Source organism: Exiguobacterium sp. SH5S13 (genome assembly GCF_004337085.1).
In the GTDB taxonomy this organism is placed as follows: domain Bacteria; phylum Bacillota; class Bacilli; order Exiguobacteriales; family Exiguobacteriaceae; genus Exiguobacterium; species Exiguobacterium aurantiacum_A.
Genome location: NZ_SJUS01000015.1, coordinates 1 through 57,671, shown reverse-complemented (window position 1 = coordinate 57,671; position 57,671 = coordinate 1). Strand labels below are relative to the sequence as shown.

General features: G+C 52.8%; 53 protein-coding genes (1 of these 53 running past the window's edge). 39 read left to right on the top strand and 14 right to left on the bottom strand.

The window, feature by feature from the left end; all coding sequences use genetic code 11:
* Window positions 1-924, top strand: the end of a protein-coding gene (locus EVJ30_RS09135; RefSeq protein WP_131458143.1) for a glycogen/starch/alpha-glucan phosphorylase. 1,509 nt of this gene lie to the left of the window's left edge; only the last 924 of its 2,433 coding nucleotides appear in the window; its start codon lies beyond the left edge, outside the window; the stop codon is at window positions 922-924.
* 420 nt (window positions 925-1,344) lie between these two features.
* On the opposite strand, the gene EVJ30_RS09130 is transcribed toward EVJ30_RS09135, so the two are convergent.
* Complete coding sequence (locus tag EVJ30_RS09130; protein WP_236635597.1) at window positions 1,345-2,163, bottom strand: sulfurtransferase; 819 nt, start codon at window positions 2,161-2,163, stop codon at window positions 1,345-1,347.
* Window positions 2,164-2,260: 97 nt separating this feature from the next.
* Between EVJ30_RS09130 and EVJ30_RS09125 the strand changes: the two genes are divergently transcribed.
* The 3 genes from EVJ30_RS09125 (at window position 2,261) to EVJ30_RS09115 (ending at window position 5,520) form a co-directional block, all read left to right on the top strand.
* Complete coding sequence (locus tag EVJ30_RS09125) at window positions 2,261-3,988, top strand: phospho-sugar mutase (RefSeq protein WP_131468828.1); 1,728 nt, start codon at window positions 2,261-2,263, stop codon at window positions 3,986-3,988.
* A 126-nt stretch (window positions 3,989-4,114) separates the two neighbouring features.
* Window positions 4,115-4,873, top strand: a complete 759-nt coding sequence (locus tag EVJ30_RS09120; RefSeq protein WP_131468826.1) for a transporter substrate-binding domain-containing protein — start codon at window positions 4,115-4,117, stop codon at window positions 4,871-4,873.
* Window positions 4,870-5,520: an amino acid ABC transporter permease gene (locus EVJ30_RS09115; protein ID WP_131458137.1), complete on the top strand. Its 651-nt coding sequence runs from the start codon at window positions 4,870-4,872 to the stop codon at window positions 5,518-5,520. The genes EVJ30_RS09120 and EVJ30_RS09115 overlap by 4 nt, the downstream gene beginning before the upstream one ends.
* A gap of 42 nt (window positions 5,521-5,562) precedes the next feature.
* Here EVJ30_RS09115 and EVJ30_RS09110 read toward each other — a convergent pair whose 3' ends face one another.
* Window positions 5,563-6,663, bottom strand: coding sequence for an ABC transporter ATP-binding protein (locus tag EVJ30_RS09110; RefSeq protein ID WP_131458135.1), 1,101 nt, complete (start codon window positions 6,661-6,663; stop codon window positions 5,563-5,565).
* A gap of 104 nt (window positions 6,664-6,767) precedes the next feature.
* Window positions 6,768-7,619, bottom strand: a complete 852-nt coding sequence (locus tag EVJ30_RS09105; RefSeq protein ID WP_131468824.1) for a PucR family transcriptional regulator — start codon at window positions 7,617-7,619, stop codon at window positions 6,768-6,770.
* 48 nt (window positions 7,620-7,667) lie between these two features.
* Here EVJ30_RS09105 and EVJ30_RS09100 point away from each other — a divergent pair, with 48 nt between their 5' ends.
* From EVJ30_RS09100 to EVJ30_RS09085, 4 genes are all read left to right on the top strand, one after another.
* Entirely contained in the window at window positions 7,668-8,786 is a 1,119-nt protein-coding gene (locus EVJ30_RS09100) for a DUF445 domain-containing protein (protein ID WP_236636072.1), read from the top strand.
* Between the two features lie 37 nt (window positions 8,787-8,823).
* A complete protein-coding gene (locus tag EVJ30_RS09095; protein WP_131458132.1) occupies window positions 8,824-9,195 on the top strand; it encodes a YlbF family regulator in 372 nt (123 codons plus the stop codon).
* Between the two features lie 128 nt (window positions 9,196-9,323).
* Window positions 9,324-11,099, top strand: a complete 1,776-nt coding sequence (locus EVJ30_RS09090; RefSeq protein ID WP_236636071.1) for an SLC13 family permease — start codon at window positions 9,324-9,326, stop codon at window positions 11,097-11,099.
* A 70-nt stretch (window positions 11,100-11,169) separates the two neighbouring features.
* Entirely contained in the window at window positions 11,170-11,658 is a 489-nt protein-coding gene (locus EVJ30_RS09085) for a hypothetical protein (RefSeq protein WP_131468822.1), read from the top strand.
* A gap of 32 nt (window positions 11,659-11,690) precedes the next feature.
* Here EVJ30_RS09085 and EVJ30_RS09080 read toward each other — a convergent pair whose 3' ends face one another.
* The 3 genes from EVJ30_RS09080 to EVJ30_RS09070 are packed head-to-tail and all read right to left on the bottom strand — an operon-like array spanning window position 11,691 to window position 13,999.
* The gene (locus EVJ30_RS09080) at window positions 11,691-11,903 is read right to left on the bottom strand and encodes a YhzD family protein (protein ID WP_236634125.1); all 213 of its coding nucleotides are present in this window, start codon (window positions 11,901-11,903) and stop codon (window positions 11,691-11,693) included.
* A gap of 45 nt (window positions 11,904-11,948) precedes the next feature.
* Window positions 11,949-13,040: a DNA polymerase IV gene (gene dinB / locus EVJ30_RS09075; protein ID WP_236636070.1), complete on the bottom strand. Its 1,092-nt coding sequence runs from the start codon at window positions 13,038-13,040 to the stop codon at window positions 11,949-11,951.
* Between the two features lie 35 nt (window positions 13,041-13,075).
* Entirely contained in the window at window positions 13,076-13,999 is a 924-nt protein-coding gene (locus EVJ30_RS09070; RefSeq protein ID WP_131458126.1) for a CorA family divalent cation transporter, read from the bottom strand.
* A gap of 119 nt (window positions 14,000-14,118) precedes the next feature.
* Here EVJ30_RS09070 and EVJ30_RS09065 point away from each other — a divergent pair, with 119 nt between their 5' ends.
* Window positions 14,119-15,042 carry an HD domain-containing protein gene (locus EVJ30_RS09065; protein ID WP_201739072.1) on the top strand — a complete coding sequence of 308 codons (924 nt, stop codon included), beginning with the start codon at window positions 14,119-14,121 and terminating at the stop codon, window positions 15,040-15,042.
* Between the two features lie 37 nt (window positions 15,043-15,079).
* On the opposite strand, the gene EVJ30_RS09060 is transcribed toward EVJ30_RS09065, so the two are convergent.
* Window positions 15,080-16,066: a peptidylprolyl isomerase gene (locus EVJ30_RS09060; protein WP_131468818.1), complete on the bottom strand. Its 987-nt coding sequence runs from the start codon at window positions 16,064-16,066 to the stop codon at window positions 15,080-15,082.
* A gap of 151 nt (window positions 16,067-16,217) precedes the next feature.
* Here EVJ30_RS09060 and EVJ30_RS09055 point away from each other — a divergent pair, with 151 nt between their 5' ends.
* The gene (locus EVJ30_RS09055) at window positions 16,218-16,553 is read left to right on the top strand and encodes a DUF1878 family protein (RefSeq protein ID WP_236635571.1); all 336 of its coding nucleotides are present in this window, start codon (window positions 16,218-16,220) and stop codon (window positions 16,551-16,553) included.
* On the opposite strand, the gene EVJ30_RS09050 is transcribed toward EVJ30_RS09055, so the two are convergent.
* Together EVJ30_RS09050 and EVJ30_RS09045 are read right to left on the bottom strand one after the other, a co-directional pair.
* Window positions 16,540-17,103 carry an HTH-type transcriptional regulator Hpr gene (locus EVJ30_RS09050; RefSeq protein WP_131458124.1) on the bottom strand — a complete coding sequence of 188 codons (564 nt, stop codon included), beginning with the start codon at window positions 17,101-17,103 and terminating at the stop codon, window positions 16,540-16,542. The two genes, EVJ30_RS09055 and EVJ30_RS09050, sit on opposite strands and share 14 nt — an antisense overlap.
* Window positions 17,104-17,163: 60 nt before the next feature.
* A complete protein-coding gene (locus tag EVJ30_RS09045) occupies window positions 17,164-17,520 on the bottom strand; it encodes a hypothetical protein (RefSeq protein ID WP_233589624.1) in 357 nt (118 codons plus the stop codon).
* Between the two features lie 168 nt (window positions 17,521-17,688).
* Between EVJ30_RS09045 and EVJ30_RS09040 the strand changes: the two genes are divergently transcribed.
* Window positions 17,689-18,024, top strand: a complete 336-nt coding sequence (locus tag EVJ30_RS09040; protein WP_131458123.1) for a hypothetical protein — start codon at window positions 17,689-17,691, stop codon at window positions 18,022-18,024.
* A gap of 52 nt (window positions 18,025-18,076) precedes the next feature.
* On the opposite strand, the gene EVJ30_RS09035 is transcribed toward EVJ30_RS09040, so the two are convergent.
* Window positions 18,077-18,505 (bottom strand): HIT family protein, encoded by a 429-nt coding sequence (locus EVJ30_RS09035; protein ID WP_131458122.1) that lies wholly within the window; start codon window positions 18,503-18,505, stop codon window positions 18,077-18,079.
* A 132-nt stretch (window positions 18,506-18,637) separates the two neighbouring features.
* Between EVJ30_RS09035 and EVJ30_RS09030 the strand changes: the two genes are divergently transcribed.
* A complete protein-coding gene (locus EVJ30_RS09030; RefSeq protein ID WP_131458121.1) occupies window positions 18,638-19,690 on the top strand; it encodes a hypothetical protein in 1,053 nt (350 codons plus the stop codon).
* A gap of 51 nt (window positions 19,691-19,741) precedes the next feature.
* Here EVJ30_RS09030 and EVJ30_RS09025 read toward each other — a convergent pair whose 3' ends face one another.
* Window positions 19,742-19,996 (bottom strand): GlsB/YeaQ/YmgE family stress response membrane protein, encoded by a 255-nt coding sequence (locus EVJ30_RS09025; RefSeq protein WP_070327866.1) that lies wholly within the window; start codon window positions 19,994-19,996, stop codon window positions 19,742-19,744.
* Between the two features lie 168 nt (window positions 19,997-20,164).
* Here EVJ30_RS09025 and EVJ30_RS09020 point away from each other — a divergent pair, with 168 nt between their 5' ends.
* Together EVJ30_RS09020 and EVJ30_RS09015 are read left to right on the top strand one after the other, a co-directional pair.
* On the top strand, window positions 20,165-20,902 hold the full coding sequence (locus tag EVJ30_RS09020; RefSeq protein ID WP_070327865.1) for an ABC transporter ATP-binding protein: 738 nt from the start codon (window positions 20,165-20,167) through the stop codon (window positions 20,900-20,902).
* Entirely contained in the window at window positions 20,899-22,029 is a 1,131-nt protein-coding gene (locus EVJ30_RS09015) for an ABC transporter permease (RefSeq protein WP_131458120.1), read from the top strand. The genes EVJ30_RS09020 and EVJ30_RS09015 overlap by 4 nt, the downstream gene beginning before the upstream one ends.
* Window positions 22,030-22,075: 46 nt before the next feature.
* Here EVJ30_RS09015 and EVJ30_RS09010 read toward each other — a convergent pair whose 3' ends face one another.
* Complete coding sequence (locus tag EVJ30_RS09010; RefSeq protein ID WP_131468816.1) at window positions 22,076-23,374, bottom strand: ammonium transporter; 1,299 nt, start codon at window positions 23,372-23,374, stop codon at window positions 22,076-22,078.
* 128 nt (window positions 23,375-23,502) lie between these two features.
* On the opposite strand from EVJ30_RS09010, the gene EVJ30_RS09005 reads away from it, so the two are divergent.
* From EVJ30_RS09005 to EVJ30_RS08930, 16 genes are all read left to right on the top strand, one after another.
* Window positions 23,503-23,808 carry a MerR family transcriptional regulator gene (locus tag EVJ30_RS09005; RefSeq protein WP_131458118.1) on the top strand — a complete coding sequence of 102 codons (306 nt, stop codon included), beginning with the start codon at window positions 23,503-23,505 and terminating at the stop codon, window positions 23,806-23,808.
* Between the two features lie 116 nt (window positions 23,809-23,924).
* Window positions 23,925-24,974 (top strand): uroporphyrinogen decarboxylase, encoded by a 1,050-nt coding sequence (hemE, locus tag EVJ30_RS09000; RefSeq protein WP_131458117.1) that lies wholly within the window; start codon window positions 23,925-23,927, stop codon window positions 24,972-24,974.
* Complete coding sequence (hemH, locus tag EVJ30_RS08995; protein ID WP_131458116.1) at window positions 24,971-25,900, top strand: ferrochelatase; 930 nt, start codon at window positions 24,971-24,973, stop codon at window positions 25,898-25,900. The genes hemE and hemH overlap by 4 nt, the downstream gene beginning before the upstream one ends.
* On the top strand, window positions 25,893-27,278 hold the full coding sequence (gene hemG, locus EVJ30_RS08990) for a protoporphyrinogen oxidase (RefSeq protein ID WP_131468814.1): 1,386 nt from the start codon (window positions 25,893-25,895) through the stop codon (window positions 27,276-27,278). Before hemH ends, hemG begins: the two co-directional genes overlap by 8 nt.
* Before the next feature lie 84 nt (window positions 27,279-27,362).
* Window positions 27,363-28,256, top strand: a complete 894-nt coding sequence (locus EVJ30_RS08985) for a Cof-type HAD-IIB family hydrolase (protein ID WP_131458114.1) — start codon at window positions 27,363-27,365, stop codon at window positions 28,254-28,256.
* Between the two features lie 71 nt (window positions 28,257-28,327).
* Entirely contained in the window at window positions 28,328-29,317 is a 990-nt protein-coding gene (lplA, locus tag EVJ30_RS08980) for a lipoate--protein ligase (RefSeq protein WP_131458113.1), read from the top strand.
* A gap of 155 nt (window positions 29,318-29,472) precedes the next feature.
* Window positions 29,473-29,946: a PTS sugar transporter subunit IIA gene (locus EVJ30_RS08975; protein WP_236634118.1), complete on the top strand. Its 474-nt coding sequence runs from the start codon at window positions 29,473-29,475 to the stop codon at window positions 29,944-29,946.
* Window positions 29,947-30,049: 103 nt separating this feature from the next.
* The gene (locus EVJ30_RS08970; protein WP_131458111.1) at window positions 30,050-31,594 is read left to right on the top strand and encodes a long-chain-fatty-acid--CoA ligase; all 1,545 of its coding nucleotides are present in this window, start codon (window positions 30,050-30,052) and stop codon (window positions 31,592-31,594) included.
* Between the two features lie 96 nt (window positions 31,595-31,690).
* On the top strand, window positions 31,691-31,993 hold the full coding sequence (locus EVJ30_RS08965) for a metal-sensitive transcriptional regulator (RefSeq protein WP_070327854.1): 303 nt from the start codon (window positions 31,691-31,693) through the stop codon (window positions 31,991-31,993).
* A 12-nt stretch (window positions 31,994-32,005) separates the two neighbouring features.
* A complete protein-coding gene (locus tag EVJ30_RS08960) occupies window positions 32,006-34,117 on the top strand; it encodes a heavy metal translocating P-type ATPase (RefSeq protein ID WP_131468812.1) in 2,112 nt (703 codons plus the stop codon).
* Complete coding sequence (locus tag EVJ30_RS08955; protein ID WP_131458109.1) at window positions 34,114-34,320, top strand: cation transporter; 207 nt, start codon at window positions 34,114-34,116, stop codon at window positions 34,318-34,320. Before EVJ30_RS08960 ends, EVJ30_RS08955 begins: the two co-directional genes overlap by 4 nt.
* Window positions 34,321-34,661: 341 nt before the next feature.
* Window positions 34,662-35,324 carry a response regulator transcription factor gene (locus EVJ30_RS08950; protein WP_070327853.1) on the top strand — a complete coding sequence of 221 codons (663 nt, stop codon included), beginning with the start codon at window positions 34,662-34,664 and terminating at the stop codon, window positions 35,322-35,324.
* Window positions 35,321-36,700 carry a sensor histidine kinase gene (locus tag EVJ30_RS08945; protein WP_131458108.1) on the top strand — a complete coding sequence of 460 codons (1,380 nt, stop codon included), beginning with the start codon at window positions 35,321-35,323 and terminating at the stop codon, window positions 36,698-36,700. The genes EVJ30_RS08950 and EVJ30_RS08945 overlap by 4 nt, the downstream gene beginning before the upstream one ends.
* A 121-nt stretch (window positions 36,701-36,821) precedes the next feature.
* Entirely contained in the window at window positions 36,822-37,292 is a 471-nt protein-coding gene (locus tag EVJ30_RS08940) for a competence protein ComK (protein ID WP_070327851.1), read from the top strand.
* 27 nt (window positions 37,293-37,319) lie between these two features.
* Complete coding sequence (locus tag EVJ30_RS08935; RefSeq protein ID WP_370250780.1) at window positions 37,320-40,448, top strand: efflux RND transporter permease subunit; 3,129 nt, start codon at window positions 37,320-37,322, stop codon at window positions 40,446-40,448.
* A gap of 135 nt (window positions 40,449-40,583) precedes the next feature.
* A complete protein-coding gene (locus tag EVJ30_RS08930; protein WP_131458106.1) occupies window positions 40,584-40,994 on the top strand; it encodes a hypothetical protein in 411 nt (136 codons plus the stop codon).
* Window positions 40,995-41,018: 24 nt separating this feature from the next.
* Here the strand turns inward: EVJ30_RS08930 and EVJ30_RS08925 are convergent, their stop codons facing one another.
* On the bottom strand, window positions 41,019-41,372 hold the full coding sequence (locus tag EVJ30_RS08925; protein ID WP_070327849.1) for a hypothetical protein: 354 nt from the start codon (window positions 41,370-41,372) through the stop codon (window positions 41,019-41,021).
* Between the two features lie 55 nt (window positions 41,373-41,427).
* Window positions 41,428-41,808 carry a truncated hemoglobin gene (locus EVJ30_RS08920; protein ID WP_131458105.1) on the bottom strand — a complete coding sequence of 127 codons (381 nt, stop codon included), beginning with the start codon at window positions 41,806-41,808 and terminating at the stop codon, window positions 41,428-41,430.
* Window positions 41,809-41,964: 156 nt separating this feature from the next.
* Between EVJ30_RS08920 and addB the strand changes: the two genes are divergently transcribed.
* The 9 genes from addB to EVJ30_RS08875 all read left to right on the top strand — a co-directional run bounded on the left by addB (window position 41,965) and on the right by EVJ30_RS08875 (window position 57,524).
* On the top strand, window positions 41,965-45,405 hold the full coding sequence (gene addB, locus EVJ30_RS08915; RefSeq protein ID WP_131468808.1) for a helicase-exonuclease AddAB subunit AddB: 3,441 nt from the start codon (window positions 41,965-41,967) through the stop codon (window positions 45,403-45,405).
* Window positions 45,389-48,991: a helicase-exonuclease AddAB subunit AddA gene (gene addA, locus EVJ30_RS08910; RefSeq protein ID WP_131468806.1), complete on the top strand. Its 3,603-nt coding sequence runs from the start codon at window positions 45,389-45,391 to the stop codon at window positions 48,989-48,991. The genes addB and addA overlap by 17 nt, the downstream gene beginning before the upstream one ends.
* Window positions 48,992-49,105: 114 nt before the next feature.
* A complete protein-coding gene (locus tag EVJ30_RS08905) occupies window positions 49,106-49,468 on the top strand; it encodes a response regulator (RefSeq protein ID WP_070327845.1) in 363 nt (120 codons plus the stop codon).
* Window positions 49,465-52,023, top strand: a complete 2,559-nt coding sequence (locus EVJ30_RS08900) for a sensor histidine kinase (RefSeq protein WP_131458102.1) — start codon at window positions 49,465-49,467, stop codon at window positions 52,021-52,023. The genes EVJ30_RS08905 and EVJ30_RS08900 overlap by 4 nt, the downstream gene beginning before the upstream one ends.
* Before the next feature lie 136 nt (window positions 52,024-52,159).
* Window positions 52,160-52,540, top strand: coding sequence for a YisL family protein (locus EVJ30_RS08895; RefSeq protein WP_131458101.1), 381 nt, complete (start codon window positions 52,160-52,162; stop codon window positions 52,538-52,540).
* 101 nt (window positions 52,541-52,641) lie between these two features.
* Window positions 52,642-53,643, top strand: a complete 1,002-nt coding sequence (locus EVJ30_RS08890) for a class I SAM-dependent methyltransferase (protein ID WP_131458100.1) — start codon at window positions 52,642-52,644, stop codon at window positions 53,641-53,643.
* Between the two features lie 104 nt (window positions 53,644-53,747).
* Window positions 53,748-55,241: a phytoene desaturase family protein gene (locus EVJ30_RS08885; RefSeq protein ID WP_131458099.1), complete on the top strand. Its 1,494-nt coding sequence runs from the start codon at window positions 53,748-53,750 to the stop codon at window positions 55,239-55,241.
* On the top strand, window positions 55,238-56,716 hold the full coding sequence (locus EVJ30_RS08880; RefSeq protein WP_131458098.1) for a phytoene desaturase family protein: 1,479 nt from the start codon (window positions 55,238-55,240) through the stop codon (window positions 56,714-56,716). Before EVJ30_RS08885 ends, EVJ30_RS08880 begins: the two co-directional genes overlap by 4 nt.
* On the top strand, window positions 56,685-57,524 hold the full coding sequence (locus EVJ30_RS08875; protein WP_131458097.1) for a phytoene/squalene synthase family protein: 840 nt from the start codon (window positions 56,685-56,687) through the stop codon (window positions 57,522-57,524). Before EVJ30_RS08880 ends, EVJ30_RS08875 begins: the two co-directional genes overlap by 32 nt.
* Window positions 57,525-57,671: the final 147 nt, after the last annotated feature.

Here is a 57,671-nt window from a genome sequence, read left to right as displayed (position 1 = left end):
AGCTTCCAGGAGCAAGTGATGGAAGTAAAACAACAAAATAAACTCGACTTAGCGGCTTACATTCAAGATGAGACGGGAATCAGTGTCGACCCGAACTCGATTTTCGATGTTCAAGTCAAACGTCTGCACGCGTACAAGCGTCAGCTCATGAACGCGATGCATATTCACGCGCTCTATCAAAAGATTCAAGCAGACCCGACGTTCACGATGGTCCCACGGACGTTCATCTTCGGAGCGAAAGCGGCGCCAGGTTATTATTACGCGAAAGAAGTCATCCGCTACATCAATGCCCTCGCGTCGATGATTAACAAGGACAAACGGGCGAGTCAGTTCATCAAGATCGTTTTTCTTGAGAACTACCGCGTCTCGATGGCCGAACGGATCTTCCCGGGCTCGGACGTTAGTGAACAGATCTCGACGGCGAGCTACGAGGCGTCAGGAACCGGAAACATGAAGTTCATGATGAACGGAGCGCTCACAATCGGTACGCTTGACGGGGCGAACATCGAGATTCGCGATGCGGTCAGTGACGACCATATCTTCATTTTCGGATTGGCGCCGCAAGAAGTCATGAACTATAAGAAATTCGGCGGGTATCATGCGGCCGACATTTATCATGCCAACACCGAAGTACGTAACGTCGTCGACAGTCTCGTCAACGGGACGTTCGATAAGGTCGGGGAGTATCAATTCCAAGCGATCTTTGATTCGCTTCTCGTCTATAATGATGACTTCCTCGTCTTGAAAGACTTTATGTCCTACATGCAGGCACAGCGACGCGTCGATGAAGCGTTCGCAGATAAGGCGCGTTGGGCGGAAAGTTCAATCGTCAATACGGCTAAGTCTGGTATTTTCTCGAGTGACCGCACCATCACGGAATATGCGAACGCGGTTTGGAACATCAAGCCGACGAGTGTGAATTGAACTACCCCCACCTAGGCCTTGCTTAGAGGTGGAGGATTCCTGAGTTATCCGGCCTAACGACCGGAACATTATCAGGCTACCCCCGTTGTCCCGACGGTTGAAAGTTGATCTTGTCCGTTTCTTTAGTGCGGATGCCTACTTTGCTTGGTTTTCGCTACTTCGGTCATCCGCTAGGTGAACGTTGAAGATTTTACGTGACAGACGAACTTCCTGCCACAACCCTATATCTTCAGTTTTCAAGGAACGTGACACTTATTTTTTACCGGATTTCAGGAAGTTCAAACACGATGTCGAACCATTGACGTATCGAAAGACACGCCTGGTTCGAAGGCGATTCATCTCCCACTTTCACTAGGGCTTCGCCCGCGTCGTTTAGAAGTGGGAGTATTCTCGTCTAATTTTGATAAAAAAATCCACCCGTTATGGGTGGACCTTGTTGTCTGGATAACTGATCCAGTCAGAGTATGAACCGGGATAGAGACGGACATCGTCTTTACCGAGCGCGTGCAACGCCAAAATGTTCACGCAAGCGGTGACACCGCTGCCGCAATAAAAAATCGGGTTCGGGACATCGAGCACGTTGGTGTAAAGTTCGCGCAAATCGTGAAAGTCTTGAAGCGTCCCGAGCTCCGTGACAGCGTCTACGTATGGGCAGAGCAGGGCGTTCGGGATATGCCCGGCTTTTTTATCGATCGGTTCGTGGCTTCCGTCGTAACGGTCGGCCGTTCTTGAGTCATATAGGCCGCCTGTTGTCGTTGCGGCGCGCACGTCTTCGATCGTGGCGATCATATCGTCGTGGAAATCAGGGACGTATGTCGAAGCAGGGTACGTCGGAATCTCGGTCGTTGTCTCACCACAGTAAGTGATGCCGGCCTGAATTCCGCCTTCGAGCACGATGACGCGCTCATGGCCGGCCCACTTGAATAACCACCAAGCACGTGCGGCGTATGGGAAACCGTCGTCGTAAATAATGATCAAGTCGTCCTTTTGGATGCCGATGCGTCGGAGCGTCTCCGTCCACGCTGCTTTTGACGGGAGCGGGTGACGTCCGCCGTGAACGGACACAGGGCCTGACAAGTCTTCCATCAAGTCGAGATGGATGGCATTCGGGAGATGTCCTTGACGGTACACGTATTTTCCGTATGAAGCGTCGTTCAATGAATAGCGGCAATCAATAAATCGGATTGAGTCCGTATGGACGATTTGTTTCAATTCTTGGGCACGCATAGTTGGAAACATAGTATCACCTCGAAGTTTCGTTACTCCCATCGTATACAAGATGGAACAAATTGGCGAGTACTTCGATTGAATTTGAACGTCGAAAGGGGAATTGACCATGGCATGGCAACAAACATATGAGCGTTGGAATCAATATGAGGAACTTGAACCTTATCTTCGGACCGAATTAGACGAGATGGCAAAAAATGAGACGACACTCGAAGAAGCGTTTTATAAGACGCTTGAATTCGGAACGGGTGGTATGCGCGGTGAGATCGGACCAGGTGCCAATCGAATGAACGTCTATACGATTCGTAAAGCGGCACAAGGATTTGCCGACTTTATTTCGGCGTCAGGCGAGGAAGCGAAACGGCACGGTGTCGTCATCGCCCATGATCCACGTCACTACTCACCTGAATTCGCACTCGAGGCGGCACGAACGTTTGCATCGAACGGGATCAAGACTTACTTGTTCCCGAGCTTACGGACAACGCCAGAGCTGTCATTCGCCGTCAGACGCTTAGGCGCGTTTGGAGGAGTCGTCATCACGGCGAGTCATAACCCGCCTGAGTATAACGGCTTTAAAGTGTATGGCGCCGACGGCGGGCAATTACCGCCGGCCGAGGCGGACGAGCTCGTGTCTTACGTCAACGCGATCGAGGACGAGTTAAGCATCCCGGTCCAAGACGAAGCAACACTCCGCGCCGACGGGACGCTCGTCACTGTCGATGAGTCTGTCGATGCTGCTTATTTGGAAGCTCTTCAAGCGATTCGAATCCATAAGGACGTCCCAACAGACGCCCTGAAAATCGTCTTCTCGCCCCTTCATGGCACGGGACGTCGACCAATTATGGAAGGACTCAAGGCGTACGGGTTTGACCATGTTACGATCGTCGAAGAGCAAGCCGAACCAGACGGCGCGTTCCCGACGGTCAGTTCCCCGAACCCGGAAGAGCGAGCGGCGTTCAAGCTGGCGATGGAATATGGTGACCGTGTCAGCGCTGATCTGCTCATGGCGACCGATCCCGATGGTGACCGCGTCGGCTTCACCGTGCGTGACCGCGACGGGGAATGGTTCGTCTTGACGGGGAACCAGACCGGAGCGCTCTTGATGGATTACATCCTATCGCAAAAAGTCGAGACCGGCACGCTGCCAGCGAACGGATTCGTCGCGAAAACGATCGTCACGTCCGAGCTCGGGGCGGCCATCGCCAAAGCGTATGGCGTGCATCTCGAGAACACGCTCACCGGCTTTAAATTCATCGGTGAGAAGATTAAACAGTATGAGGAGTCAGGTGAGTACGAGTTCTTGTTCGGTTATGAAGAGAGCTACGGTTATTTGATCGGCGACTTCTGCCGTGATAAAGACGCTGTTCAGGCGTGCGTGCTCGGCGCCGAGATGGCAGCTTTCCATAAGGCGCAGGGGCGAACGTTGTATGACGCGCTCCAAGCGATTTATGAGAAGTATGGCTTTTATGAGGAATCGCTTCAATCGATGACGTTGAAAGGGAAAGCCGGGCTTGAACAGATCGGCCGGATGATGGAAGCGTTCCGTGCCAACCCGCCGCAAGAAGTTGCCGGCTATGAAGTCGTCCGCTTCGAGGATTACAAGCAACAAGTCGCAACCGAGCTTCGTCAAAATACGACCGAGGACATCGACTTGCCGTCTTCGAACGTGCTCAAATTCGTCTTCGAGGACGGGTCATGGTTCTGTCTCCGCCCGTCTGGCACAGAGCCAAAGATCAAGTTCTATTTCAGTGTTCACGCGGATAGTGCCGAGACGACGACGGCGAAACGTGAAGCGATTGAACGAGACGTTATGAAGCAAGCAAAAGCAATCGACTGACTAGTGTACCACCGCTCAACTGGGAGCGGTGGTTTTTGTTTGACTTCTTTTAACCTCGTCAGTATGATGAGTATATTGCTCAAAACCATGTAATCATATAAGGATTATCAGGAAGGCGGAAATAACATGAAAAAATCATTAACGGCAGTTCTCGCAATCGGCGCATCGTTCGGGGTGCTCGCAGCTTGCGGTACAGAGACGGACAGTGGATCTGAAGAAACAGTCATCACAGTCGGGACGGAAGCGACATACCCGCCATTCACGTACAAAGATAAAGGTGAAATCACAGGGTATGACATCGACGTGTTGAACGAAGCGGCAGAACGTGCCGGCTATACGGTCGAATATGAGCCGATGGACTTCAAAGGACTCGTCCCGGCACTCGATGCGGAACGCATCGATATGATCGCGAACCAGATGAGCATCACACCGGAGCGTGAAGAGAAGTATGCGTTCTCGGATACGTACGCGGTCTCAGGTGCACAAGTCATCGTCGCTTCAGATAATGAAGACATCCAAGGCATCGACGACCTTGACGGCAAAGTCGTCGGTTCGACGCAAGGATCGGTCTATGCCCAGATGGCTGAAGAAGCTGGTGCTGAAGTGAAGTTCTACAAAGGCGCGAACCAAGTGCTGCAAGACCTTCAAGTCGAACGTCTTGACGCAGCGCTCAACGATCGTCTCTTCATCTTTTCAGAGCTCGAGAAGACAGGTTATGACGTGAAAGCGGTCGGTGACGTCTTCAACAAGAGCGAGGCGGGTTATATGACGCGTCAAGACAGCGACGTGCTCGACCAGTTGAACGAGGCGCTTGCTGAAATGAAAGAAGACGGAACGATGGCTGAAATCGGTGAGAAGTACTTTGGTGAGGACATCAGTCAATGAATGAACTGATCACGACCGTCATCGAGAACCGTTCGGCCTATATCGAAGCCGTACAATTGACGTTGATCGCCAGTATCCTGTCGATTATCCTCGCCTTGGTGCTCGGTCTGATCATCGCGTTACTTCACAGCAGTCCAATCAAAGTGTTGCGGTTGTTCACTCGGACGTACACCTCGTTCTTCCGGGGTACGCCGCTGCTCTTACAACTCCTCATCTTGTACGTCGGATTGACCGGGTTCGTCCAACTGAGTGGGATGCAGGCGCTCATCTTCGGATTGGGTCTGCACTTTGCGGCTTATATCTCGGAGGCGTTCCGGGCAGCCATCAATTCGGTCGATCGCGGACAAGTCGAGGCGAGTGTCGCCCTCGGGATCCCGCGGGCAAAACGTTTTAAAGACATTATCTTCCCACAAGCGTTATCACGGGCCATACCCCCGGTGTCGAACTCGGTGATTGATATCATCAAGTCGACGTCGCTCGGGTCGGTCATCGCCGTGCAGGAGTTGACGTACGTCTCAGACCAGATTGCAGCGACGACCTACTTGGTCATGCCGCTCCTCTTGTTCTCGGCCTCGATCTATTGGATCTTGTCGACACTCATTCAAGCAGGGCAGCATCGGCTCGAACGTCGTTATGCGACCCGCTAAACGAAAAATCCCCTCGATTCCAAGAATCGAGGGGATTTTGTATTAACGGATGACGAGCTCTGTCTCAGTGTCGAAGAAGTGTGCTTTCGTCATGTCGAGCGCGAGTTCTACGTCGTCACCCATGCGGATGTTCGAGCGGCCGTCGATGCGGGCCGTGAACTGGTGTCCGCCGAGCTCGGCGTAAAGGTACGACTCGGCACCCATGAGTTCAGATACGTCGATGTGTGTTTGGAACGTGTGTGTTGTCGGAGAGTCGATGTAGATCGGCTCATCGTGGATCGATTCTGGACGAATCCCGAGGATGAGCTCTTTACCGATGTAGCCGCGGTCGCGAAGACCTTTCATCTTGCCTTCAGGCACGTTGATTTCTTCGCCGTTCACGACGAACTTGCCGTCTGCGAGTGTTCCGCGGAAGAAGTTCATCGAAGGTGAACCGATGAAGCCGGCAACGAAGATGTTATCTGGGTTGTCGTATACTTCTTTCGGCGAACCGACTTGTTGGATGATCCCGTCTTTCATGATGACGATACGAGTCGCGAGTGTCATCGCTTCCGTTTGGTCATGGGTAACGTAGATCGTCGTCGTATCGAGACGGTTGTGCAACTGGATGATCTCTTTACGCATTTGTACGCGAAGTTTTGCATCCAAGTTTGAGAGCGGCTCATCCATCAAGAACACTTTCGCGTCACGAACGATAGCGCGACCGATGGCGACACGTTGGCGCTGACCACCTGAGAGTGCCTTCGGTTTACGTTGGAGGTATTCTTCAAGTCCGAGGATGCGAGCCGCATCTTGGACGCGACGGTCGATCTCTTCTTTCGGGAACTTCCGAAGCTTCAAACCGAATGCCATGTTGTCATAGACGCTCATGTGCGGGTAGAGGGCATAGTTTTGGAAGACCATCGCGATGTCGCGGTCTTTCGGCGCCACGTCGTTCATGCGTTTGCCGTCGATGATGAAGTCGCCGCTCGAGATTTCTTCGAGTCCTGCGATCATGCGAAGTGTTGTCGATTTACCGCAACCAGACGGTCCGACGAAAACGATGAACTCCCGGTCTTTAATGTGCAAGTTGAAGTCGCTGACGGCTTTCCCGTCACCACCGTCGTATATTTTATCAATGTGATTCAATTGAATTTCTGCCATTGTCGTTAGCCTCCTGAGAATGTGTTCTTGTATAATAGCGCTTACAAGATTGATTATAAGATGAAACCGCTTGCACTAGCTATGTACACGTTGCACAAAAACAGCTACTCAGATTTGTGCAACGTGACAATCAGTTGGAGTAAACTCGCATCATAAAACTGACGAGCGTCATATCCTGTCAGTTCATAGAGCCGATCGAGCCGATAATTGAGCGTGTTCCGATGCATGAACAGCGCCTTCGCCGTATGAGACACGTTCAGCGAGTTGGCGAACAGCGCCTCTAACAATTCTACACTCGTCTTATCGAGTATCGAATACGCCGCCTCGGTCAATTGGAGACGTGTGGCAAAAGTCTCATGGTCTTGTAGCAAGTAATGGTATAATAATTGACTAGCAGGGTAAGTTTTAGTAGGGAGTTTCGCGAACGGGCGCAACGTCATGTGTTGATGGTAAAGCGTCCCCAACACACCGAGCGGCCGTTCACTAAAGATGACGTGCGCTTCGACGTAGCAGTCGCTCGCGCCGGCACGCAATACGTCCTCGAAATCAGACAAGTCGACGAGTTGGTTCATCTCAATGATTTCAACGTGATGTCGCGTCATGACGACAATCTCCGCTTCTGGCATGAAGTCGTGTAAGATCTCTAAAAATTGCTCGAGCGATTCCCTCTCTTGATAGTGGAGCGATAGCGACAACAGACGGAACGGTTGCACGATCCGATACGAATCGGTGAGCAGGCGGTTTTGCCATTTTTCTTGACGGGGGTCGGCGGTCGTCAAAAACGGTGTCGCCGACCATTCGAGCAGTTGCCGTTCACGCTCGTTCAACTCGGTTTTTGGCAAGCCGAACACTGTCCCGTCATGTGCTTGATACCAAGCATAGTCTCCGGATGCGTCTTCCGACCGATGGACAACGGTCGGGAAAATCGATTTAATACGATCAAACGTAGTCAACACAATCACCTCTTCAACAATGTATCATATTTCAGAACGGGGGCAGGCAGTTTGGATAGTCTACTAAAAATATTCATCATGATCGCCATCGGGGCGACAATCGGGGGAGTAACGAACTTCCTCGCCATCAAAATGTTATTTCGGCCCCACGAGCCAAAGTATATCGGAAAAGTCCGAGTACCGTTCACACCGGGGTTGATTCCGAAGCGCCGCGATGAGCTGGCGACGAGTCTCGGCAAGACGGTCGTGAAACACTTGTTGACGCCTGAAGGGATGCGGAAGCGCCTGCTCGACGAACAAGTGAACGGCCACATCACCTATTTCGTCCAAGAGGAAGTCCGGACGATGCTCCGTTCGGACAAGACGATTCGTACACTAGTCGAACCGCTTTACCCGGACGCCGAGTCGCGTGTGTTGACGGAAGCGGACACGAAACTCCGGCAAGAGCTCCGGCTCGTGCTTGCTGACGTCAAGTCACGCAAGCTGTACGAACTGCTCGGTGAGGACGGGATGGACCGTGTCCGTGACGTGATCCCGGAAATCGTCGACGCGATGCTCGTCAAATCAGAAGAGTATTTCTATTCGGCGGAAGGAGAGGCTCAACTGCGGTATATGGTCGACTCGTTCGTCCAACGCCGGCTCGGTTTTATCGCCGGGTTCATTCAAAATATGAACTTCGTCGAGATGATCCGCCCGGAGATTGTCAACATTTTACGTGGCGGATCGACTCGGTCCGGAATGGCGACGATGATCACGCGCGAGTTCGAACGGTTCAGTGAGCGTACGGTCGACACACTCTTAGATGAGCGGTTAGAAAACCGATTGATCGATGGGGTGACGACAGAAGTCATCACCCGTCTTCCGGTCGGCGAATTGCTCGACCGGACCGTCTATTCGTATACACGAGACGTCGAGACGCGCATCGTCGACGATCTCGTCCCGAACGGGGTTCGGCTCGTCATCGAACGGTTCACCGATCAAATGGAGACGGTGATGGACCGTCTGAAAATCGATCAAATCGTGCAAGAGCAAGTCCAGTCGCTCGATACGTCGTACCTCGAGGAGATTGTTTTGTCGATCTCGAAACGGGAGTTCCGGGCAATAACATGGCTTGGGGCGCTGTTAGGTGGTATGATTGGGTTGATTCAAGGGTTGATTGCCATCGTTTGATCGGCCACGGCCCTAATAGTATTTAGGAGGACGTCACATGTCACAAACAAACTTGTACGATCATGCTAACCAATTGGAAAAAGCACTTCGCGAATCTGAGGAGTTCACAAATCTCTCTTCATTATACGATCGTGTCAATGCGGATGCAGAAGCGAACCAGTTGTTCGCTGACTTCCGTGATATCCAAATGAAGCTTCAGCAAAAGCAAATGCAAGGCGAAGAAATCTCAGAACAAGAGATGATGGATGCTCAAACGAAAATGATGAGCGTGCAACAGAACGAATTGATCATGGAGCTCATGCAAGAAGAGCAACGCATGCATCAACTGGTCACAGAAGTGACAAAAATTATCATGAAGCCACTTGAAGAGCTATACGCTCCGATGGTTAATGAAAACGAAGTTCAATAACACCTGTGCGGATGGCTTTCGAGCCATCCGTTTTTTGTTGACCGACTTGTCATATTCCTAATGATAGCGTTTACATAATGTGGGGTATAATATCCTTGTACATCAATTCACAAGAGAGGGTGGGCGTCATGGTCACCTTGTTCATATTAGCGGTCATGATCATCTTTTTCATCGGGGGCTGGTTGCGGGCCGATCTCGTCGCACTCGTTGGGCTCGTCGCGCTCGTATTGACGCAGCAACTGTCGCCTGTCGAGGCGATGGCAGGTTTCTCGAATCCGGTCGTCTTGATGATCGCCGGATTATTCATCGTCGGAGCGGGCCTGTTTCATACAGGACTCGCCGAACGGCTTGGCGCTGGGCTCATTCCTTATGCGAAAGGGAGTGAGGTGCGTCTATTTCTCGTTCTGATGGTCACCGTGACGTTTCTATCTAGTCTCATGTCGAACACGGGGACGGTCGCGCTCTTGATCCCGGTCGTTCTCGCCATGTCGAGACAAACCGGTACGAATCCGGCAAAACTGTTAATGCCGCTCGCGTTCTTTTCAAGCATCGGCGGGACGATGACACTCATCGGCACCCCACCGAACCTTGTCGCCGCTGAGGCGCTCCGTGGTGCCTCAGTCGGAACGCTCGGTTTCTTCTCGCTACTACCGATCGGGTTCGCCGCCGCCGTCGTCGGGCTGCTCTACTTTTATGTCATCGGGAACCGGCTGCTCGATGCGGGCGAGGTTCGTTCGTTCGTCGTCGCTCGTCTGCCGATGCCTGACTTGAACATCTACGCGCTCACGCTCACGAAAGGTCATCCGCTTGTCGGGAAAGCACTCCGAGACGTGAAGTGGTCACGTGACGGTTTGATCGTCCTCGGCGAAAAGCGAAAAGGGCTCGCGCATCGACTCGTCACGGCTCGAGCCGATACGGTGCTCTATGAGGGACGTGTCCTCGTCAGCGGGGCAGAAACGGATGTTCGACGCGTCGCCCGTCAAGAAGGGTTGATCGTTGAACCGATGGAGCTGAAAGACGTCTACGGGAAAGGGTCAGGCGTCGCCATTTTCACCGTCCCATCTGATAGCCCGCTCATCGGTCACTGTCTCTCGGAAAGTCGTCTGCGAAATGACTACCGCTTGAACGTGCTTCAAGTCATCCGCCCGAACGAAGAAATTGCGATGACACGGCTGAAAGACGTCCCGTTAGAGCGAGGTGATATGCTCGTGGCCCAAGGCGAGTGGAGCGATTTAGAAAAAGCGGGTGACGAGACACACTTGTTGCTCGCGAACGAGCGCGTGACCGATGTCGCCAACCGAGCTGTGTCCGAGCGCCATCAACTCGCAGCCGGTCTCATCATGCTCGTCATGGTCGTGCTCCTCGTCTTCGAATGGGTCGACCCGACCGTTGCCGTTTGGCTTGCGGCCATCGCGATGGTGCTGACGGGAGCGGTCCGGCATATGGACGTTGCCTACGAGTCGGTCCAATGGTCGTCGCTACTGTTGATTGCCGCCATGATTCCAGTCGGGACCGCACTCGAAAACGCGGGTGTCATGGCCTGGCTTGTCACATGGATCAGTGAGTCGTTCGGGCGCGCTGGTCCGGTCTGGGTGCTTGTCGCCATCTTCGTCGCAACGATGGTGCTCAGTCAAATCATCTCCAATACGGCAACGGCCGTCTTGTTCGCACCGCTCGCCTTATCGCTCGCCGCGTCACTCGAAGTCAGTCCGGTGCCGCTCGTCGTCGCGGTCGCCGTCGCGGCATCACTCGCGTTTATGACGCCGTTCGGCTCACCGACGAACGCGATGGTGTTCAGTATCGGCGGCTATCGCTTTTTCGATTTCGTTAAAGTCGGTTTGCCGCTACAAATGATTGTCGCGGTCGTCGCGATGTTTTCGATTTTATTCCTCTTTCCATTCTGAAAGAGGAAATTTTTGTTAGTTGACGAATAAGACGAATAAGTTGAAAACAATGAACTAATGAGGTGAAGAGATGATGTGGAAACGAATCGGTATCCTCCTGTGCGTCTTCTTCCTGGCAGCTTGCTCGAACGCCAGTGAAGAACCGACGCTCGGAGAGGACGCGTTGCTGGCCAAAAGGTATTTGGAGGAGAAAGGTTATGAGATCGTCTCTTACAAGGGAGGGGACACGTCACGTTTCGAGAAGAAAGACCTTCTCGATTCACCTGTGCGAGATACTTGGAGCGTCCAGACGACGCCACCGGACGACTATATCGGGCGTGACATTAAGCGAGAGCATTTCGTCGTCCGTAACCATCTGCTCGATGATCAGTACGAGCTCGGACAGACGAACGTCTTGGTCCTAATTGATGACGGGGACATCATCGGCGGGACCTCATTCCCTGATTCAAAGGAACCGCTGATGGGGGCACCTTATTCACTGGATGGGAAGACGGCGGAAGAGCTACATCCCGATTATTGGACGTGGCGCGAACAATGGGAGACTAAATATAGCGAATAAACAAGCGCCTCGGGGTTCCCGAGGCGCTTCTGTTATGAGGCTGTGCTTTTCAGTTTTCCGGGAAGTTTGCACCGCTCGAAATAGATGAGTTGTCCTTGGCGGACGATGCGCGCCCCTTTATGGTCGTGACCGGCCTCCTGGAGCATCGCTAGCCCTTTCGCTTTTCCTTCTTCGTCGTTCGCTGCCTCGAATGAATCATTAAGTAAAATCGTGCCGTCATTCTCGAACGCGGTGACTGTGTACATGTTCAAACGGATCCCCCCCTTTTTTTCATTGTACTGAATCACCATTCATTCTTCAAGCGGTGGTTTCGTCAGTTCGTCGAACGTGAGCTGACGGGCTGTCTCCGTTCGGGGGATCAAATCGGAGACGGTCATGCCGATCAGACGGACCGGCTCGTTGATTGACATCTCGTCGAACAAGCGTCGGGCGAGCCGTTTGATTTCGTCATGGTCATGGGTCGGATGGTTCAGCTTGATTTGGTGGCTGCGTGCTTGGAACTCGCTCGTCTTGATTTTGATCGTCACGGTTTGACAACTCAATTCACGGCGGTCGAGCTGTTGCAATACGTCTTCGATTTCAGGGATGACGCGCTCATACACTTCCTCCGGGTCGTCGAGGTCAAAGGCGAACGTCGTCTCCGAGCCGATCGACTTGCGTTCACGGGTCGGGACGACGGGACGGCTGTCACGTCCGTGGGCGAGTTCGTATAACTGGACACCACGGTCATGGCCGAGGATGGCCTTCAACTGTTCAGGTCGCGCCTGCTGGATGTCGGCAATCGTTTCAAACCCGTGCTTGAACAAAGTCTGGGCGGTCACTTTTCCGACACCGTGCATCGTCGTGATCGACAGCGGGGCGAGGAACGACTCGACTTCGTCCGCGGCGACGATAGTGAGGCCGTTCGGTTTGTCGAACCCGGAGGCGATTTTGGAGACGAACTTGGACGGGGCGACGCCGGCGGAAGCGGTCAGTCCGGTCCGGCGTTTGATCTCGCCGAGAATGTAGCGCGCCACGTAAGGAGCCGACGTGCTCATGAGCGAGTTCTCGGTGACGTCGAGGTACGCTTCATCGAGCGATAGCGGCTCGACGAATGGCGTCACAGACTTGAAGATCTTCATCACGTCTTGGCTCACTTGCCGATACGCCTGAAAGCGCGGCTTGACGAACGTCGCTTGCGGGCACAGGGCGAACGCACGGCGTGACGACATGGCGCTATGCACGCCGTATTTCCTCGCCTCATACGAACAGGTGGCGACCACTCCACGACTGTGAGGGGCGCCACCGACGATGACGGGCTTATTTCGCAAATGAGGACGGTCTCGTTGTTCGACGGATGCATAGAACGCATCCATATCGACATGTATGATTAAACGTTCCATCGGCATCTCCTTTCTGTTTCAATCGACTCCTTTCATTATACCGAACTTTTGTTCGTTTTTTTACTTCTTTGTTTATCGAGACGTTGTTGAGTTCGAGGCTGACTTGGGAATTGGAGCAATGAGCCGATCCAATTTTTTCGCTTTAACCAAATTTGAATCAACAGCGTGAACAGGATAATCATGAACCAAGCGAACAAATAGCCGAGCGGCCACTCGAGTTCAGGCATTTGTTTAAAGTTCATGCCCCAAACGGCACCGAAGGCGACGACCGGCGTCGTCAGTGCCGTGAAGACGGTCAACGCCTTCATGATCTCGTTGCCGCGAAAGTTTGACAGCGTCGAGGCGAGATCGGTCATCGCGATGACATCTTCCTGGTAGTGTTCAATTAACGTTAACAGCCGGTCGACACGGTACTCAGCAAGGCGATAAGACTTCAGCTCATTCAACTCTATGTCGAGGAACGCCTCTCGTCCCGCCATCAGTAGCTCGCGGTACGGGACGACCGTATCTGACCAACGTTCAATCTCACTCCGCAGCCCAAATATCTCGTTCATGAATTCAGGCGGAACTTGACCGCTCATTTCACGCTGTGACATCATCAGGCGTTCCTCATATTCATCGATCCCATGGAAGTAATAGTCCATCTTTTCGGCGAGCAGGTCATAGAACGCTTCAATCGGTGTGGCATATTGTTTCGCTGCGACGATCTCGCAGTACAAATCGTCAAACCCGATCGTCCATAAAAAGTCGCGCGTCACGAAATAGTGACCGATTTTCTGCGGTTCGCGTTCGAGCTGCTCATAGTCGAGCGTGAGCGAACCATACATATAGTCCTGCTCGACGATGATTTTCGTCACTTTGGCCGTCGTCAGTTGTTCGAGCCAATACGTGTACGCCTCCGCATAGTGGTCGTCAACGTGTACGATTTCCTCAGGTCGCGTGTACCAAGTCCAATTCATCCTTCATTCCCCCAATGTTCTTCTCTCCTCAAGTATTCCCGGTTTACCGAGAAAGTTGGCATCTGGGGCGAACTTTCGTTAAGATGGAAGTACTGACAAGAAGAGAGGTGCTTTCATTGATGACTAAAATCGGTCAGCTCAAAGTGGGCGACACGTTAAACCAATATGTAATGATCAAACAATCATATCGAGGGCTCGCCGGGAACGGGAAGCCTTATCTGACGCTCGTTTTATGCGATGAGAGCGGCGAAATCGAGACGAAGGTGTGGGATAGCGCTGATACCGAGAAGTACGGGACGAAAAAGATCGTCCACGCCTCAGGAGAAGTCATGGACTATCGGGGCCGGACGCAGCTCAAACTGAAGCAGATCTCGATTATCGAAGGGGAGACGGACATCGCACCGTACGTCCGCTCTGCGCCGATCCCGAAGTCGGAGCTCGAGACGACGATCCGGGCGTATATCGACGCGATCAGTCACGAGGGCATGCGGGAACTCGTGACGACGATTGTCGACCGAAACGAAGAGGCATATTTCACGTATCCGGCGGCGGTACGTCATCATCATGCGGTCTATTCAGGGCTCGCGTTCCACGTTATGTCAATGCTCAAACTGGCCGGAACGATGTGTGACTTGTATCCACAGTTGAACCGGGACTTGCTCGTCTCAGGTGTCGTCTTGCACGATTTGGCGAAAGTCATCGAGCTGTCGGACGCGATCACTCCGGAGTATACGCTCGAAGGCAAACTGCTCGGTCATTTGTCGCTCATGGCGTCCGAGATCGAAGTCACAGCCCGCGAGCTCGGGACCGATCGTGAAGTCACGACGCTGTTACAACATCTCGTCTTGAGTCACCATGGGAAGCCGGAGTGGGGCTCGGCGAATGCGCCGCAACTTCCGGAGGCCGAGATGCTGTTCTTCATCGATAACATCGACGCGCGGATGAACATGTTCGATAAAGCGTTCGAAGGTGTCGAGCCAGGAACGTTCACAGAACGGGTCATGGCGCTTGATAACCGGGCGTTCTACAAACCGAAGCTATAAAAAAAGGCAGGCATCCCGCGGGATGCCTGCCTTTTGCTTATTGTTCTGTCGACTCTTCAGCCGGTGCTTCTTCTTCCGCTTTGAGAGCGTCTTTTACTGCGTCGAATTGTGTTGAGGCTTTCGCGTCTTTCACGTCAACGTTGTATTTTTCGATCAACTCAGCGTAGATTTTGTTGGCGTCGACTGAAGCTGCTTTTTCAGTCGCCAATTCTTCACGGATGCGGTCTTTCTCGTCCTCGAGCTTGAGGTCTTTTTCTTTACGGTCTACGACTTTGATGACGTGGAATCCGAATTGTGATTGGACCGGCTCTGAGACTTTACCGACGACATCTTCTTGGAACGCGTATGCTTCGAATTCAGGAACCATGGCACCGGCTGAGAAGTAACCGAGGTCGCCGCCTTTTTCGCCTGAACCAGTGTCTGTTGATTTTTCTTTCGCAACGTCTGCGAAATCAGCGCCATCGTTCAACTCTTTGATGATCGCTTGCGCTTCTTCTTCCGTCTCGACGAGGATGTGGCTCGCCTGGACTTCGACGTTCTCTTTGGCGAATTGTGCTTCGATTTCTTCATCCGTCACGTCGACGAGTTCAGACTTGGCAGCATCGACGAGCATCTGCCCACGGAGCGCTTCTTTGAATTCGTCTGTGTTAGCCATACCAGCCTGTTGGATCGCTTGTTCGAACTCTTCTTTCGAGTTGAACTGCTCTTCCGTCTTGCTGAACTCTTCGTCGACTTTCTCTTGCTCGACTTTGTCGCCATACTCTTTTTCAAGAAGTGCGTTCATCGTTTCTTGGAAAGCGAGTTGTGGGACCATACGGTCGTAGCTCATGTCCGCGATTTCACCGCGCGTGATTTCGCCACCTTCGAAAGAGACAACAGCTGAGTTGTCAGAAGATCCGCCGCTCGTTGCAGCGTACGTACCGCCTACACCGATGAGAAGCGCGATTGCCGATGCGCCGACAAGGGCACCAGTTGAAAACTTTTTGTTTTGTTTGTTTGGTTCATTCGTCATTCCGTTTGACATATATTCCACCCCTAAAAATCTATAAGTTTCTATGTTCGACTATACCACATTTTGTTAATGCTGACAGCTGTTCGATTACCTGTGTAGTATCATAGCACAGAAACGTGTCGTATAATGATGAAAGAGAATGTGAAATGATGGGGTGGGAAACGTGTCGTTAGAAGAGAAAGTTAATCAGTTGTCTTTTCAGATGGAGCTGTTGCTCGGACTAGTCGATTGGTCGAGTCGGCCGTTTGAATATGAAGTCATCAAAGCAAACTTGACGAAGGAAGAAGTTGCGGACTTCTATAAACTACTCGACGAAATCAACAATCAACAAAATGAGCAAAGGCGTTACGGCTTGTCGTCCGTAGAGCCTTTGCTCGTCAGTTTCGTCGGGATGTTGCATCCGTCGTTAGACCCTGGGGTCATCTTGGCGGCGTGCGTCAAACAAGGGATCGCTCTCGAAATCACAGAGCCCCTTTACGCGCACGTCAAGCTTCTTTAGTCAGCTCGTCATCTTCGGGACGACGGCCTGCCTCTTCAGAAATCATTTTTGATGTTTCGGCGAAGATGTCCATAAAGTTGTCGCCGTACAGGCGGCGGACGATGGCCGTGATGTCCGTCAAGTCCGGGAACTTCCCATATAACTCCTGCAACGGGAGCGAGGCACGGAACACACCGTTCTCTTCAGGGTCGAACGCATGGATTGTTTTGAGCAAGAGCGCTTCACCTTCAGGCGTCAACTGTACATAAGTATTACGTTTGTCCGTTTCTTTTTTAGAGAACGTGAGGAGACCACGATCTTCTAATTTTTTCGAAAAGTTGAACGCGGTCGATACGTGCATCACGCCATATTTCGCAATCTCAGAGATTGAGGCGCCACCGAGCGCGTGGGCAATCCATAAAATATGATGCTCGTTTATGTTCAAATCGAAAGGCTTGATCCAGTTCTGCCAGTCTTTTTCGACCGTCTTCCACAATGCTTTACTGAGCTGAATGATTTTATGGCTATAGAGCATGGCCTCAGGGCCAGAGAATTCTTTTTCATGTTCCATCTCAATTCATCCTTTCCGGATACAAAGTGACTAAAACGACGGACGATGCCTAAAGACCGGTCAGTCGGTCTTCTTCGCTTTCGCTTCGGTCATATCTGACTGTACGTTTGAAAGCTCGTTTAGGTTTCCTTGGATCTGCTCGATTGAAGGCTGAATGTCTTGTTGATAGCGTTCGACCTCGGCTTTCACTTGATCCGTCAATTCTTTGCCTTGCAACTTACCAGCCGCCACCACTTGTGAAGCATCTTTGGCAACTTTTTGGAATTGTTCTTTCAACGTAGTGATTGTAGACGCCCGATGCTGATTCGATGCGGCATCGTTGGCCGTTCCACGAGCAATCTTTTTCACTGTCGCCACGCCTAAAAACGCTACGACAAAGCCAAAAGCAACCCACTCGCGACGATTGTGACTCGACAATACATTCCCCTCCTCAAGCACGATAATGCTAGAATACATTCTTTTCATATTATTTTACCAAAAAAGAGAGATTAAAAACCTATATCTCAAATAAAATTTTTCAGAACATTCAATTTTGACCGAAAAATCATTTTATTTTAAAATGAGGTCAAAGGAAGGTGACCTCCAGTGGACAAGCAAAAGCGTTGGTTCGATGACATGCTAGACTTGTACAACGCGGCGAAACAACTGGGAGATGACCCTTGGGCACATAAAATAATGGAAGCACTCGAGGCGGGATACGAAGCGTCAGAACAGAACGAACAGACGCGTAAACAAACTTTGCTTGAAAAGCGACTTTTTGAAATCGACACCCGTCTAAATGAATTAAGAAAAGAGTTCGAACAAGCGGAGTCTGTCAAATCTCGTCAGCAACTGTATGAGCAGGCGATCAAATTGCAAATAGAGCGGGCTCAAATTGAAGAAGAGCGGAAGCGGCACTTCAATTCGATCAACTCGTCATGAAAGACATGAAAGCGGACCAGGCTCTCGGAGGAGTCTGGTCCGCTTATTTTGTTCAAACACGTTGTTTGATTTGAGCCGCGAGCGTGTTCATTTCTTCTGGCGTGTACGCATCGTTATGGGTTTCCCATTTCGCATCGAAGCCGTCTTCTTGGCCGTAGCGTGGAAGCAAGTGAATATGGAAATGGTACACCGTCTGACCGGCGATCTCTTCGGCGTTCGAGAGGACGTTCATCCCGATCGCGCCCGTCTCGCGTTGAAGCGCGCTCGCGATTCCCGGGACCGCTTTAAAGACGTCACTTGCGACGTCACTCGGCAGTTCGTAAATGTTTTTGGCATGATGTTTCGGGATGACGAGGGTATGGCCTTTCGTCACTTGGGAAATGTCGAGAAAAGCGACGACGTCATCATCTTCGTACACCTTGTAAGAAGGGATGTCGTTGTTGACGATTTTACAAAAGATACAATTGGCATCGGTATGCATCGTATTTCCTCCATTCATGAAATGACTGATCGATTTCATCATAACACGGAAGTTCAGGCGAAAGAATGATTGTCCTCGTTCTCACGTCATCCTACAATAGAAGGACAAGAGAAAGTGATAGGAGTGGAGAGAATGGCGTATGAACGATCGAAAAAGACGACAAGGCAGCGCAAGATTCGCCTCGTCATCGTCCTAGCCGTTTTGCTCGTCTTAGCGACGGGGGCAATCTATATATGGGGCTATAAGCCGGCGGAGGCGAACGCGCAAATCCACGTTCGATTTAAAGAGGCTCTGTTGACGGAAGACGTCGCTTTCTTTGAGCAGACGGTTGAATATGAGACTGAGCCGCTCACGCGCGCCGAGGCACTCCGGTTCATGCGTTGGCTGAACGAAGAGAAGTCGATTCGAGGTGAGGCGATCTCTGAGGTGGCGGCGGACCGCGCCGATGAACGTCAAGGTATGGAGTCAGTCGGGTTGTTCCGCTTGCTTGATACGGGAGACGGCCGGTTCGGCTTTGCGGATTATCGAATTGAGCTGTTACCGCAAACGTTCGTTGCGACGTCAGACGTGCCGTTGACGAACATATGGGTCGATGGGACACAAGTAGGCCGGATTGATGCGGCGGGCGACAGCCTGACGGTCGAGCGGATGCCAGGCCGGTACGACGTCAAAGCCGTCGCGGTCGTGAACGGGGAGACCGTCACGCGAACGGAGACGGTGACGCTCGTTCGGGAGGAACAGCTCGCTTTCGCGCTACAGCCCGAAGCGAACGAGACGATTGCCGGTCAGTTCGATATCGAGCGGGTCGAGCTGATCGAGATTGAAGTCGAGGCGAGGACCGGGCATTCGCTTGAAACGATTGAGTCGGTTATGAACAAGCGGGAGAAAACGGTCGTCGGACAGCTCGGTGAACCGCTTGAACGGGACGGCGACGTGTGGCGGTATGCCGGTATGGATGTGACATTTGTTAAAAAGAAAGTGAACCAAATCGACATCGATTTGGACAAACGGACGGACGATATGGTCGCCCTCCTCGGTGAACCGAATGAACGAATCGAGACAGAGCTTGGGATCGAGTGGCGTTACGATCGCTCGCTGTTCGAATCGATTTTCACGCTGCTCGGCCTAGAAACGGAAAAACGCTTCATCGAACGCGACGGGGCGATGTATTTATTGTTAAGTTGAACGAAAAAAACGGGACCCTCGTGTCGAGGGTCCCGTTTTTGTAGCACTGGATTAGCGCTTTTTGTTCATTGATTTCATAACGAACGATACGATCAAGATCAAGATAATCGCACCAAGAAGTGCTGGAATAATCGCGATGTCAGCGATGATTGGTCCGAAATCAGGGAAGATCAATCCGCCAAGCCAAGCACCAATGATACCGGCGATGATGTTACCGATGACGCCGCCTGGTACGTCTTTACCTAAAATAAGACCTGCTAACCAACCGATGATACCTCCGACGATCAAATAAAGAATAAAACCCATGCAAACATTCTCCTCTCTGTTTTGTCCATTGTTCTTAATAACAATTTTATGGAACAATGGAAGTGATGAATAAGTTTTTAAAATGCCTTACAGTAGAGAATATTCCCATGTGACAATTTTTAAAACATATATCACAAAAAAAAGTTGAAAATAAGGGGTGGAGTTTTCATGTTACACGTCGAACACTTGAACGGCGGTTATATAGGTAAACAAGTGCTGCATGATGTTTCGTTTGAAGTAAAAAAAGGTGAGCTCGTCGGGCTGATAGGGCTAAACGGTGCCGGGAAGTCGACGACGATTAAACATATTTTAGGATTGCTTGAACCGATTTCGGGATCGGTCGAAGTCGACGGCGAAACGTTGCAATCGTCTGAAAAAAATTATCGCAAGAAAATAAGTTATATACCTGAGACGCCGATTTTGTATGACACGTTGACGTTACGTGAACATTTGTTGTTGATGGGGAAAGCGTACGAGATTGACAGCCGTGACCTCGAGATGCGGACGGAACGCTTGGCCCGCGACATGCGCATGGAGAAACAGTTGGACTGGTTCCCATCCGTCTTCTCGAAAGGGATGCGCCAAAAAGCGATGATCCTGAGCGCGCTCGTGACGAAGACGCCGCTCTTGATCGTCGACGAACCGTTCGTCGGGCTCGACCCGCTCGCAATCCGTCAACTGCTCCGCCTGTTTGATGAGTATAAACAAGAGTGTGCGATTCTCATGTCGACGCACATCCTCGAGACGGCGGAACGTCACTGTGACCGGTTCGTGTTTCTCCATCAAGGAGTCGTGATCGCGACCGGTACGGCAGCGCAGTTGCGTGAAAAATATGCGCTCCGTCCTGACGCAACGCTCGATGACATTTATGTCGAGGCGATCGAGGCTGAGGAGCGGGCGCAATGAGGGTGTTCAACGCGCGGTTTAGTAGTTGGATGGAAGAAGTCGTGAAGTATAGCCGCTATGTGGCGAACGGGGGTCTCTTGTTCACGCTCTACTTCACGCTCATTTACGGGGGGTTCGTCTACAATCAATTTTTAAACGGACTCGACCCGGCGTTTCCGAGCGAATGGATCGTCGCGCTCGTGTTCTTGTTCTTGCCGCTCGGGCATCGGCCGCGGACGTTGCTTCAAGAAGCGGATCAAGTGTTTTTGTTGCCGGAGCTCGGGGATATCCGTTCGTATATGAACGGGGTTCGTCTGTTCAACGTCGTGTTCGCGAGCGTTCGGGCGCTCGTTGTCATGCTCGTGGTCTTGCCGCTCATCGTCCGGACGCAAGCGCTCACGCCGGCAGAAGTAGGCGCCATCGTCGCAGCGAGCGTGTTGCTTTCGGTGGCGGGTCGCCTCGCAAAGCTCGAACTGATCTCAAATGTGGTGCTCTTCAGTGCGCTCGCGAGTGGAGTCATCATGATTTTCGGTGTCCCGTTATTGACGCCGGTGCCGGCGCTTGTCGCGCTTGTCTTGCTTCATCTAAGACGGCACGACCGCATCCCGCTCCTTGATTGGCTCACGCTCGAGCAGAAGAGCAAGGCGCAGTTCGACCGTGTCATCAGTTGGTTCGTCGACTTGCCGGCGATGCGGGAAGAAGTGAAGGAGAGAAGTGTCATCGTGCGAACGCTCGAGCGTTCGGTGCTCAGACGCGCGGATGCCGCGCGTTATGTCTATGGCTTACGCGTCATCCGTTCGAAAGACTCGCTCGACCTCGTGTTCCGCCTTTCTGTCGTGGCGTTCATCGTCATGTGGCTGTCGGGTGGCTGGTATGTCGGCTTGGTCGTCCCGCTGTTCGTCGGTTTGACCGCACTCCAACTCGTGCCGCTCTTCAAACGGCTCGATACGATGTCGATCGCTTCATGGTTGCCGATCACGCGTCTTGAACGGCTGGCGGGTTACAAATGGTGGATGAACCGCTTGCTGATTGGTCAGTTGGTCGTCCTGACGGTTGGGTCGGTCGTGTTCGGTGCTAGAGTTGACGCGGTCGCGGGAGTCGTGCTCGGCTATCTCGTCATCCGTTACTATTTAGGGCGGTTGAAATGAATAAGGGCCACCCTTCCGCATGTGGAGGGTGGCCCTTTGACTGCTATTATTTTTTTGGTGACATGACCGACACGCTCGAGCCGAGAATCTTCGGCAGGCGAGCCGGGGTGTCAGTTTCCGAATCGATTTCACCGTACGCCGATACACCGTGCTCGGCGATATCGAGTCCGACGTCTTCTTGCTCTTCAGTGACACGGAGACCGATCGTCACGTCGAGTAGTTTTAAGAAGACGTAGCTTCCGCCTCCGGCGATGACCATTGCGATCAAGACACCAAGCGCCTGGACGCCGAGTTGTGACAAGCCGCCACCGTAGAAGAGGCCGGCCGAACCGATGCCGGTGATCTCGACGAGACGCGGTGATGCGAAGAACCCGAGTGCGAGTGTTCCGATGATGCCAGCGACACCGTGGACCGAGAAGGCACAGAGTGGGTCATCGATATATTTCGCCATGAGGATACTCGTGCCGTATGTTGCGATGGAAGCTAGGGCGCCGATGACGACAGCGGCCCATGGTTCGACAAAGGCACAAGCGGCTGTGATGGCGACGAGCGCCCCGAGAACACCGTTGACGACTGAAGGGATGTCGGCCGTCTTCTTGTGGATCATGACGATGGCGAGAGCGCCGAGCGCACCGGCAGCCGTAGCGAGCATCGTCGTAAGAGCGACATAACCGAAGAATCCGTCAGCAACCGACATCGTCGATCCCGCGTTGAACCCGAACCAGCAGAGCCAAAGGACGAGTCCGCCGACGACCGTCAAGACGTGGTTATGACCGGCGAGTGATTCTGTTTTCCGTCGTGGTTTCAAGATGATCGTCGCCATGAGGGCGGCCATCCCACCTTGGAGGTGGACGACGGCTGAACCTGCGAAGTCTTGCATCCCCATTGAGCCGAGGAGTCCACCCGCCCAAACCGAGCGAGCGACGATCGGATAGAGAATGGCGACGAAGAAGATACCGAATAAGACGTAAGCCGACAGTTTAGCCCGTTCCGCAAATCCGCCCCAAGCGATTGCGAGCGCAACGGCGACGAATGACAATTGGAACAAGAATTTAATGTCGAGCGAGACGTTAGCCCAGTCGAGGCTCGTGAACGATCCGTTTAAAAAGAATCCTTCAGTCCCGAACCAGCGGGTACCATCCCCGAATGAGAGGCCGAACCCGACGGCCCAAAAGGCGATTGCCGCCACAGAGAGGCTGATGATTTGTTTGACAGCGACATGCCCGGCGTTTTTAGCCCGGAGCGTCCCAGTCTCGAGTAAGCCGAAACCAAGTTGCATCGTCAAGACGAGCAGTGCAGCGATGAGTACGAACAGCGTGTCCATATAATACATAATTTCTTCCATGTTGCGATTCCTCCTTTTAGCAAGTGTGATTTCAAAAGTTGGTTTCAGTTTAAGACGAAATGAACGGGTTGGATTGCAATTTGTCAGATTATCTGACATAGTTTTTTTGAGAAGGGAGATGGCGGACGATGGACTACAAGTCGAAGAAAGTGATTGGAATGGGCATCATTACCGAACTGACCGGGCTTTCTGAACGACAAGTGCGCTATTATGAGGCGAAAGGACTCGTCTTCCCGGAACGGACAAAGGGAGGCTCACGTAAATATTCTTTCCATGACGTCGAACGGTTGATCGACGTGGCGTCGAAGCTTGAGGACGGATGGCGGATTCAAGACATTAAAGAGCGCGAGAAACGTCTGTCGACGAGACAGCGTGACGATTTGATCCGGGGTCAGCTCAATTCGGCGTTCCGCACGTACCCGACAAAGAAATGACACAATGAAAACACAATGAAAATGCTTCACATTAGCATTATTCTAATTAATTTCTGTATAATGTTTTTGAGTTCACATACCTATAGAAGAAGAGTGTAGGAGAATTATAGAGGGGAATGACGCGACGTATGAACGATACTATTTTGAAGGCGTTTCGAGGAGAGGCGACAGACTATGTTCCGGTCTGGTATATGCGCCAAGCCGGACGCTACCAACCAGAATATCGTGAGATCAAGAAAACGAGGACGTTGTTCGAAATCACACACGATTCAGAACTATGCGCCTACGTGACAGAACTCCCGGTCAAGCAACTTGGAGTCGACGCGGCCATTCTGTACAAAGATATTATGACACCACTCCCATCGATGGGTGTCGATGTAGAAATTAAGAGCGGGATTGGCCCGGTCATCGATAATCCGTATCGGACGATGGAGGACGTCGAGCGCTTGAAACCGCTGAATATCGACGACATCTCGTACGTGCTCGAGACGATCCGTTTGCTCCGGGAGCGTCTTGAAGTGCCGCTCATCGGATTCTCGGGAGCGCCGTTCACGCTTGCGAGCTATATGATTGAAGGCGGTCCATCGAAAAGCTATCATCGGACAAAAGCACTCATGTACGCTGAGCCGGACGTTTGGAACGCGCTCATGGACAAACTTGGAGACATGGTCATCACGTACGCCAAAGCGCAAGCTGAGGCCGGGATCCAAGCGTTCCAATTGTTCGATTCATGGGTCGGGACGCTCAGCCGCAAAGATTATGTCCGCTACATTAAACCGACGACTGAGCGCATCTTCACTGAATTGCGCACGCTCGACATCCCGCTCATCATGCACGGTGTCGGAGCGAGCCATCTTGTAGAAGAATGGCAGGATCAGCCAATCGACGTCGTCGGGCTCGACTGGCGCTTGTCGGTTCAAGAAGCGCGCGATCGCGGCATTACGAAAGCGGTGCAAGGAAACTTGGACCCGTCGTTCTTGCTGGCACCATGGCCGGTCATCGAGGAGAAAGTGAAAGAAATCCTCGATGAAGGGATGAAACAACCGGGCTACGTCTTCAACTTGGGACATGGGGTGTTCCCAGAAGTCGACCCGGCCGTACTCGTCAAATTGACGGCATTTATCCATGACTATTCACGTGAAAAAATGGGAGGCAAATCATCATGAAAACAGTCGGATTACTCGTAATGGCTTATGGAACACCATATAAACCGGAAGACATTGAACGATATTATACGCACATCCGTTACGGACGCAAGCCGGCACCGGAAGCGCTCCAAGACTTGACGGAACGTTATGAGGCGATCGGGGGCGTATCTCCGCTCGCGAAGATCACGATTGACCAAGCGGAGACGCTTCGAGACATTTTGAACGAGCGTCACGCTGGTGAAATCGACTTCAAATTATATATCGGTCTCAAGCACATCGAACCGTTCGTCGAGGATGCGGTCGCGCAAATGGCGAACGACGGCATTAAAGAAGCGGTCTCAGTCGTTCTTGCCCCTCATTATTCGTCATATAGCGTCAAGTCTTACAACGGACGCGCCCATGAAGAAGCGGCGAAATACGACATCGAGATCCGTTCGGTCGAGTCGTGGTACGATGAGCCGAAATTTATCAATTGGTGGGCCGAAGCGATCAAAGACACGTTCGCGAACTTGCCGGTCCCAGCCGAAAAGGCGTGCTTGATCGTGTCGGCGCATAGCTTGCCAGAGAAGATTTTGGCCGGTGGCGATCCGTACCCGGATCAGTTGAAAGAGACGGCAGACAAGATCGCGCAAGCTGCCGGTGTCATCAACTATGAGGTCGGTTGGCAGTCTGAAGGCAACACGCCGGATCCTTGGATCGGGCCGGACGTCCAAGATTTGACGGCTGAACTTCACGAAAAACATGGCTACGAGGCGTTTGTCTATACGCCGGTCGGTTTTGTCGCTGACCACCTCGAAGTGCTCTTCGACAACGACGTGGAATGTAAAGTCGTTTGTGACCGCCTTGGCGTTCACTACGCACGTCCAAACATGCCAAACGCAGAGCGGAGCTTCATCGAAGCCGTCGCAGATCGGATGGAAAGCGTGATCGTGCATCATGCGTAATTTGACGATTGTCGGTGGTGGGATCACAGGTCTCACCGCCGCTTTTTATGCCGAGCGTTATTTGCCGGAAGACGTGTCGATCACGCTGTTAGAGGCGAATGACCGGTTAGGCGGAAAAATCGATACGTTCGAGACCGGTGAATTCGCGGTCGAGCGCGGTCCTGACTCTTACGTGTTCAGGAAGACGGCGATGACCGAGTTGATCCATGACGTCGGTCTCGGGGACGAGCTCGTCCGGAACGGGGTCGGCCAAGCGTACGTCTTGCATCATGACGGGTTACATCCGATCCCGAAACAGACGGTGATGGGCATCCCATTCGACGTCGACGTGTTCAAGCAGACGTCGCTCTTGTCAGAAGACGAGCACGCGGCATTGCGGGCCATGCTGTTGTCGCCCCCGGACATCACGCCCCCGGAGACGGACGTCTCACTCGGCCTCTATCTTCGAGAACGGGTCGGGGATCCGATTGTCGACCGATTGATCGAGCCGCTATTGTCGGGCATTTATGCCGGCGATATCGACAAGATGAGTGCGCTGTCGACGTTCCCGCAGTTTATCGAAGGTGAGAAGAAGTACGGCAGTCTATATGAAGGGATGCGCCATCTTCGTCCCGAACAGCGTGTCGCTGAAGTCGGCGCGAAGAAAGTCGGACAGTTCGCTTCGCTCCGGCGAGGTTTGAAGTCGCTGACGGACCGTCTCGCGGAACGGCTCGAGCGGACAGAGGTCATCTTGAACTGTTCGGTCGAACAAGTCGAGGAGACGGAGACAGGCTATCGTCTGCTCACGAATCGTGGCGATATGGATTCAGAGCGTCTCGTGCTGACGGTCCCGCCGCGTCTCATTCGTCAGTTCTTACCGAAAGTCGACAGTGATTTCTTGGCCGATATGAAGCCGCATGCGACCGCGACGTGCTCACTCGTCTTTAAAGAGACAGATATCGAGCTCCCGTTCGTCGGTACGGGCTTCGTCACGAGCCAAGAAGCGGACGTGATGATCACGGCGTGTACGTTCATCGATCAAAAATGGCCACACGCCGTGCCAGACGGCTATCACGTTCTCCGTGTCTTCCTCGGTCGTCCGGGTGCTGACGAGATCGTCGATGCGCCGGATGAGGACATTGTGGCGACAGCGCTGCATGACTTGGGCGGTTTGATGAACATCAAAGCCGCACCGCTCCAGGCGGTCGTCAGCCGGCTGCGGGACGGATTGCCACCGTACGCGGTCTTCCACGCCGACCGGGTGCGAGCGCTTCGGGCCGAGATGAGCCGAGTTTATCCGGGCGTGCTGCTCGCGGGGATCGCCTACGACGGGATCGGCATGCCGGACTGTATTAAGAGCGTCCACGAGCAGATCAAACAGTTAGCAGAACTTGGTTAAGGATTTGTGAAGAGAGGTGTCGGATTTTTCCGTCGGCCTCTCTTTTTGTTATAGTTAGAAGCGAAAGAGAAAAAGAGGGAGTGGATGTTGATGACAACGTATAAACTGTTCGTATCCGATATGGATGGCACGATTCTGCACAACCACACAAAAATCGCACCGGAGACGGCGGAAATCGTCCGCGCCGCCGAAGCGCAAGGGATTCGCTTTGCGATTGCGACGGGACGCAATTACTTCAACGCGAAAGGAATTCTCGATGAAGCCGGTCTCACGTGCCCGATCGTCTCGTCAAACGGGGGCCGCGTCTTGACTGAAACGGGAGAGGTGCTCCATGAAATCGATTTGACGGTAGAAGAAGCGCTCGAAGTCGTGTCGGTGCTTCATCAAGACCATAAGTATTCGGATATCTTTTATGAGATGTATTCGGAAGCGGGACTTGTCGCAAGTCGCCTCGATTTGATTGAAGCGACGATGGAAAACTTGAAGCAAAATGGTGACGACCGGTCGCTCGAGATGTATGAGTTCTTCCGGAAGCGCTATTACGTCAACGAAGACGTCCGTCTCGTCGAGGACATCGAGGACTTCATCAAAAACGAGGCCGGACGCGTCTATAAATTCATCGCGTTCTCAAGTCATTTTGAGAAGATGTCATCACTATGGACTGAAATCGATGAGCGTGTCGACGGGGTATACGTCACGTCATCAGGGAACGACAACATCGAAGTGATGGCGAACGGGGCCGACAAAGGTCACGGCGTCAAGAAGCTCGCCGAGCACTTCGGTGTCGATTTGTCAGAAGTCGTCGTCATCGGTGACAACTTGAACGACGTGCCGATGTTTGAAGTCGCCGGCAAAGCGATTGCGATGGGCAACAGTCACGAGGAGTTAATTGCCATCAGCCACCACGTCACGGAACGTCATGATGAGTATGGCGTCGCGAACGCGTTGAAGCGCATCATGAGCGGTGAGTGGAAGTAAACAAGTTGTAGAGCGGGTGATTCGTCTCGTATAATACAACTAACGAACATCCGATTAGGAGGAAACCGACTGTGAAATTTATCTTTAACCCGGACATCCGGGACCCAAAACTCAACTTGGCGGTCGAGGAGTATATCCTCAAGCATTTGAACGTCGAGCATGAGGACTACTTCTTGTTCTATATTAACGGCCCGTCGATCATCATCGGCAAAAACCAGAACACGTCAGAAGAAGTCAACTTGAAGTATATCGAAGAGAACGGGATCGACGTCGTCCGTCGCTTGTCTGGCGGCGGTGCCGTCTATCACGACGAAGGCAACTTGAACTTCAGCTTCATCACGAAAGATGACGGCAATTCGTTCAATAACTACAAGAAGTTCACACAGCCGATCGTCGATGCGCTCAAACAACTCGGTGTCGAAGCAGAATTGACCGGTCGTAACGATATTCAAGTCGGCGAACGGAAAATCAGCGGGAACGCCCAATTCACGACGCGCGGTCGTATGTTCAGCCACGGGACGCTCATGTTCAACTCGAACATCGAGGAAGTCGTCAACTCGCTCAACGTCTCAGAAGAGAAGATGCGCTCAAAAGGCATCAAGTCGGTTCGGAGCCGGGTCGCCAACATCACGGAATTTTTAGAAGAAGAGATGGAGATGGAACGGTTCGTCGAGGCGCTCCTCCACTCGATCTATGATGGTCAAGACCCGGAACGTTACGTGCTCCGTGACGAGGACTGGGAAATCGTTCAAGACATCTCGAAAGAACGCTACGCGAACTGGGACTGGAACTTCGGGAAGTCACCGAAGTTCGACGTCGAATCGAAGCGTCGTTTCCCGATCGGCACGATTGACGTTCGTTTGAACGTCAATAAAGGGACGATCACGGAAGCGAAAATCTACGGCGACTTCTTCGGCGTCGGTGATATCCACGACGTCGAGCAGGCACTCGTCGGGACGCGGTTCGAACGGGTCGCGATTCGGGAACAATTGTCACACCTCGACGTCAAGCATTACTTCGGTAACGTCGACTTAGAAGAATTGGTCGATCTCATTAGCTGAGGCGATTTTGCAGGAGGATGGTCTGTTTCAGAGACCATCCTTTTTGGCGTTTTCGTGAAACCTCGTGTGTAGCGTTGCGAGTCGTTGCGGGAAGGCGTATCATAATTATTGCAAGCGCTTTCGTTAACGGAGATGAGCCAATAGGAGGAATGAAGATGTGCCGTTTCATCACAGAATGGATGGACACGAACTGGATGTGGGTGACCGATCAACCGACGTTCGAGCGAGCCATGCTCGCGATTGGTCTTGAGCTAGAAGGAAAAGGAATTGTCGATGATACGTTCGCGCAAGTCATCATCGAGCAGGAGCGCACGATCCCGTCCGGAGTGACGGACGTCGCCATCCCGGTCGCTGTCATCGACGTGCCGAACCAGGTCTCAAAGCGCGATGGCATCACGCTGCTCCACTTGAACCGTCCGTTCGACGTGCGGACGATCGCCGGGGAATCGGTCTGTGCAGAACTGATCTTTATCATCACAGCGACGACTGACGAGAAGAAACAGACGTTCCATAAGTTGATCGATGATCTGCTCATGGACGACGAAGCGTTGCAAGCGCTTGTTCACGTCCAAAGCCGGGCCGGGCTATATCATTTGCAGACGATGGATTTGAAAGCGTTTTCTTCCTGAGATGTTTCATGTACAATAGAGGTAACTGAAAAAGAGCGCGGTTGCCGTGCTCTTTTTTACGGCTCAAGAGTGAATCGTCATTCATTTCCAAAGGGGGATTACCATGGCAAACTTAGTCACAGCGTTACAAGGGGTTGTGGCCGCGCATCCAAATAAGGCGGCCTACGTGTTCGGGGAGGACACGGTCAGCTACGAACAGTTTTTCGGACAAGTCCAAGCGATGGCATCGACGCTTGAACAGAAGGGGATCGACAGAGGGGACCACGTCGCGCTCGTCCTTGGGAATAGCCCGGCGTTCTTGATTTCTTATTTTGCGGTCCTCGCGCGAGGGGGAATCGTCATTCCGATCAACCCTACATATACGCCGGACGAGATGGCTTACATTTTACTCGATGGAGACGTGAAAGCGATCGTCGCCTTGTCGCCGCTCGTCGCGCAAGCCGAAACGGCGCTCACGAACTTGCCGCAGTTGAAACTCGTCATCTCGGTACCGTATGCGGATGTGCCCGCAATCGAGCGCACAGGGGATATCGAATTTATGCCGTTTTCAAAAGCGTTCGCCTCGGGCGTGACGGCGCTAGTCGAGGTCGATGAACAAGACGTCGCCGTCATCTTATATACGAGCGGGACGACAGGTAAACCTAAGGGAGCGCTGTTGACCCACCTCAACTTGTTCTCGAACGCGCACTCAATCGGAGAATATCTCGAGATCACACCGGACGATAAGGCGCTCGCGGCGCTACCGATGTTCCACGTCTTCTGTTTGACGGTCATCGTCAACGCGCCGCTCCTGCGCGGGGCGACGATCATCATCTTGCCGAAGTTCTCGCCGCAAGACGTATTCGATCTCATTCCGAAGCACCAGGTCAGCATTTTTGCCGGTGTGCCGACGATGTACAACTTCTTGTTACAAACGGCGCTGAAAGTACCGGCTTACGCGTCGGCGCTCAAGCACGTCCGCGTCTTCGTCTCGGGCGGGGCGAGCTTACCGGTCCAACTGCTCGAATCGTTTGAACAAAAGTTCGAGTGTAAGATCCTCGAAGGGTATGGCCTGTCAGAGGCGTCGCCGGTCACTTGTTTCAACCCGCTCCACGGGGAACGGAAAGCGGGATCGATCGGTCCGTCAATCGTCCACGTCGAGAACAAAATCGTCGACGAGCTCGGCGAAGAAGTCGGTGTCGGCGAAGTCGGGGAACTCATCGTCCGCGGTCCGAACGTCATGAAAGGCTATTACAAACTGCCTGAGGAGACGTCGATGACGCTTCGGGACGGCTGGCTCTATACGGGCGACTTGGCGAAACGTGACGAGGACGGATATTTTTACATCGTCGACCGGAAAAAGGATATGGTCATCGTCGGTGGTTATAACGTCTACCCGCGGGAAGTCGAAGAAGTGTTGTACCAACACCCGGGCATCGTCGAGGCTGCCGTCATCGGCGTGCCCGATGCCGAGCAAGGTGAAGCGGTGAAGGCGTTCATCGTCACCCGCGATGAGCTTTCGGTCGACGAGATCCGCGCGTTCGCGGCGACGAAACTTGCCAAATATAAACAGCCGAGCCACATCGAGATCATCGATGAGTTACCGCGAAATACGACCGGTAAAATTTTGCGGACGGTTTTGAAAAGCGAAGCGTTTCAACGCAACTGAATCAAGCAAGGGCGACACACAATTGTCGCTCTTTTTTTATTTCATACGTTTGACACCATTACGGGGTAGGGGTATATTAGACGTGAGGTGATAACAATGGATGAATTCTTGCACGAACAGCCGCTCGTCCCGCGCGAAGACGCCGAGCGAGTTGCGCTCAGTAAACGGCTGCGCCGGATCGAAGGCCAAGTCCGTGGGATTCAAAAGATGGTCGAGAGCGACCGATATTGCGTCGATATCTTGACGCAGACGTCGGCTATTCAAGCCGCGTTAAAGCAAGTCGAGATGCAGCTGCTTGAGCGTCATATGCGTAAATGCTTGGTCCATGCGAGTGAAACGGAAGATATGGATCCATACATTGACGAATTGATGACAATTGTCAGCCGCATTAAAAAGTAAGGAGGTGCTCGTATGAAGACTGTCGAACTGTCGATTCAAGGAATGACATGCGCCGCATGCTCAGCCCGAATCGAGAAAGTATTGAATAAGATGGACGGGGTCGATGCGACCGTCAACTTGCCGCTCGAGACGGCGACAATTCGCGTCGAGGACGGCATCACCGAAGAGGAGCTGATCGCCCGGATCGAGAAGATCGGCTACGGGGCGGAACGAAAAGTCGAGCGCACACCGAAACATGACCTCCGCCCACTAGAACGGAAAGTGCTCATTTCGGCGCTTCTTTCGGCGCCGCTCTTACTCGTCATGATTACCCATATCCCTGGGTTAATGTTCCATGCCGATTGGCTCATGAACCCGTGGTGGCAATTCGCGCTCGCGACACCGGTCCAGTTTTGGATCGGGGCCCAGTTTTATCAAGGGGCGTATAAGAGCCTGAAGAGCGGGGCGGCCAATATGGACGTCCTCGTCGCGACGGGGACATCCGCCGCCTACTTCTATTCCGTTTTCGAAATGCTCATCCATCCGATGAATCCGTCCCTTTACTTCGAGACGAGCGCTGTGTTGATCACGCTCGTATTGCTCGGGAAATGGTTGGAGGCACGGGCGAAAGAAAAAACGACAGATGCGCTCAAATCGCTTCTGTCGCTGCAGGCGAAAGAAGCAATCTTACTCGTCGACGGGGAAGAGCGGTCGGTGGCGATCGACCTTGTCAACGTCGGCGACGTGATCGTCGTCCGTCCAGGTGAGAAAGTGCCGGTCGACGGTAAGATCGTTGAAGGTGAGACGGTCATCGATGAATCGATGTTGACCGGCGAATCGATCCCGTCTGAAAAAGGCGTCGGTTTTGATGTCGTCGGTGGGACGATCAATCGAACACACCGCTTCTTGATGGCGGCAGAGCGTGTCGGCAGCGAGACGATGCTTGCGCAAATCGTCCGTGTCGTCGAACAGGCACAAACGGATAAAGCACCGATTCAACGGCAGGCCGACCGAATCTCTGGCGTGTTCGTACCGATCGTCGTCGCCATCAGTGCCGTCACGTTCGCCGTTTGGTTGTTCGGGTTTAATGATCTCGATATGGCGATTCGGTCTTCAATCGCCGTCCTCGTCATCGCTTGCCCGTGTGCACTCGGACTTGCGACCCCGACCTCGATCATGGTCGGGACCGGCCGTGCGGCTGAACAAGGCGTCCTCTTTAAAGGGGGCGGTCAACTCGAATCATTGAACGGTGTCGATGTCGTCGTGTTCGATAAGACGGGGACGCTCACGAACGGGACGCCTGAAGTCGTGGCGACGTTCGGGGACGAGTCGTTCTTACAACGGGCGGTCATGGCCGAGCGTCAGTCGACGCATCCACTTGCGGAAGCGATCGGTCGTGGCGTCGGCGTCGGGCACGTGGAACGGGTCGAAGAATTATCGGGCCGAGGATTGAATGCGGTCGTCGATGGGAAAGAGCTTCTTATCGGTTCGGTCCGGATGATGCGCGAGGCCGGATTCACGTTGCCTGATTGGGACATGCAAGCGATGACGCCAGTTTACGTGGCGAGTGAATCTGAAGTCGTGGCAGCGTTCGGTCTTCAAGACCGGTTGAAAGAAGGTAGCCGGGAAGTCGTGCAACGACTTGCGACGACGAGACAAGTGTATGTCTTGACGGGAGACCGAAAAGAAGTCGCGCTCGACGTGGCGCGTGAACTAGGCATCGCTGAAGCGAACGTCATTGCCGAGGTGTTGCCCGTCGAGAAGGCAGACCACATCGAGGCACTGAAACAACGTGGCCGCGTCGCCATGGTCGGTGACGGGATGAACGATGCGCCTGCGCTCGCCGTCGCGGACGTCGGTATCGCCTTCGGCAGCGGGACGGACGTCGCTTTAGAAGCGGCGGACGTCACGATCATGGGTCGGGACATCGAAGGCGTGGATCGGGCGATCGAGATGAGTGCGCTCACGATGCGAAACATCCGTCAAAACCTATTTTGGGCGCTCGTCTATAATAGCTTCGGTATACCGATTGCCGCGGCCGGTTTGCTCGCTCCATGGATTGCCGGGGCGGCGATGGCGTTCAGTTCGGTTTCGGTCGTATTGAACGCACTGCGATTAAAAAAACAAGGAGGACATCAAAAATGAATGAGACAGTCTTGAAAGTAGAAGGTATGACATGTAACCATTGTAAGGCAGCGGTTGAAGGGGCTTTGACCGAATTAGAAGGCGTCGAGTCAGCCATCGTCTCGTTGCAAGATCACCGGGTCGATGTCATCCATAACGATAAGATTTCCGTCAAAACGATGATCGAAGCTATCGAAGAACAAGGTTACGACGTCAACGCATAACGACCGGATCCCGCCTGTGAGGCGGGATTTTTTTGTGATGTTCTCATACTAAAAACTATGATATAGTATAGATGATAATGAGAATCGGTATCAGCGGGAAGGTGGGGTTACGATGGAACTCGTCATGATCAGCGGCGTGTTGGCGTTACTTAGCGGGGGGACGGCCTTCCTCGCTCAACAATTGCGGACACGGCCGACACGGTGAGGAGGGGAAACCCTTCTTTTTTTTCGTCAACTTAAGAGATTGACGGTACATCCAGACGGCTCAAAACGAGTGATTTCCCATCATTCGTCGACAATTGTTTGATATGATAGTGAAAAATGTTGCAGAGGTGACTAAAATGTACACGATCTATTTAGTCGATGATGAGGTCAATTTAAACAAAATGCTCGTCACGTATTTAGAGCAAGAAGGCTACCAAGTCCGTTCGTTCACGGATGGTGTATCAGCCCAAGCCGCGATTCAAGACGAACCTGACTTATGGGTGCTCGATATTATGCTACCGGACCTCGATGGCTTTCAGTTGTTGAAGCAAATCAAGGCGACGAACGCCAATACACCGACGATCTTCATTTCGGCCCGTGATGAGGACATCGATAAAATCATCGGACTGGAGATGGGTTCGGATGACTACATCGCCAAACCGTTCTTACCGCGCGAGCTCGTCATCCGGGTCAAAAAATTGATCGATCGGGTGTACGGGTCGAAATCGAACGAACATATCGAGTACGGGGAATACACGATTTATCCGGACAAACGACTGATCAAGCATGCTGCGGATGATATCGATTTGACGTCCAAAGAGTTCGATTTGTTATTGCTCTTCCTCGAGCATCCGGGCTCGGCGCTGTCGCGTGAGCAAATATTAGAAGGCGTTTGGGGTCGCGACTATTTCGGCTCAGACCGTGTCGTCGATGACTTGGTCCGACGCTTACGGAAGAAGTTGCACCGACTCGAACTTGAGACGCTGTATGGGATCGGTTATCGACTCGTTAAGCCATGAGACTTCACGATCTTAAGCCGAAACGGCTCATGTGGAAAATCTGGGTATTGATTTTGCTCATCATCGTCACCTTGGCGTTGATGATCTTGTTGACGGTCCGCTCCTCGATCACGCAGTTCATCGATGAACAAGTGTATGAGACGCTTCAAGATGTCGATTATTACCTCGGAAATACGAACGAGCTCGAAAATATTCCGAGCAACCCGATCGAGTACGATCGGCGTCAACAAGAATCACGTTCGGTCAATCAGCTTATCTTTTTGCCGAACGGACGCATCATTTACGGCTCGGCCCCGCTCGAGCTGACGAATCGGATGTATCAAGAGGCGCTCGAACAGACGAGCGAGGTCGCCAAATATCAGACGACGATCGATGGGGAAGACGTCTACTATACGATTCGTCAAAACGAATATGACGGTGCCCTCATCTACCAGGCGTCGTACGCCTGGGACGCTTATCGCCGTGAGCTCGTCTCGACATTGTTCTGGCGTATCTCGATTTTAATTGGTGTCATCAGCCTCCTATCACTCATCCCGGCCCTTTGGATGTCGAGAGAGTTGACGAAGCCGATCGTCGAGATGGAACGGGCCGTTGAGAAAATATCGAACCGCCAATGGGAGACGGTGTTACCACTCGCCAGGGAAGACGAGCTCGGGCAATTGGCGCGGTCGATCGACGCGATGCGCCAAGAACTGCAAGAGCAAGATTTGGCGCAACAGGCGCTCTTACAAAACATCTCTCACGATTTGAAGACGCCGATCATGGTCATTCGCGGCTATGCCCAGTCAATCGGGGACGGCATCTATCCGACTGGAGACTTGAAAGGGTCGGCCGAAGTCATTGATGAAGAAGCATCGCGTCTCGAGAAAAAAGTGGTCGACTTGTTATACGTCACCAAGTTGGAGTATTTCAAAGGGCAGGAGATGAAGCTTGATCCGATCAACCTCGATAAGTTGGTCGAATTGCTCATCGACCGCTTCAAGCTCCGTGGCAACCTCGAGTGGACGTTGACCGGACACGCGGGCGAGATGCTCGGTGACGGGGAACAGGTTCGGGTCGCGCTCGAAAACGTGCTCGACAATGCGATTCGTTACGCCGAGTCGACGATTCAGGTCGAACTCGAACGAACGGATGCAGGAATCGACATCGTCATTAAAAACGATGGCCCGTCGGTCGATGAAAACCTTGATCTGTTCCATCAATTCTCCCGTGGGAAACAAGGCAAGTTCGGTCTCGGCTTGTTTATCGTCCAACGCATCGTGACCCTCCATGGCGGGACCGTTACCTTGGGTAATACGAACGACGGAGTTGCTGTCCAATTCCACTTCCCCCACCTGAAAGACACACAAAAATTAAAAACGGATGACAGATTTTAAAAACCAGCCTGCGAACGGCTGGTTTTTTTAGTGGGAAATGTCGACGAGCCGTTTGCATACGTTTAAGGAACTTGTTATGAATAACGTGTAAGTCATATCATACGTTTTGGAGGAAGAACAGATGACACAGTTGACGAATGATACAAGAGCGTTGGTTCCGGTATTTAATGAGTACGGTGAGGCCGAGACACTCGTCTATCAGCCTGATGGCGTGCACCGTCTGAAAGGTTCGCCGATTCACTTGCTCGAATCGGCTTGTCTCTATTATGGATCGAGTATCCAAGGGCGAATCGAAGCGGCCCGTCACGTGCTTGGTCCTCATCGAAAAACCCCTGTCGTCATGGATTGGCACGCCGATGCCGTCTTTTTCCCGACGATCGCCAAAGAGAGTCCTGATTGTGCGTGGATCAATTTTCAACATGTCACGGGCATCAAAAAGTTTGGCAACGGGACCCGGATTCAATTTCTGACCGGGGAATCGATTCAAGTCCCTGTCTCCGATCATACGGTCCAACGGCAGAAGCAGCGATCGATTGAATTATCGTATGCGTTCCAAAAACGTTTCCATAGTAGCACATTGCATCACGTTTAAGGATTGAAAACCGATTCAAACCCCTCTATGATAAAGAAGAATAGTTCATATGTGTATTTGCACATCATCCGAAAGCGAGGGGTCAATATGTTTTTTCAGAAAATGATTGAGCGAGGAAAATTGATGATTGTATTTTTACTCGTTGCAATCGTCGTCGGGGTACTCACGTTTTTCCAGCTCCCGAAACGTGAAATCCCAGAGACTAGCGTCAATATCATTCTCATTCAGACCCCATATCCAGGGGCGACCGCTGAGACGGTCGAACGGAACGTCACGAACATCCTTGAAACCGAGTTAAGAGGGCTTGAAGGGGTGGAGAACGTATCGTCGCTGTCGGCGTCGGAGTTCTCGAATATCACCGTCGAGTATGAAGACGGATTTGATCAAGGCGAGCTACAAGCGAACGTGAGGCAGGCGATCTCAGACGCGGCGCCTCGGTTACCTGACAACGCCTTAGCACCGACGGTCAACGATTCGATCGGTCAGCTTCCGGTCGCTTCCTATTTGTTGACGTCGAGCGACCGCGAGTCGCTTGAAGCGGTTCGAGAACAGGTCGAACGGCTAGAAGACCGTTTGTTACGAACAGATGGTGTGACCGGGTTCACGATCAAAGGGCTCCCGGAAACAGAATTCGTCGTCTCACTTGATTCCGAAGCGCTTGGGGAACGCCAACTCGCATTCCCAGACGTCTTGACGGCAATCAACGAAGAATATAAGACGACACCGCTCGGTCGCCAATCGACGGACGACGGTATTTATCAATTGGCGATCGATAACTTGACGAACGTCAATGACATGGATCAAGTCATCGTCGGTTCTGTCGACGGCGATCCCGTCCGCCTTGCCGATGTCGGTACGGTCGAAGAGACGACAAAAGCAGTCACCGACCTCGTCTCACTCGACGGCGAACCGGCAATCTCGCTCACGGTGACAATCGAGCCAGGTCAAGACATCCCGACGCTGCAACAACGCGTCGATGAAGTCGTCGCTTCTGAAGTGGGAGACTTAGACGGAGTCGAACTCGTTACTTATTACGATCAAGCGAAAGCGGTCGATGCGATCTTCTCGTCACTTACGAAAGAATTCATCATCGCCATGATCGCAGTTATCGTCGTCACGACGATTGGGTTGACGTTCACAGGGTCACTCATCGTCAGCTTGGCGATTCCGTTGTCCTTCTTGATCGCACTCATCCCGCTACGCTTCACGGGAGTCGATTTGAACCAAATCTCGATCATCGGGGCGATCATCGCGCTCGGTATTCTCGTCGATGACGCGATCGTCGTCAACGACAACATTTTGCGTCGCTACCGGAAAGGCGATACAGCCATGGTCGGTGCCGTTCGCGGAACGAAAGAAGTATGGGGGTCGATCGTCACGTCGACGCTCGCCGTCGTCTTCGCGTTCTTACCGCTGACACTCTTGTCAGGCGCGAACGGGAACTTTATCCGAGCGTTACCGACAGTACTCGCCTTGTCGGTGCTCGCATCGATGGTCATCAGTTTGACGCTCGTGCCGATCGCACAGTATTGGTTGAACCGGAAGAAAGTGAAAGTGTCGAAGCGGGAGCCAGGATGGCTCGGCGGACCGCTCAACCGTCTCAGTAATTTTTATGCGGATCGGTTGCTCCCGGTCGTCGCCAAACGGCCGTGGACGTTCGGGTTGGTCGGATTTGTCATCACGACGGCACTATACGGGCTGATTCTGTTGACACCGTTCGAGTTCTTCCCGGCTGCGAACCGGCCAGAAGTCGTGACGAGCGTCACGTTCCCGGTTCAAACTGACTTAGAGGAAACAGAACGTCGCCTCCAACAGATCGAAGCCGAATTCCAACAGATTGACGGTGTTACCGAGACCGCCATTTTCGCTGGCGGTGGGCTTCCAAGCTTGTTCACCGGTGGACTCAATCAGTCGGGTGACAATGCAGGACAAGTCGTCGTCCGAGTCGACAACGAACAAATCGATGCGATTCAGTTGATTGATGAGTACACGTCGCAAATACGTGAAAACTATCCGGACGCTGAAATCTTCTTAGATACGCAGCAGCAGGGACCACCAACGTCTGCCCCGGTAGAATTCACAATGCGCGGTGAAACGATCGAAGAACTTGTCGCGGCACGCGATACGGTCAAGGCAGACCTCGAAGACATCGATGGCGCGCTCGTGCTCGATAACATTAAAGAACCGTTCCAGACACTCACGTACGAATTGAACCGCGAAGCGATGGCTGCCTCTGGAGTGACCGCGAAAGCAATTAGCGATCAGATCCGGTTAGTCACGGACGGCATCCCGATTGGTACGTTCGACGATGGTGTCGAACAACGCGATGTGAAAATCGTCGTCGATGCGGCCGCAAACCGCGAGGCGCTCGCCCTTGACGAGATTCTTATCCCGGTCGACACGGAAGCCGGTCCGCCGGTCGCACCGCTCAGTACGTTCGTCACCGAAACGACGACTGAACAGATCCAACAGATTCCGCGTGAGAACGGGGAGCGGATCGTCACGCTTCAAATCTATTCGACTGAAGGGATGGACGAAGATGCGTTCAAACAAGACGTTGAACAGATTCTCGATGACGCAAAATCAGACTTGACGAACGATGGCATCTCGTTCGAACAGTCGGGAGCGAGCGATACGCAAAATGAGTTCTTCGTTGAACTCGCGACGTTGTTCATCGTCGTCTTGTTCTTGATTTTCTTAATCATCGCATTCCAGTTCAATTCACTTTCATTACCGCTTCTCGTCTTGTTCACGATTTACTTGGCGATTGCCGGTGCGGTCGTCGGGCTGTTCATCACGCAGACGCCGTTTAGCTTCATGGCATCGATGGGGATGGTCTCACTTGCCGGAATCGTCGTTCGAAACGCGGTCGTCTTGTTCGAATTCATCGAGCAAGGGATTCGTAGTGGAATGTCGGTCACGACGGCGGTATACGAGGCGGGACGTGCTCGGATCCGTCCGATTCTCCTGACGGCGTTGACGGCGGTCGTCGCGTTACTGCCGGTCGCGTTCGGTGAAGACCCGCTCTTCAAACCGCTCGCCATCTGTATCGTGTCGGGAATTCTGTTCTCGACCGTACTGACACTCGTCCTTGTTCCGGCCTATTACTTGATCTTGGCGAAACGTCGCCATCGGGATAAACCGTTCACGGATTGATCAGCAAACGAATCGGCGCCCGGTCCAAATTAGGACCGGGCGCCTGTTTGTTTGTCTCGTCAAGACTGATGTTTTCGTCAGATGTTGTATGGGTATAATATGAAGAGATACTTCAGCATATTGGAGGGAATATAGATGAACGATTCATACACTTGGTTAAATCGTCGTAAGATTCGTCCGGCCTATAGCGCGACCGGTGCCCGCACATGGACGAGCGAACGTGTCGTCCGGCCGGATGCCGCTCGTGGAAAGACGGTAACAGACGTCAAGCGGGTTCGCCGGCCTTACACGGATGAACATGGAAACCGCCGCTATACGACAGGACGTGTCGTCGTGACGGACGCGGCCCGCAAAGCACGGGCGAACGGTCACGGTGAGACGGCCGTTCAACTCGAATTGTCGGTTCCGACACCGTACGAACGTGTCAAAAAGATGCTTCCGACGAAGAAAATCCTCGTGCCTGCGATGGCTGGGATCGCCGTCGCCGGAGGAATCGCCGGAGTGATTTACGCGCTTCGCAAGAAAAAACGAAACAAGAAACAATAAAAAAATCGCCCGCGGGCGATTTTTTTATTTGAGTCGATCGGCAAGGATCCGCTTGAGCTGTTTCTCGCCGAGTTTCTGCATCTCTGCTTCGTTCTCTTCATCGTAGGCATCATCTGTGAAACGCCCGACAAATTCGACTTTCCCGTTTCCAAGTTCACGGAACACGAGGTTTTTACGGTCGTGATAAAAGACGACACGATATTCCCGTCCGTTCTTTTGTGTATAGTTGAACACACCTTTGATGTGGTCCATGTTCTTTTCTTCGGGTAAAGCTTCTTCCTCATCCTCTTCAAGGACTTCGGCGAGGACTGCCGTAGGTTCTACTTCTTCCGTTTCCTCTTTAGCTGAAACGGCCTCTTTTTTCTCTTCTTCTGTCATGAAAACCGACCTCCTTTGCTTACTTTCCTATCATACCCGCTTTTTTAAATGATGACTACTCAAAATGGTGCGAGCAGACGCGGATGACGTTTGACGACGACATGATCAGACGTTGAAACAACTGTCGCTTGATCGCTTCCGGTGCCTCGACCGTCTTGAGCGCTTGTTCCATGCACCCGAGCCAATGACCGGCATGTGTTTCTGAGATCGGGTGATCGCGGTGGATCATCGCCAGGTTGCCGCCGCCGTGGCGTTCTGTATACAGTTTTGGTCCCCCGAGCAGTTGCGTCAGAAATTCGAACTGATGTTGTTTTACCCGGTCTTTGTCGTCTGGAAACAGTGGCAACAGTACGGGATCAGCGTAAACGAGTTCGTAAAAAGCGTCGACGAGCTGCTGGACGCCGCGTTCGCCTCCGAATTGTTCATATGCACTCATAGTATTCCCCCTCATACGTTCAGTCTAATCGATTTTCGAAGGAATGGGATACGAGAAGGCTGTGTTTTTTTCTTGCAAGGTAGCCGGCAGGTTTCCCTCTACAAACAGCAAGCGATACGTCATAATAAAAGAAAAAGGGAAGGGGTGTTCGCCTAAATGACGGTCACTTTTCATGTCGGACGGTCGGGTAGCGGTAAGAGCGAGCGGATGATCAATCAAGTCATTCAAGAGCTGAAGCGCGATCCGAGCGGCCCGACCATCTATATGCTTGTCCCAGACCAAATGTCGTTTGAAATGGAACGGAAGATGGCGATGACAGACGGTTTAAACGGATCGACGCGGATTCAAGTGCTGTCGATGCGCCGTCTCGCATTCTTGATCATGCGCGATCACGGTGTCGCGACCGAGCAGTTTTTAGACCAGACAGGGACCCATCTTTTGTTACGGCGTGTCGTCGAGATGAACGAGGAACGGCTGACGCTGTTCCGGCGCACGATGAACCAGTACGGGTTTTACGAAGAACTGAACGAGTTGATCACGATGTTGAAACGCGGCCTCGTCGAGCCGGAGCAGTTGCTTCGCCTGAGCGAGAAAGACCAACATCGGGCCTTGAAACTACAAGACCTGTCCATCCTCTATGAGGGCTTTTTGACGATGACGGCCGGCAAAACGCTTCACGCCGAAGACTACTTCAAAGTGATGTTGCAGTTGTTACCGGAAGTCGATTTAACAGGGACTCACTTTTATGTGGACGGGTTCAACGAGTTTTCGGAACAAGAGCTCGCGGTGCTCGTCGCTTTAGCCGAGCAGGCGCCGCTGGACGTCTTGTTGACTGTCGACCCGGACTCGCTCTATCGCCCGAACCCGTTGTTCGGACCGACACAGCGGACGCTGATGCGCTTTAAAGAGCTGCTCTCAGAACGTCAACTTTCATCGACGGATGAACTGTATCATGGGGTGCATCGCTTTAAACATCCGAGTCTCGCTTATCTCGAGGCGACGTTCGGTCAAGTGACGGCAGCGCCGTATACGCGGCCGGATAACCAAGTCGCCTTGAATGCGGCCGTCGACCGGACCGTGGAAGTGGCGGCCGCTGTACGCGAGGTCACACGACTCGTCCGCGAAGACGGCTACCGCTTCCGAGACATCGTGTTCATCTCAAGGTCACTTGAAGAATATGGAGATTTGGCGTCACAAGCGCTTCAAAAAATGAACTTGCCGTTCTTCCTGGATGAACGGCAGCCGATGCTTGATCATCCGGTCGTCGAGTTGTTGAAGGCGACGATCGAAGTCGCGCTCCGCGGCTACCGGGAAGAAGCTTTATTCCGCGCGTTGAAGACTGAGCTGATCTTGCTCGACCGAGAACATCGGCGTACGTCTGTCGATCGGCTCGAGGCGTTCGTGATTGAGCGGGGCATCAAACATTATCACTGGCATGACGAGTGGCAATTAAAACGCCGGGCCGAAGATGAGGCCAAGTTGACGGGGGAAGAACTCGATATAGAGACGGCACTCAACACCTATCGTCAAACCGTCATCGAAACGTTCGATCCACTCCTCGCCGACTTTAAAGCGGCCAAGACGATGCAGGCTTACACGCACGCTATTTACGCTTTTCTAGAACGAATCGACGTCTCGTCATGCCTTGCCCATTGGCGCGAAGAAGCGCTTGAGGCATCACGCCTGATTGAAGCAAGAGAACATACACAAGTATGGGACGCCGTCCTCCATCTTCTCGAGCAACTCGAGGCGGCTGCGCCGGAAGAGACGCTCTCGACGGAACTGTTCCTGCAAATGATGGACACCGGCCTCGATAGCCTCCGCTATGCACTCGTCCCGCCGTCACTCGATCAATTGACGGTGACCGATTACGTGCGGGGGCGTTTGATTGATAAAAAAATCGTCTTTTTACTCGGTGCCAACGAAGATCAAATCCCACTCGTCGCGACGCAATCGAAACTGTTGACGGACCACGATATGGACTTCATGCATGAGAACGGTGTCCGGGCGGGGAAAGCGACCGAGCACTTGTTCGACGATGAGACGTACTACTTGTATAAAGCATTGACGGCGCCAAGTGACCGGTTGTACGTCAGTTACGCGCTCGTCGACCGGAGCGGGAAAGCGATTCAACCGGCGAGTTTCATCGCTGACGTCAAGGCGAGACTCGGTAACGGCAAGGCCGTCAAGACCCACTTCGCAGAAGCGGGAGAGCATCGCCCGACAGATCAGCTCGCCTTCATCACGAACGTGAATCAGACAGCGGCCGTGACGGCGCTCGAGTTGCAGCGGCTCAGTCGTCACTACCCGATTCAAGAGACGTGGTTCACGGTGTACAACGAACTGTTGAAGCACCCGGAAGGACGCGAGCGAATCCGACTGTTGACGAGCGCGCTGTTTTATCAAAACGTTCCCGAGCCGTTACCGGATTCGGTCGCGAAGTCCCTTTATACGAACTCGATTCGGGCGAGTGTGTCCCGCCTCGAGACGTTCCAAGCCTGCCCGTTCCGTCATTTTGCGAACTACGGCTTGCGTCTGAAAGAACGGCGGCTCTATCGGCTCGAGGCACCGGACATCGGTAACTTGTACCATCGGACGATCGAGCATATGTCTCAAACCGTCAAGATGGACGGGAAAGAATGGCGTGACGTGTCGCCCGACCAATGCGCCTCACTCGCGGAGTCGGCTGTCGAACTCGTCACACCGGAGATTCAAAATGCGATTTTGATGAGTTCGAACCGCTACGGTTACTTGAAGAAAAAGCTGACGGACGTCGTCAGTAAGACGGCCGAAGTATTGATCGAGCAGTCGAAACGTGACGGGTTCGATCCCGTCGCGTTCGAACTCGCGTTCGGGAGCGGCAACTTCCCGCCGGTGTCGTTCACGCTCAGCAACGGGGCGACGTGTGAACTTGTCGGCCGGATCGATCGGGTCGATACGGCACAAGTGCATGATCAGCTGTACGTCCGCATCGTCGATTACAAGTCGAGCAAACGGGAGATCGACTTCGCTGAGATTTATTATGGTTTGGCGATGCAGATGCTCATCTATTTGAAAGTGTTGATCGAGCAGGCAGATGCTTGGGCGAAAGGTTCCGTGGCACCTGCAGCCGCGCTTTATTTCCACGTCCACCGACCGCTCGTCACGCCGGCCGAGACAGATGCCGAAACCGAGCGGAAAGTGCTCGAGTCGTATCAGATGCAAGGGTTGCTCGTCGACGATCCAGCCATCCTTGAGGTGATGGATAAGACGGCGAGAGGGGATCAGAAAAAGTCGATCGTCATTCCGGTCAAATATAAGAAAGACGGGACGCTCGATGCGAACACGACGAAAAAAGTCGTCTCACCTCCTCAGCTCGAGCAGTTGATGGACCATGCGCTCGACCTTGCCGAGACGAGTGTGGAGGCGATGTATGATGGGAAAATCGGTGTCGAGCCTTATGAATATAAAGAGCGGCGTCCGTGCCAGACGTGTCCGTATCAAAGTGTCTGTCATTTTGACGAGGCGCTCGCCAACGAGCCCCGTCAGCTGAAAAAGTTAGATAAAGAAGAAGTTTTGTTTAAATTAGGAGGTGACGCCGATGAAGTGGACGAGTGATCAACAAGCAGCCATCGACGCACGGGGGTCTCATGTACTCGTCTCGGCGGCAGCCGGTTCAGGGAAGACGGCCGTGCTCGTCGAACGGCTCGCCAGCCGTTTGCTCGATGAAGCGGACGAGTTGACGGCGGACCGTATGCTCGTCGTGACGTTCACGAACGCCGCAGCGGCCGAGATGAAACGACGGATCGCCAAAGCGCTCGATCAGGCGCTGCGGGAACATCCGGAAAACGACTATATACGAAAACAACGGCAAATGCTGAACCGGGCGCTCATCACGACGATTCATTCATTCTGTTTAGAAGTCATTCGTGAGAATTACTACTTGCTCGACCTCGATCCGGCCTTCAAGATCGCCGAGGAGCGGGACTTGGTGCTCTTGCAAGACGATGTGCTCGAAGACGTGCTCGAGGCAGAGTATGGCAAACAAGACAATGCCTTCTTCGCGCTCGTCGATGCCTATACGTCTGACCGTGGTGACAGTGAAATCGAAGAGCTGATCCTAGGTTTGTATCAATACGCGCGAACCCTTCCGGATCCGGAAGCGTATTTAGATGATCTGGTCTCCCTTTATCAGTTTGAAGGCGACCCTGACGAGGAACGGTTGCTCGTCGAGTTCGGGCAGTTGCTCTGGGTCGATATTGAAAAGGCACTTCGTCAACTCCGGCGTGTAGCGATCGAACTCCGGCTTGCCGGTTACGAGGCGCAATCGGAAAATGTGTCCAAAGCGATTTTCCCGTTCCAAAACATCGACGAAGACACGCTCAAATGGAGCGAACTCGAGACGGCGTCCCGAGCGGTTAAATTCGGGACGATGAAATCGGTCCAGAAAAAAGACGAGCATCACATCTATCACACGGTGTTGAAGCCGGCCTATGACCAAGCGAAAAAACGGCTTGTCGATGCGGTCGGTCAAGCGAGTGTCAGCGGAGCTGATCATTTAGACGTCTTGCTGTCACAGCGCCCGCTCGTCGAGACGCTCGTACGCACCGTCCGAACGTTCGGGGCCGCTTACGAGCAAGCCAAGCGGGACCGCGCCTTCGTCGACTTCAGTGATCTCGAGCATTACGCGCTCGCCATACTACGGGACGGGGACGCCCCGTCCTCGGTCGCGTCGCTCTACAAACAGCGATTCGCCGAAGTGTTGGTCGATGAGTATCAAGATACGAACGAGATCCAAGAGACGATCATCGGCCTCGTCAGCAATGAGAGTGAACAGCTCGGCAACTTGTTCATGGTCGGGGACATCAAGCAATCGATCTACCGGTTCCGGCACGCCGAGCCGAGATTGTTCATCGAGAAAGCGACGCGGTTCAAACAAGCCGGGTCGGGGCAACGGATCGACTTGTCTCAAAACTTTAGAAGTCGCTCCGAAGTGCTGCACGGAATCAATGACCTATTCATTCAGTTGATGGACGAAGAAGTGAGTGAGATCGAGTACGACGAGGCGGCACGTCTCGTACCGGGTCGGGCGTATGAAGAGCTCGAGGCAAGTCCTGAACTTTTGATCGTCAACGGAGAAAGCCGGGACTTGTCGAAACAGGAGCTTGAAGGCCGTGCCATCGCCACACGTATATTAGAGCTCGTCTCTGGGGATGAGCCGTTCAAAGTGACGGACGAGGCGACCGGATTGCTTCGTTCCTGTGAGTACCGGGACATCGTCATCTTGGTCCGTTCGAAAAAAGAGCGGGTCGAGCAGCTGATGGATATTTTGACACAGTATAATATCCCGGCTTATACCGATTCGGACGGCGGCTATTTCCAAGCGACGGAAATTCGAATGATGTTGTCGCTCTTGAAGTTGATCGACAACCCGCTCCAAGACATCCCGCTCGCCGGGGCGCTCCGGTCACCGATGTTTGGTTTCACCGATCAAGAGCTGGCCAAGATTCGCTTAGAGTCGGAAGCGTCGTTTTTCGATGCACTCAAGGCGAAAGCAGACGATGACGACGAGCTTGGATTGAAATGTGGAGACGTGCTCGATCAGTTGTCGGAATGGCGTACGTTCGCCCGCAACCACAGCTTGTCGGAGTTGATTCAGCAAGTGTTCAACGACACCGGGTTTTATGATTTTGCCGGCGGACTGCCGGGCGGGAAAGGGCGTCAAGAGAACTTGAAGGCGCTCTATGACCGGGCCCTCTCCTATGAACGGAGCGGCTACCGTGGGTTGTATCGCTTCTTGCGGGTCATGGACCGTCTCCAAGATAACGGCGAAGATCTATCGGAAGCACGTTCACTCGGAGAAGAAGAGAACGTCGTCCGCATCATGACGGTCCATAAATCGAAGGGGCTCGAGTTTCCGGTGACGATCGTCGCCCAACTCGGCAAACAGTTCAATAAACGTGATCAAATGCAACGTGTCATCTTCCATAAACGATACGGCATCTCCCTCGATGCGATCGATGTCGTCACACGGACGAGAACCGAGACGTTCGTGAAAGAGATGATCCGTCGGGATCTCGATGCGACGATGAAAGCCGAAGAGATGCGCGTCTTGTACGTCGCGCTGACCCGGGCGAAAGAGAAATTGATCTTAGTCGGTACGGTCGCAGAACCGGTTAAACAGATCAACCAATGGCTGCAGGTCGAAGCGACGGGTGAGACGTTATCCGCTGACGCACGACGCGAGGCGAAGACGTATCTGGACTGGGTCGCGCCGGCGCTCCTCAAACTAGAAGGCGCCGTACCGTTCATCGAGGAGATGGGCTTACCGGTCTTTTCGCCGATACGGGAAGCGACGAACTGGACGTATCGCATCATCGGACAAGACGATTTGGCGGAAGTGGCCACACTCCAAGCGATGATGGCCCAGCTTCATCATGTGCAACAGTTCGAGGCGATTGATTTTCCGGTCAAAGACGAAGAAGCGACGATTCAAGTCGTCAATCGAGCCTTTTCGTACAGTTATCCGGCCCAAGCCGCGACCGAGACGGCAGCGAAACAGACCGTGACGGAATTGAAACGAGCGATGCAACTCGAGCAAGCGGCGTTCGAAGACACGTTCCGCCCGAGCGATATCCCGTATCGGGAGCCGAAATGGAAGCAGACGAAGCAGACAGGTGCCGAGCGCGGGACGACGCTCCATCTCATTTTCCAATTGTTTGAGCCGACTGAACCGCTCGACATACAAATCGACCGATGGGAAAATAATGGGATGCTCGGTCCGATCGAGGCGGAGACGGCACGGCTGGCGCTGCCTGAAATCGAGTCGTTCTTCAACTCGGAGATCGGTCGGGCGCTGTCTGAAGCGCTACAAGCCGGACGAGGATGGCGCGAGCTGCCGTTCACGTATACGGTGCCCGCGGAGCGAGTGAATCCGACGGCGACGTTCACGGACGAGCACGTGTTGATTCAAGGGATCATCGATTGCCTGTTCTTCGATGGTGAGACGTACGTCCTACTCGACTATAAATCGGACTCGGTCTTGTTCACGAGTGCATCGCGAGAAGAGGCAAGACAGTTGCTTCGTGACCGCTACACTGTTCAGCTGTCGCTCTATCGCGAAGCGATCGAGTCGATTTGGAATATCCAAGTCGGGACGACGGTCATTTATTCTTTGGAATTGCAGGAAACTGTTGTACTATAATGTAGACGATATGATTGTAAAGGTGTACGGTTATAAACCGTGCATCTTTTATTTTTGTGATTACAAAATAGATTAGGTAAAATAATGAAATGAGATAATAATGGAGGAAACGTCATGGTGAAAATTCTACTAGCAGAAGATGAAGAAGTATTGCGCATGCTCGTATTAGATACGTTAGAAGACGAAGGATATGACATTGATGAAGCGCCAGACGGTCTTGAAGCCTATCGGCTGATCGAACAGAACGAGTACGACCTCGTGATTGTCGACCATATGATGCCAGGAATGACAGGTCTTGAAGTCATTGAGAAAGTGAGGAAGTTGCCGGGACGTCAACATACGAAAGTGATGATGTTGACGGCGAAGAGCCAACAATCTGACCGTGATTGCGCGAATGAGATTGGGGTCGATTATTTCATTTCGAAGCCGTTTAGTCCGCTTGAACTTGTGAAGATCATAGGAGGCATCGTTAAGTGAATAAATGGTTTAAACAAAAACTCGGACGTGACATCACGACCGTCCTGTATTCGTTCCTCGCGCTCGCGCTCGTCGGATCGATGATCATGTACGTGCAGATGGAAACCCGGGTCAGAGAGAACGAAGCCCGTCTCCAACAAGTCGATGAACGAATCAACCGATTGAATACGTTTTGGGACGAATGGCAGAGCGCGCAGTATGACTCACGAGGCTACTTGCTGTTTGGTGATGTGGAAGCGCTCGAGCGAGCCCAAAGTAAAGAAAATGAGTTCCAACAAGAAATCAACTGGTTCAAGGCCGCTGTCGAATCAAAACAAGGTGAGATTTTCGCAGCCGATTTACAAGCCTTTCACGATTTTTACTTCAATGTGATCATGCCGGTCACGGCGGAATATGGTCAACTGCGAGCGTCCGGGGAAATCACCGAGAGCACGATTGATCCTGAAACCATATTGACGTTGCCGACAGCCGAACGATTGATTGAGCAAGGCGTCGTACCGTACGATCCGGAACGCGGTATCGATACGCTCGCTCCGATCCAACAGATCGAATCGTCACTCATGGACTACAAGGCGTTGATGAACAGTGAGAAAAACAGAGTGTACGCCGACTGGAAAGTGAACAATGATGTTTTACAGTTCTTATGGATTGCGAGTATCTTCTCGTTCGCGGCGTTGATTTTACTATTCGTCCAACCGTTCTTGCGTCGTCAAACCCGTCTGATCTCTCGCCTGTCGGTCGCATCTGACCGCTTACTGAAAGGTGAGATCGTCGACTTGAGCGATCAAATGGAGCGCGAAGACGAGATCGGGACGATGTCCCGTTCGTTCAACAAGATGGCGGAGACGCTCCGTGAAAATGAACGTCACTTGATTGAGAAGAACCATGAGTTGCAGGCACAACAAGAAGAATTGATCGCCCAGCAAGAAGAGCTGCAAGCGCAGCAACAAGAGCTTGAAGAGATCTTGGAACAGACGCAACAGAACGAACAGCACTTGGCGTACCGAAACGAATTGACCGAGACGCTCGCGGCTCGCGATTCGTTGACGGCTTACCCGGAAATCATCGAGAAACTTGTCGCCATCACCGACTCAGAAGTCGGGGCGCTCGTCTTCCTCGATGCGACAGGCTCGTTCTCTATCACGAGCCACGGGCTGAACGAGACGTTGTCGCGTAAATTGCTCGATAGCGAGAACTCCGTGTTGACGCGGGCGATGACGTTGCGGACGACAGTCCATTCGTCGAAACAAGTCGCAAGCGACCATCCGCTGCCGTATCCGTACTACATGTACGAGACGGCCGTACCGGTCCACGACCCGACGGATGATTCAATCATCGCCTTCATCTATCTCGTCCGTTACAAAGACCGCTTCACGCAGACGCAAATGGGCGATATCATGTCGTTCGCACGTCAGCTGTCATTGTCGTTGCTTCGGATGCGTCTATTTGAAGAGATGACCCGTGAAAAAGGCAAGACCGAACGGATTCTCGATTCAATCCGTGAAGCTGTCATTTACGTCGAACATTCGACCGATGACGTGTTCGTCAACCGACCGCTTTACGAGATGTTCCCAGAGCTCGATGCGATCACATCGCGTCAGCTCGCAGAACTGTCTTGGAACGAGTGGCGGGAGACGATCGCGACGACGGTCGACCAAGACGATGACTTCATGACGTATACAGACCGTCTGTTCACAGACGACTTCCCGCACGACAGTGTCAGCTTCTCGATCCGTAAAGGGGAGATGAACTTACAGATGTATGCCGAGCGGATCGTCGTCGGCGGATTGTCGAAAGGGACGCTGCTCGTCTTCCGTGATATTACGAGTGAGACCGAGGCTGAGCGCTTGAAGAGCGAGTTCATCTCGACGATCTCGCATGAGTTGCGGACACCGTTGTCTTCGATTTATGGGTTCACCGAGCTCATGGTCAAGAAACAGTTGCCGAACGAGAAACAGGCGAAATATTTGCAGACAATCCACGCTGAGACGGAGCGGTTGACGCATCTCGTCAACGACTTCCTCGACGTACAGCGCATGGAATCAGGTAGCCAAATGTATGACCGGGAACAGCTCGATATCGAGCCGGTCATCCATGACATGATGACGTTCTACGAAGCGTCGTCATTGAAACACCAGTTCGAGCTTGTCACGGTCGACGACCGACCGTACGAACTGTTCGCAGACTGTCAGAAGTTCAAACAGCTGATGAGCAACTTGCTCTCGAACGCCGTGAAGTACTCACCGCGTGGCGGGAAGATCACGGTCGAGCTCGCCCATCACGACCAATCGATCTCGATTAAAGTGAAGGATCAAGGGATCGGCATTCCGAGCGACGCCCTCGATCGTCTGTTCGATAAGTTCTATCGGGTCGACAACTCAGATAGTCGTGAAATCGGCGGCACGGGACTGGGTCTCCCGATCTGCCAAGAAATCGTGCGCGGTCACGCCGGTCAGATCCATGTCGAGTCCGTCCAACATAAAGGCTCGACGTTCACCGTTGTGATTCCGAGCTTCGAACACGCTATTCGGGAAGAAGAACAAACGACGGCTTGATCAAAACAAGAGGAGGAGACGTGCCGTTCAATCGTGACCGGCACGTCTTTTTTTGTGGTGTAAATGCGGGCTTGACCGAAAAGTGGCTTGTTCGTGTACAATAGTAGTTGTACATAATCAAAAGGGGGATTTTTGAATGCCATTGACAGCATTTCTACACACGCACGTGACGAGTTGGATTTTACTACTCGTCTTGTTCGCTGTCGCCTATATCGGCTACAAGAACGGAAATAAGAGCGGCAAGATCGCGCATATGGCGTTTCGCCTCATGTTGCTCATCGCGTTCGGTACAGGACTTTATTTGTACTTGCAACTGAACGGAGGCGGCATGTTCTACCACGTGAAAATCACAATCGGATTACTCGCACTCATCTTCGGTGAGATGACGCTCATTCGTTTGAAAAAAAGAAAACCATCGGGCGCTATGTTTGGCGGCTTCGTGGCACTGTCACTCGTGACGATCTTTATCGGTTACGCGTTGCCGTACGGTCAGTCGTTCTTCAGCAACTTTATTTGAGTCACATCCCACTTCACACATCGGAGTGGGATTTTTTTGTTTGTCCGCAAATTATTAGGGGAAAATAAAAAAATCAGGAATAACGATGATGAGGTGAAACGATGGATCAACAAACGAATGAATGGTCGCGTGTATTACATGCGCGTAGATGGATGAAGCAAACTGAATCGTTCTTGCCGTTATGGCACGGCTACATCGGCTACAAATACGGATTGTTCGATGCGCTTCAAGGCGGGGCGAGCTTCGCTGAAATGACGCTGCGCTTGAAGCAGCCGCTCACGAAACTCGCACTCGAGCGTTGGTTAGAAGTCGGGGTCGCCGTGCGCCACTTGAAGAAGAAAGGATGGCGCTATTTTCCAACGCGTAGCTTGAGGTATCAGCTCTCGCTCAAAGACGAACGCAGCATCGGATTCATGCTTCAAGAGATGATGGAACTTCATATCCCGGCACTCATCGCCTACCCAGACTTTTTAGAGTCCGGCAAACAGAAGACGTTCGACGGTGCGACACACGGGAAAGTCGTCGCTCAAACGTCGACGCTCGTCGAAACGGTCGCTTTTCCGGTCGTCCAACAGCTGCTCCGCCAAGCGGACGTCAAGACGATGCTTGATATCGGATGCGGCCACGGGGGCTATTTGCGGAAACTCCACGGTCTTGAGCCGGATTGGAAGTTGACCGGGATCGACCTCGAACAAAAAGTGATCGAAGAGGCACGTGAGCAAGATGAGACGGGTGAGATTCGTTACGAAGTGGCCGATTTCATGGAATGGGATCACGACGAGCGGTTCGATGTCGTCATGATGAACAATATGCTTTACTATTTCTCGCCCGAGCAGCGGATTGGACTGTTAGAGCGGATGCTCAGCAATCTTGATACGGCAGGTGTCGCCGTCCTCGTCACACCGCTCGCGGAGTCACCGCTAGGCGCCCGCTTCGCTTCGGCGTTCAACGCGTTTATGACGCTCCACGATAACCTCCATCCGCTCCCGACGACTCGTCAGTTGCGCCGGCAATTGGAACAGGTCGGCTTCGAGAAAGTACGTTTCGTCCCGTTTATTCCGGAAGGATCTTGGTATATCGTCATCGCCGAACGTGGAGATTGAAACGTCTAGCGTACAGCGAACCGATTCAGATTTGAACTTGTGTTCAGTCATTTCTATAATAGAATAGAAGTATAAGAGACTTTTCACATAGGGAGTTGTTCAACGTGTCGGAAAAAAGAGTCGCAGTGATCGGTGCCGGGCCAGGTGGGCTTGCTGCCGCAATGATCTTGTCGAGCCGTGGTGTGGATGTAACTGTATTTGAAAAACAACCGTTTGTCGGTGGACGGACGTCACGTCTGCAAGTCGGGGAGTTCGCGTTCGATCGTGGCCCGACTTTTTTGAATATGCCGTATATTCTTGAAGAGATGTTCGAGGAGACGGGACGGGATTTGGCTGATTATGTCGATATGAAGCGATTAGAACCGATGTACGATCTTTACTTTGATCGCGGACAAAGCGTGCTATCGATGACGACCGACCGCGACCAGATGCGTCAATCGATTGAAGAGATGTTCCCCGGCAACGGCGAAGGATACGACCGATTCATGGCAGACCAGGCGGTCAAACTATCGAAGCTCATGCCGGTGCTCCAGACCGCCCATGATAAGCTGACGGATTACGTGTCGACACGCGTCTTGAAGGCGTTGCCGTTCCTCTCGATCGGAAAATCGCTATACGACGTGCTGTCTGAATACTTTACGAGTGAAGAACTCAAATACTCGTTCACGTTCCAAGCGAAGTACCTCGGGATGTCGGCTTGGGACTGTCCGGGTGGGTTCTCGATCTTGTCGTATATGGAACATGCTTACGGCGTCCATCATCCGATCGGCGGGGTGAACCAACTCTGTTCGGCGATGGCCCGTGTCATCGAGGAGGAAGGCGGGACGATCCGGTTAGGTGAAGCAGTCGACCGTCTATTGCTCGACGGGAAACGTGTCAACGGACTCGTGGCGAACAACGTCCATTACGCGTTTGACGAAGTCATCGTAGGGGCGGATTTTGCCCATGCGATGACGACGCTCGTACCGAGCGATACGCTAACGCGCTGGAGTCCGAAACAGTTGAAGAAGAAGCGCTATTCTTGCTCGACGTTCATGCTCTACCTCGGACTTGATCGCGTCTACGATGAGGTCGGCCACCATTCGATTCACTTTGCGGATGATTATGAGCGCAACGTCAAAGAAATGACGCAAGACTTGAAGCTGAGCGAGGATTTCTCGTTCTACGTTCAAAACGCGTCACGGATCGACCCGACGCTCGCGCCAGCCGGCAAGTCGTCGCTCTACGTGCTCGTACCGGTGCCGAACAATCTGTCAAACCTTCCTTGGGACACGCTCGAGGAAAAGATGACCGAACTCGTCTTGGACGCACTCGAGACACGTTCGCCTTACCGGAACGTCCGCGACCATATCGAAGTGATGCAGGCGCTCACCCCGAACGATTGGGAAGCGTTTGGGGTCTATGAAGGGGCAACGTTCAACCTTGGACATAACTTGTCGCAAATGATGTACTTCCGTCCGCACAATCAGTTCGAAGAGCTCGACCATGTCTGGCTCGTCGGCGGTGGGACGCATCCAGGCAGCGGACTGCCGACGATTTTTGAATCGGCACGAATCACGGCCAACTTGCTTCGGGACCGGGCGGGTGTCGGACGATGAACATCAGTTTCGTTGGTGCCGGTATCGGGTCGCTTTACGCCGCCTTGCTATGGACTCATAAGCATCCATCGACCCAAGTGACGATTTATGAGAAAGAGGACCGGGTCGGTGGGCGGCTCAACTATGTCGAGTTCGAGAACGGTGCTCGCATCGATGAAGGACCGACAATCGTCTTGTTGCCGAGCAAGCTGAAGAGCCAACTGCAAGAAGCTGGGTTTCCCGAACAGGAACTCGAACTGCTCGAAGTCGATCCGCTCTATCGCCTCCGTTACGAAGATGGGACGACGTTTCACAAATATCACGACATCGATCGTCAAGCCGAAGAGATTGAACGATTTTTCGGCGAAGGTGAATCGTTCCGTCGTTACATGGGACAAAAGCGCGAGGAATACAAAATCGGTTTTGACACGTTTTTAAACCGTGGCTATAAAGGCAAGACCGACTTGTTCGAGCCGAGACTGCTCATGTTGCTCATGCGCCTGAAAGCGTATGAATCGGCTCATGAGAACATGAAGCGGTTCTTTAAAGATGAGCGGCTCCGGGTCGCCTATAGTCTGCAGACGCTCTACATCGGCGGCAACCCTTATGAGACGCCGTCCCTGTACGGCTTGATCCCATATCGCGAGCAAGAAGAAGGAATCTGGTACGTACGAGGAGGATATTTCTCGCTTGCGACGAAGTTAGAACAAGAGCTGAAGAAGCGGGGCGTCACGTTCAAGCTGAACACGCCGGTAGAACGCGTCCGCGTCCAAGACGGCCGTGCCAACGCCGTCGTCGTCGATGGCGTCCCTCATCCGTATGATGCGGTCGTCGTCAATGGAGACTTCCCGCTCATGGAACGTCTAATTGATGGAATCAAGCCGAAAGCGTACGAACCGTCGAGCGGCACGCTGCTCCTCTATTTCACGGTGGACGGCGAGATCGAACTCCCGGTGCATCAGTTCGATTTGCCGAACGATTTTGCCGGGTCGATGCGCACGATCTTTGAAGATGGTAAACTGAGCAAGTATCCTGCGATGTATACGTTCAATCCGTCGCTCATCGATTCGACGCTCGCACCAGTTGGGACGAGTGTGCTTTATGTCCTTGTGCCGGTACCGCGCAAGTTAGAGCGACAAGATTTTGAACAGAGCGGGGCAATTGAACGTCTCGTGTCCCGGATCGAAGGGATGGTCCCTAAATTTAGAGACCGTGTCATCGAGATGAAAGTCCGGACACCGATGGACGCGGAACGGTTCGGGTTGTTCGAAGGCGGGAGTTTTGGGATTGCCCCGAAACTTTCACAGTCGGCAGCATTCAAGCCGCAAGCCCGTCCATACGCCCAAATCGAGCGGCTCTATGCCGTCGGTGCCTCCGTACATCCATGCGGTGGTGTCCCGATCGTGATGATCGGCTCACAGTTGTTAGTGAAAAGAATGGAAGAAGAAATGGGGGCATTGTACCATGACGAGGCAAGAAGCGTATCGTCAATGTGAAGAAGTGATGAAGAAAGGCTCACTCACGTTTTATCGGGCCTTCTCCCTGCTTTCAAAACCGGACCGCCAGGCTGTCGCCGCGGTCTATACGTTTTGCCGGACGTTAGACGATGCGGTCGACGAGTCAGCGTATCCTGAGGAAAGTTTGACCGCATTTCTGGCGGAGTTCGACCGCTTTTTAGCCGGCAACGACCCAGACGGCGCTCTTTGGATTGCTTTACGCGACGTTTGGCAGCGCTATGACATGGACGTCGAACCGTTCTTCGAGTTAGCGGAAGGCATGAAGTGGGATTTACATAAGACACGTTACACGACACTTGAAGAGACGGAGCAGTACGGCTATTATGCGGCCAGCACGGTCGGTTTGATGTTGTTACCAATCCTTGTCCCGGACGCGAACATGGAAGCGCGGCAACAACTGAAGCAAGGCGCGATCGACCTCGGCATCGCTATGCAGTTGACGAACATCCTTCGCGACGTCGGTGAGGACTTGGACCGGGACCGGATTTATGTACCGCGTACGCTCTTAGCGCAGCACGCGATGTCAGAGACCGATCTGTTTGAACGGAAAGTGACACCTCAGTTCGTTGAAGTGTGGGAGACGATGGCCAACCGGGCGGAAATGCTATACCGCAGTGCCCGTGAGACGCATCACTTGTATCCGGCGACGAGTCGAAAGCCGGTCCAAGCCGCGGCGCTCCTCTACGAAGGTATATTAGATGCGGCCCGAAGTAACGACCATGATGTCTTTACGAAGCGCGCTTACGTATCGACACTTCAAAAAGGAAAGCTGTTAGCGAGACTTTGAAAAAGACCCGATTGCGAGAGGAGGGCACTGAAAAACCTCCGCTCTATCCGAGCGTGAACAGAAAAAAGGGCGATTGGACCGACTCAAGTCGGGACAATCGCTCTTTTTCCTTGCCCTTATCCTGTTTTTTCTTTTGAGAGGGTGATG

What these genes read in the sequence shown, in the direction of transcription:
- EVJ30_RS09005 (WP_131458118.1), top strand. Translation starts at nt 23,503, where the DNA reads ATGGACTACAAGTCGAAGAAAGTGATTGGAATGGGCATCATTACCGAA.
- EVJ30_RS08960 (WP_131468812.1), top strand. Translation starts at nt 32,006, where the DNA reads ATGAAGACTGTCGAACTGTCGATTCAAGGAATGACATGCGCCGCATGC.
- EVJ30_RS09110 (WP_131458135.1), bottom strand. Translation starts at nt 6,663, where the DNA reads ATGGCAGAAATTCAATTGAATCACATTGATAAAATATACGACGGTGGT.
- hemG (WP_131468814.1), top strand. Translation starts at nt 25,893, where the DNA reads ATGCGTAATTTGACGATTGTCGGTGGTGGGATCACAGGTCTCACCGCC.
- EVJ30_RS08970 (WP_131458111.1), top strand. Translation starts at nt 30,050, where the DNA reads ATGGCAAACTTAGTCACAGCGTTACAAGGGGTTGTGGCCGCGCATCCA.
- EVJ30_RS09120 (WP_131468826.1), top strand. Translation starts at nt 4,115, where the DNA reads ATGAAAAAATCATTAACGGCAGTTCTCGCAATCGGCGCATCGTTCGGG.
- EVJ30_RS09130 (WP_236635597.1), bottom strand. Translation starts at nt 2,163, where the DNA reads ATGTTTCCAACTATGCGTGCCCAAGAATTGAAACAAATCGTCCATACG.
- EVJ30_RS09070 (WP_131458126.1), bottom strand. Translation starts at nt 13,999, where the DNA reads ATGAATTGGACTTGGTACACGCGACCTGAGGAAATCGTACACGTTGAC.
- EVJ30_RS08930 (WP_131458106.1), top strand. Translation starts at nt 40,584, where the DNA reads ATGAACGATTCATACACTTGGTTAAATCGTCGTAAGATTCGTCCGGCC.
- EVJ30_RS09080 (WP_236634125.1), bottom strand. Translation starts at nt 11,903, where the DNA reads ATGTACACAGTCACCGCGTTCGAGAATGACGGCACGATTTTACTTAAT.
- hemE (WP_131458117.1), top strand. Translation starts at nt 23,925, where the DNA reads ATGACGCGACGTATGAACGATACTATTTTGAAGGCGTTTCGAGGAGAG.
- EVJ30_RS08935 (WP_370250780.1), top strand. Translation starts at nt 37,320, where the DNA reads ATGATAAAGAAGAATAGTTCATATGTGTATTTGCACATCATCCGAAAG.
- EVJ30_RS09030 (WP_131458121.1), top strand. Translation starts at nt 18,638, where the DNA reads ATGGCGTATGAACGATCGAAAAAGACGACAAGGCAGCGCAAGATTCGC.
- EVJ30_RS08895 (WP_131458101.1), top strand. Translation starts at nt 52,160, where the DNA reads ATGCCATTGACAGCATTTCTACACACGCACGTGACGAGTTGGATTTTA.
- EVJ30_RS08925 (WP_070327849.1), bottom strand. Translation starts at nt 41,372, where the DNA reads ATGACAGAAGAAGAGAAAAAAGAGGCCGTTTCAGCTAAAGAGGAAACG.
- EVJ30_RS08985 (WP_131458114.1), top strand. Translation starts at nt 27,363, where the DNA reads ATGTTGATGACAACGTATAAACTGTTCGTATCCGATATGGATGGCACG.
- EVJ30_RS08920 (WP_131458105.1), bottom strand. Translation starts at nt 41,808, where the DNA reads ATGAGTGCATATGAACAATTCGGAGGCGAACGCGGCGTCCAGCAGCTC.
- EVJ30_RS09115 (WP_131458137.1), top strand. Translation starts at nt 4,870, where the DNA reads ATGAATGAACTGATCACGACCGTCATCGAGAACCGTTCGGCCTATATC.
- dinB (WP_236636070.1), bottom strand. Translation starts at nt 13,040, where the DNA reads ATGGAACGTTTAATCATACATGTCGATATGGATGCGTTCTATGCATCC.
- EVJ30_RS09010 (WP_131468816.1), bottom strand. Translation starts at nt 23,374, where the DNA reads ATGGAAGAAATTATGTATTATATGGACACGCTGTTCGTACTCATCGCT.
- EVJ30_RS08965 (WP_070327854.1), top strand. Translation starts at nt 31,691, where the DNA reads ATGGATGAATTCTTGCACGAACAGCCGCTCGTCCCGCGCGAAGACGCC.
- EVJ30_RS09125 (WP_131468828.1), top strand. Translation starts at nt 2,261, where the DNA reads ATGGCATGGCAACAAACATATGAGCGTTGGAATCAATATGAGGAACTT.
- addB (WP_131468808.1), top strand. Translation starts at nt 41,965, where the DNA reads ATGACGGTCACTTTTCATGTCGGACGGTCGGGTAGCGGTAAGAGCGAG.
- EVJ30_RS09025 (WP_070327866.1), bottom strand. Translation starts at nt 19,996, where the DNA reads ATGGGTTTTATTCTTTATTTGATCGTCGGAGGTATCATCGGTTGGTTA.
- EVJ30_RS08975 (WP_236634118.1), top strand. Translation starts at nt 29,473, where the DNA reads ATGTGCCGTTTCATCACAGAATGGATGGACACGAACTGGATGTGGGTG.
- EVJ30_RS08875 (WP_131458097.1), top strand. Translation starts at nt 56,685, where the DNA reads ATGACGAGGCAAGAAGCGTATCGTCAATGTGAAGAAGTGATGAAGAAA.
- EVJ30_RS08880 (WP_131458098.1), top strand. Translation starts at nt 55,238, where the DNA reads ATGAACATCAGTTTCGTTGGTGCCGGTATCGGGTCGCTTTACGCCGCC.
- EVJ30_RS09050 (WP_131458124.1), bottom strand. Translation starts at nt 17,103, where the DNA reads ATGGAACATGAAAAAGAATTCTCTGGCCCTGAGGCCATGCTCTATAGC.
- hemH (WP_131458116.1), top strand. Translation starts at nt 24,971, where the DNA reads ATGAAAACAGTCGGATTACTCGTAATGGCTTATGGAACACCATATAAA.
- EVJ30_RS09085 (WP_131468822.1), top strand. Translation starts at nt 11,170, where the DNA reads ATGATGTGGAAACGAATCGGTATCCTCCTGTGCGTCTTCTTCCTGGCA.
- addA (WP_131468806.1), top strand. Translation starts at nt 45,389, where the DNA reads ATGAAGTGGACGAGTGATCAACAAGCAGCCATCGACGCACGGGGGTCT.
- EVJ30_RS09035 (WP_131458122.1), bottom strand. Translation starts at nt 18,505, where the DNA reads ATGCATACCGATGCCAATTGTATCTTTTGTAAAATCGTCAACAACGAC.
- EVJ30_RS08945 (WP_131458108.1), top strand. Translation starts at nt 35,321, where the DNA reads ATGAGACTTCACGATCTTAAGCCGAAACGGCTCATGTGGAAAATCTGG.
- EVJ30_RS08890 (WP_131458100.1), top strand. Translation starts at nt 52,642, where the DNA reads ATGGATCAACAAACGAATGAATGGTCGCGTGTATTACATGCGCGTAGA.
- EVJ30_RS09065 (WP_201739072.1), top strand. Translation starts at nt 14,119, where the DNA reads ATGACTAAAATCGGTCAGCTCAAAGTGGGCGACACGTTAAACCAATAT.
- EVJ30_RS09015 (WP_131458120.1), top strand. Translation starts at nt 20,899, where the DNA reads ATGAGGGTGTTCAACGCGCGGTTTAGTAGTTGGATGGAAGAAGTCGTG.
- EVJ30_RS08905 (WP_070327845.1), top strand. Translation starts at nt 49,106, where the DNA reads ATGGTGAAAATTCTACTAGCAGAAGATGAAGAAGTATTGCGCATGCTC.
- EVJ30_RS09020 (WP_070327865.1), top strand. Translation starts at nt 20,165, where the DNA reads ATGTTACACGTCGAACACTTGAACGGCGGTTATATAGGTAAACAAGTG.
- EVJ30_RS09090 (WP_236636071.1), top strand. Translation starts at nt 9,324, where the DNA reads ATGGTCACCTTGTTCATATTAGCGGTCATGATCATCTTTTTCATCGGG.
- EVJ30_RS08940 (WP_070327851.1), top strand. Translation starts at nt 36,822, where the DNA reads ATGACACAGTTGACGAATGATACAAGAGCGTTGGTTCCGGTATTTAAT.
- EVJ30_RS09095 (WP_131458132.1), top strand. Translation starts at nt 8,824, where the DNA reads ATGTCACAAACAAACTTGTACGATCATGCTAACCAATTGGAAAAAGCA.
- EVJ30_RS08950 (WP_070327853.1), top strand. Translation starts at nt 34,662, where the DNA reads ATGTACACGATCTATTTAGTCGATGATGAGGTCAATTTAAACAAAATG.
- EVJ30_RS09060 (WP_131468818.1), bottom strand. Translation starts at nt 16,066, where the DNA reads ATGTCAAACGGAATGACGAATGAACCAAACAAACAAAACAAAAAGTTT.
- EVJ30_RS08955 (WP_131458109.1), top strand. Translation starts at nt 34,114, where the DNA reads ATGAATGAGACAGTCTTGAAAGTAGAAGGTATGACATGTAACCATTGT.